The sequence below is a fragment of the Massilia sp. ZL223 genome (assembly GCF_018119395.1).
Taxonomy (GTDB): Bacteria; Pseudomonadota; Gammaproteobacteria; order Burkholderiales; family Burkholderiaceae_D; genus Telluria.
In genome coordinates this window covers 1-56551 of the sequence record NZ_JAGPWD010000025.1, presented here as the reverse complement: position 1 = coordinate 56551, position 56551 = coordinate 1, and the positions used below count along the sequence as shown (strand labels likewise).

Sequence of the window (56551 nt, the reverse complement as noted above, 5' to 3'; positions counted from 1 at the left end):
GCGGTGATCTATTTTCGCGTGGTCGATCCGGACAAGGCCATCATCCAGGTCGCCAACTTCATGGAAGCCACGAGCCAGCTGGCCCAGACCACCTTGCGGGCCGTGCTCGGCAAGCACGAACTGGATGAAATGCTGGCCGAGCGCGAGCGGCTGAACATGGACATCCAGCAAGTGCTCGACGTTCAGACGGACGCGTGGGGCATCAAGGTCGCCAATGTCGAGATCAAGCACGTCGACCTGGACGAGTCGATGATCCGCGCCATCGCGCGGCAGGCCGAGGCCGAACGGGAACGGCGCGCCAAGATCATCCACGCCGAGGGCGAGCTGCAGGCCTCGGAAAAGCTGCAGCAGGCGGCGTACGTACTGTCGCAGCGACCCGGCGCGATGCAGCTGCGCTACATGCAAACGCTGAGCGCGATCGCCGGGGACAAATCCTCGACCATCGTGTTCCCGTTGCCGGTCGATCTGCTGGGTGACCTGGCGGGGGCGGTGCGACGCGAACGGACCTGAGTTTTCGCACCGGGCCCCTCCCCTCCCGGACGTGGCTTGGCGGCCGGAGCTCGTAGCGCTCGACCACAAAAACTTGGGCGACACCCGCGGGCCGCGCGCAGCCCGCGACGCATCCCCCATGTGCTTACGCAATATGCCGGTGCAACACCCGCGCACGGATGACGGCAGCGATTTGCGCCGAGGCTGTCCCTGCGGGACAATGGCCACATGCGAACTGATCATTCGAAGGGAGCAGCATGAACATTACGGTGAAGAACACGACGCCGGATACGGCGCGCATCACGCTGGTCGGCGAACTCCAGGACGGCAGTTTCGATGCAAAGGTCATGACCGAGACCGATGTGCCCTATACCCCCTACTGGGAAAAGCAGCTCGAGCAGCGCATCGTCTACATCCAGCCCGACGCCGAGCAACTTGCCTCCATCCTTAGCGCCTTGAACGAGCGCCGTCTGTCACTCGACGAGTTACAGAACTACGGCAGCTCCGCGGGCGGTACCTCCTCGATACCTGTCTGAGCAACTCCTTTCTGGCACTCGACGAGTTACGCAACCACCGAATCTGAGCGGTAGAGCCACCGTCCAGGCGGATGCTGGCTGTCACTCGATAAGTTACGTTCTGCGGCGGCGCGGCGGCGCCTGCTCGATATCCGTCCAAGCGAGCGGCATCTGGCACTCGACGAGTTACAGAATTCTTGAGCTCGTCAGTGACGCCTCTCGATCCAAGCGAGACCCATCCGCAACTCGACAAGTTACTTATTTCGGCAGCTCGGCGCCAATGTGAGGCAGTGACGTCAGCGCCAGGCGCCAGCCGAGCCCGGGCCGGCTACAGCAGCCCCTTCCCCGGCGCGCCCACGATCTCGTCGTGGCGTTCGTGATCCTGCTTGTGCAGGTAGGCGGCCGTGGTGGCGATGTTGGCGTGGCCGGCCGTGTCCTGCAAGGTCTTCAGCTGCACCCCGTTGTTGGCGTGGTTGGTCAGCATGCTGTGGCGCAGCCAGTGGGTCGATGCCTGGCGCAAGGCCGCCGCGCTGTCGCCGTCGCCCTGGGCCGCCGCTGCGCCGGCCGCCGCCTGGAACACGGCTTTCAGCGCTTCGGAAGCCGCTTCATCGCTGACGCGCACGAACTCCTTGCTGCGGCTCGACAGGACCAGGGGCATGCGGTCGGCGCGCCCGGTGTGTTCGAGCAGGCCGAAAGCGCGGCGATAGTCGCGGTAAGCGGCCAGCATGGCCGGCGGCACCGGCAGCCGGCGCGGCTTGGCGCCCTTGCCCATCACGTCCAGCCACCAGCGCCCGTCGCCTTCGCTGTAGATGGCGCCCATGTGGGCGCCGACGATCTCGTTCAGGCGCGCGCCCGTCTGCGCGAAGGCGACCAGGAGGAACCGGTCGCGCTCGCGCTGGCGCCGCTCGGCTTCGGTGCCGGCCGGGCGCCGCTCCAGCGTATCGAGCGCCAGCGCGACGGCCTGCGGACTCAGGTAGCGCGTGATCCGGCTCGCGTGCGGCGCCCGGACGTTCTTCACCAGGCGCGCCGGATTGCGGCGCAGGTAGCCGGTCTGCTCGGCATAGGTCAGCACGCCCTTCACCGCGATCATCGCCTGGCGCCGGCTCGGGTCGGACAAGGGCCCGGAAAACGGCCGGTAGCGCGGGTCGCTGCGCGGCCACTTGGTGGTCGAGATCCACTCGGCGGGTGGCTGCTTGAGGAACTCCTTGTAGGCGTTCAGGTCCCCGGTATTCAGCTGCTGGAAACTCTTCTTCGCCTCCTCGCGGCACCAGGTCAGGAAACGGTAGAGCTCCTTCTGGACGTTGGCGATCGACTTGGGACTCAGTTCGCCGTGCGAGATGTATTCGCGCGCCAGTTCGGCGTCGCTGCGCGCATCGGTCGCGGGCTCGTCGTGGAAATGCGCTCCCAGGTTCTTGCCCCGTCGCGTGGCCGCCGCCTTGTCCAGCCCTTCATCAGGGAGCGGGTCGAGATCGATGGGCAGGAAAACAGGCATGAGGCGGCAATGAAAGACTGTACTTATATACAGTATAACACCGCCTCGCGGGGCCGCGAAGGCCCGAGCGCTCAGTGCGGCGCCGGGACGCCATAGCCGGGCGCGCCGAGGGCCATGCCGCCCATGCGGCGGCATTCGACCGCGCACTCGCGGCAGGCCGCCGCGCATTCCTGGCAATGCTGCATGGGGTGGTTCGCGCACTCCTCCGCGCACCTGCCGCAGACCTCGGCGCAGGCGCTGCACACGGCCTGGGCCGCCTCGCCGCCACGCGCCATCACGCTCGCCGCCAGCCGGCACGATTGGGCGCAGTCCATGTCCAGCGAAATACAGCGCGCCATCATCTTCACATCGTCCTCGCGCAGGCAGGCGGCCGCGCACATGTCGCAGGCGTCGGCGCAATGGTTGCAGGCTTCGATGCAGGTGCTGTAATGCGATTGTTCCGTCTCTCCCTCCTTCAGGCTGCTTGTGCTCCGGAAAAGAGGCCGTACTGGTATAGTAGCGGCGTGTTTCCACAACCGGATACCGTAGCACCATAGCCTGACCGGCTACGCACGATTCGTCCGGGCAAACACCATCCTTGATTGACAGGAGCAAGCATGTTCAAGCCTTACTTCATCCATTCGGCCGCCGCCGCGCTGATCGCGCTGCCCCTGGCCGCCTGCGCCGCCCAGCCGGTGATCGAGGTGTACAAGACCTCGATGTGCGGCTGCTGCAAGGAATGGGTCAAGCACCTCGAGGCGAATGGCTTCACGGTCAAGGCCACGGATGTCGAGGATCCGTCCGACTACCGCCAGAAGTTCGGCATCCCCGAACAATACGGCTCCTGCCATTCCGGCCGCGTGAAGGGCTACGCGCTGGAGGGCCACGTGCCGGCCGCCGAGATCAAGCGCCTGCTGGCCGAGAAACCGAAGGCCGTGGGGCTGGCCGTGCCGGCGATGCCGCTCGGCTCGCCGGGCATGGAAGGTCCGCGCAGCGACCCCTACGATGTACTCCTGGTGAAGGACGGCGGCAAGACTGCGGTCTACAAGCACTATAACTAACTGAGCTGAGCTTAGCGCGGGCCTGCGCGGCCCGGTCCTACAGCCCTACCGACAACCCGCCGACAGCGACGCGCGCATCGCTGCGCGACAATAGGCCTCCACCATCACAGGAGGCCGCGATGATTTCTTCCGCATCCCAGCCCGGTACGCCGGGGCAGGACGATCCGTCCACCACGATCGGCGTCGGCGGCGTGACTTCGGGCCAGCAAGGCGCGACGCCCAGCCATGAAACCCAGCAGGAAACGGGCGGCAGCGGCGGCGATGGCCTGACCCGCAACCAGTCCGGCGAAACCACGAATGCCCCCACCGGCGAGGCCGGGACACCCGACTCAGGCGGCATGGCCGGTGAAGCCGCCGACAGCGCGATGACCCATATCAATCGCGGCGCCCAGGACACCCGCGCCAGCCAGGCCGGACGCTCGGCCACCGGCTTGGGGGCGCCGGAAACGGGCGGCAACCAGGACGAAGGGGACCTGCCCCCGGTCAGCCCGTAACAGCAGTAGTGGCCGCTTCGCGGCGGGCCAGCTTGCGCCACCAGATCCAGGACACGATCGCGTTGATCCAGAAGCCGACGTAGAGCGCTGAAGTCAGGTACAACTCGCGGCTGTAGTAAAGCGGGACCGCGACCGTGTTCACCAGCAGCCAGACCGGCCAGTTCTCGATGCGCCTTTGCATCATGAGGAGCTGGGCGATAACGCTGAATACGAGCACGGCGGAATCGACAAAAGGCGCGTAGGCATTCGTGTAATGGTGCAGCAGCGCGCCGTAAGCGGCCGTGGCCGCGATGCCGGCCGGCGCCAGCCACAGCAGGGTGCGCAGACCGGCATGCGTGATCGGCAGCGGCGCGCCATGGTCGCCGCGCAGCCAGCGCCACCACCCGAGCACGCTGGTGGCCACGAAAAATACCTGCAGCAGCACATCGGCGTACAGGCGGTTCTGGGCGAACAGCACGCCGAACAGGGTGCAGCCGACGATCCCGGTCCACCAGGTATGGACGCTGTTGCGTCCCGCCAGCACGATCGCCACCGCCGTGAACGCGTTGGCCGCCAGTTCGAGCGGGCCGGTCATGCGCCGCGGCGCCAGAATCTGCTCATGGTTCGCTCCAGTCCAAAAGCGGCTACTGTAAGCGAACCACGTACTCCTCAGCAAGAAATCACAGCCGGATGGTCCCGTGGTCGGCATCGACGTCCGGCGTCGAGCCGGTCACCGCCGCCTTGGCCATGGCGAACAGGCGAACCATTTTGCTGTCGTTCGAGTCCCAGTATTCGGCGGCATGCGGGGCCACGCGCACCAGCACCACGTGCTCGTCCTCGGGACCGGCCGGGAACCAGGCCTGGACCATCGGGTTCCACAGCGCGCGGATCTGGGTGCGGTCCACCACGCGCTCGGCGGTGCCGCTGACCGACACATAGGTGCTGTCGTCGCTGTTGGCGAAGCTCACGTTCACCTCGGGATCGTGGGCGATGCTGTCCCACAATGCGGTCGTGGTGCGCACGTAGAACCACAGCCCGCCCTCGCCGTCCACCTGCTGGTTGGTCATCGGCTGGCTGGCCAGGTGGCCATGCTGGTCGCGGAAGGTGAACATGGCGAAGCGCATCGAGCCGATCTTGTCGGACAGCGCGGCGGCGTGGGCGGACGTATCGTGGTTGGACATGGCGGATCCTCGTCGTGTTGAATGGGTCGATGCTAGCCCGGATGCAAGGGCGTCTCCGTGCGGCCGCGTACGCAACCGGCCGGCTGCCGGGGGGGGCGGCCTGACGCGGCCAGCGCAAATCGTCTATAGTGATGCCTCTGTACAAATATGACATTTGCCATGAAATTTGACGTCGCTATTGTCGGCAGCGGTCTGGCCGGCCTGTCGGTGGCCCTGCATCTCGCGCAAACCAAACGCGTTGCGATCATTTCGAAACGCGAACTCCTCGACGGCGCCAGCAACTGGGCCCAGGGCGGCATCGCCGCCGTGCTCGATTCGGGCGACAGCCACGACCAGCACATCGCCGATACCCTGGTGGCCGGCGCCGGGCTGTGCGACGAAGCCGCCACCCGTTACATCGTCGAACACGGCCGCGAAGCCATCGAATGGCTGATCGAGCAAGGCGTGCCCTTCACCCGCGACGAAACCGCCGAACTCGGCTTCCACCTGACCCGCGAAGGCGGCCACAGCCAGCGCCGCATCATTCACGCCGCCGACGCCACCGGCCACGCCGTCCAGGTGACGCTGGAGCAGAAGGTGCGCGCCCATCCGAACATTGAGCTGTTCGAGCACCACTGCGCGATCGACCTCATCACTTCCGACAAGCTCACGGCCAACGGCATCCAGGGCAATGCGCCCCATCTGGTCGGACAGCCGCGCTGCTACGGCCTGTACGTGCAGGACGAGCGCAACGGCAAGGTGCTCACCGTGGAGGCCGAGCACACCGTGCTGGCCACCGGCGGCGCCGGCAAGGTCTACCTGTACACCACGAATCCCGACACCGCCACCGGCGACGGCATCGCGATGGCCTGGCGCGCCGGCTGCCGCGTGTCGAACATGGAATTCATCCAGTTCCACCCGACCTGCCTGTACCACCCTTACGCCAAGTCCTTCCTGATCACCGAGGCGATCCGCGGCGAAGGCGGCCTGCTCAAGCTGCCGCCGGAAGCCGGCGCCGCCGCCGGCACGCGCTTCATGCCGGCCCACGACGAACGCGGCGAACTGGCCCCGCGCGACGTGGTCGCACGCGCCATCGACTTCGAGATGAAAAAGCGCGGCCTGGATTACGTGCACCTGGACATCAGCCACCAGGATCCGGCCTTCCTCAAGGAACACTTCCCGACCATCTACGCGCGCTGCCTGGAGCTGGGCATCGACATCACCAAGGAAGCGATTCCCGTGGTGCCGGCGGTGCACTTCACCTGCGGCGGCATCGTCACCGACCTGGCCGGGCGCACCGACATCCCCGGCCTGTACGCGGTGGGCGAGACCGCCTGCACCGGCCTGCATGGCGCCAACCGCCTGGCCAGCAACTCGCTGCTCGAATGCGTGGTCGTAGGCCGCGCCTGCGCGCACCAGATCGCGGCCGCGCCCCGGGTCGAAAATCCTGTGCTGCCGCCCTGGGACGAAAGCCGCGTCACCAATGCCGACGAGGAAGTGGTGATCGCCCACAACTGGGACGAACTGCGCCGCTTCATGTGGAATTATGTGGGCATCGTGCGGACCACCAAGCGCCTGGAGCGGGCCATGCACCGCATCAAGCTGCTCAAGGAGGAGATCGACGAGTACTACCGCAACTTCCGCATCACGCCGGACCTGCTGGAGCTGCGCAACCTGGTCGAGGTGGCCCACCTGATCGTGCGCAGCGCCTTGTCGCGCCACGAGAGCCGCGGCCTGCACTTCTCGCGCGATTTCCCCGACACGCTGCCGAAGGCCCTGCCAAGCGTGCTCACGCCGCGCCGCCGTTAATTTGCTACACTGCCTGCTGCACCGGCCCGCTTAGGCGGGCCGCTTTCCTGATGAACCGCCAAGCCCTCACCCCCTCCACCATACTGGCCCTGACGATTCCACCCGTCTTGTGGGCCGGCAACGCCGTCGTCGGCCGCCTGGTGCGCGACGCCGTGCCGCCGATGACCCTGAACCTGATCCGCTGGGTGCTCGCGCTGGCTATCCTCGTGCCGCTCGGGCGGGCCGCCCTGCGCGCCGGCAGCGGGGTAAGGATGAACTGGCGCCGCTACTGCGTCCTGGGCCTGCTCAGCGTGGGCCTGTACAACTCGCTGCAATACCTGGCCCTGCAGACCTCCACCCCGATCAACGTCACCCTGGTGGCGTCGGGAATTCCGTTCTGGATGCTGCTGGTCGGGCGCCTGTTCTACGGGGTGCCGGTCAAGCGCCGCCAGGTGGCCGGGGCGATCCTGTCCATCCTCGGGGTGCTGGTGGTCATGTGCCGGGGCGACCTGGAACAGCTGGCCGCGCTGCGCCTGGTGGTCGGCGACCTGTACATGATCCTGGCGACCATTGCCTGGTCCTTCTACAGCTGGATGCTGATGCAGCAGAAGGACGTGCCCGCGCTGCGCCAGGACTGGGCCGCCTTCCTGCTGGCCCAGGTGGCCTACGGGGTGCTGTGGTCGGCCGCGCTGGCGGGCGGCGAATGGGCGCTCAAGGACGTCGCGATCGTCTGGAGCTGGCAGCTGGCCGCGGCCTTGCTCTACGTGGCCATCGGCCCGGCGATCCTGGCCATGCGTTTCTGGGGCGCCGGCGTGCAGCGCGCCGGTCCCAGCATCGGGGCGTTCTTCATCAACCTCACGCCGCTGTTCACGGCTCTGCTGTCCTCGGCTTTCCTGGGCGAGCCGCCGCATCTCTACCATGTGCTGGCCTTCGCCATGATCGTCGGCGGGATCGCAGTGTCCGCCCGCTAATTCGCCGGCCTGCCGAGGCGCCGGTATGTAGCCATGGAATCGTGTTCCAAGCCCCGCGCCAAGGATGCTACGATCCCATGCATAGGGAGGATTTCGCAACATGGCAGAAGCATTTACCGTTCAGGACCGCGCGGAGGAACTGGCCGCCTTCCTCGAGCGGCACACCCGCACCCTGGTGCTGACCGGGGCCGGCTTGTCGACCGCGTCCGGCATTCCCGACTACCGCGACCGTGACGGCACGCGGCGCGGCAAGCAGCCGATCCAGGGTCCCGAGTTCCGCCGTTCCGAGGCCGTCCAGCGCCGCTACTGGGCGCGCAGCATGGTCGGCTGGCCGGTGCTGGCCAAGGCCACGCCCAACGCCGGCCACCAGGCGCTGGCCGCGCTCGAGGCCAGCGGCAGGATCGGTTTCATCCTGACCCAGAACGTCGACGGCCTGCACCACCAGGCCGGCAGCCACGCCGTGCTCGAGCTGCACGGCAACATCCACCACGTGAAATGCCTCGCCTGCGAAGCCCAGTTTCCGCGCGCCTTCGTCCAGGCCCAGCTCGAGGAGGCCAATCCGGACGTCGCCCAGTCGATGGCGATGCCGCTGCCCGACGGCGATGCCGCGCTCGAACCCGACGCGCTGACCGACTTCAGGCTGCCGCACTGCGTCCATTGCGGCGGCGCCCTGATGCCGGACGTCGTTTTCTTCGGCGATAACGTGCCGGCGGCGCGCACGGCCTGCGCACTGGCGCAAATGGAAACGGCCGATTCGCTGCTGGTGATCGGCTCCTCGCTGATGGTGTACTCGGGCTTCCGCTTCTGCCGCATGGCGACCCAGAGCGGCAAGCCGATCGCCGCCCTCAACCTCGGCCGCACGCGGGCCGACGACCTGCTGCACCTGAAGCTCGACGAATCCGCCGAGCACGTGCTGCCGCTGGTGGCGCAGTTGCTGGATGCGCGTCCACCCGGGCTGCCGCCCGCCCTCATCGACCATAGGGGAACACTGTGAACGATTCTTACCGAAGCTATTCCATGCGCTCCCGGCCTTCCTCGGGCCTGCGTCCCGGACTGCTGTGGGCCGCCGCCGGCCTGGCTGCTTCCTGGCTGTTCGTCCAGGCCCGTACCCGCCAGGTGGAGCGCGAGCATCCGCCCGAAGGCAAGTTCGTGACCGTGGACGGCGTGCGCCTGCATTACCTGGAGCGCGGCGAAGGCCCGGCGCTGGTCCTCCTGCACGGCAATGGCGTGTATTCGAAGGATTTCGAGCTCAGCGGCCTGCTCGACATGGCGTCCAGCCACTATCGCGTGATCGCCTTCGACCGCCCCGGCTTCGGCTATAGCGAGCGGCCGCGCACTACCGTGTGGACCCCGGACAAGCAGGCGCGCCTGCTGCACCACGCGCTGCAGGAGATCGGCGTCGATTCCGCCATCGTCCTCGGCCATTCCTGGGGCACCATGGTTGCGCTGGCGATGGGCTTGCAGGTGCCGGACTTCGTGCGCGGCCTGGTCCTGATGTCGGGCTATTACTACCCCAGTGTGCGGCTGGATGCGCCGCTGTCCTCGCCGCCCGCCGTGCCCGTGATCGGCGACCTGATGCGCTACACGGTCTCGCCCCTGGTGTCGCGCATGATCTGGCGCCCGGTAATCAAGCGCGCCTTCTCCCCGATGCCGATCTCCGAGCGCTTCAGCGGCATGCCGGTGTGGATGGCGCTGCGGCCCAAGCAGCTGCGCGCCGCCGCGGCGGAAAGCGCGATGATGATCCCGGCCGCTATGTCGCTGTCCAGGCGCTATGGGGAACTGAAAGTGCCGGCGACGATCCTGGCCGGCACCCAGGACAAGGTCGCCACGTCGGGCCACAATGCGGAGCGGCTGCATGAGGGCTTGCACAACAGCCAGCTGGAACTGGAGCCGGGCACCGGCCACATGTTCCACTATGCCCATCCCGAAAAGGTGCTGGCGGCCATCGACGGGATCGCGGCCCAGGTGGGCGAGCCGGTCGTGCTGCGCAGTCCGCGCGCGGAGGCGCTGGCACGCGCCAGCGAAAGCGGGGTCTAGCTTAGGGCCGGGAAAGGACCTTCAGCACCGCGCCAATGACGATGAAAGCGGCCATCGCCAGCGACAGCGCGCCGATCAGCTTCGGCGAGCCGATGGTGTCGGCCTCGCTGTCCGCCTTCATGCGCAGGGCGCGGCCGATCACGACCGGGCGCAGGAAGCCGCGGATCCCCAGCAGGACCATGCCGACGCCGAAGAACAGCTCGCCGTTCAGGTCGTAGCGCACCCCGTCGGCGATCTGAGGCAGTCCCAGCAGCAGGCCGAAGCCCAGCCAGAACAGCCGCGAGCCCATCGCCCGCTTGAGCCTGGCGGTCGACATCAGCCGACGATACGCAGCGAGTAGTCGGTCGCGCGCACGTCCTTGGTCAGGCTGCCGATCGAGATGCGGTCCACGCCGGTCTCGGCAATGGCGCGCACGGTGCCGATGTTGACGCCGCCCGAGGCTTCGAGCAGCGCGCGGCCGGCATTCACCTTGACCGCTTCGCGCATCATGTCCAGGTCGAAGTTATCCAGCAGGACCGACTTGACGCCGGCCGCCAGCGCTTCTTCCAGCTGGACGATGGTTTCCACCTCGATCTGCACCGGCACGCCGGCGTTCAGGGCGTCGGCCGCCTTGAGCGCGTTGGTCACGCCGCCGGCCGCCGCGATGTGGTTTTCCTTGATCAGGATGCCGTCGTAGAGGGCCATGCGCTGGTTCTTGCCGCCGCCCACGCGCACCGCGTACTTCTGCGCCAGGCGCAGGCCCGGCAGGGTCTTGCGGGTGTCGAGGATCGCGGCACTGGTGCCGGCGATAATGTCCACGTACTTGCGGGTGACGGTTGCCACGCCCGACAGCAGCTGCATGAAGTTCAGGGCCGCGCGCTCGGCGGTCAGCAGCGAGCGCGGCGAGCCGGCGATGGTGCAGACCACGGAGTCCGCGCTCATCAGGTCGCCCTCGGCGTATTTCCAGTCGATGTCCAGGTCCTGGTCGACGGCCAGCATCACGCCCTCGAACCAGGGCGCGCCGCACAGCACGGCGGCTTCGCGCACGATGACCCGCGCCTGGACGCGGGTGTCGCCCGGGACCAGCATGCCTGTCAGGTCGCCGGTGCCGACGTCTTCCAGCAAGGCGGCCAGGATGTTCTGCTCGAACGCCGCCTGCAGTTTTTCGTCGAAGGCGTTGTCGTCGATGAAGGGATTGCGCAGGGTCGTCATGCCGGGCCCACTCCCGAGAACAGGGTCGCGTTCTGCTCCAGCGCGCCTTGCGGCAGCGCCTTGGCCTTCTTGGCGGCGGCGAAGTCCAGCATGCGGTCGATCGCGCGCTTGGCCTGGCGGCCAATCTCCGGATCGACGTGCACCTGGTTGGCGCCGCTCTCCAGCACTTCGGCCAGGTTGCGCAGGCCGTTCATGGCCATCCACGGGCAGTGGGCGCAGCTCTTGCAGGTCGCGCTGTTGCCGGCGGTCGGGGCTTCGATGAAGGTCTTGCCCGGCGCGGCCATGCGCATCTTGTGCAGGATGCCGTTGTCGGTGGCGACGATGAAGGTGCTGGCGTCCAGGTCGCGCGCGGCGTTGATCAGCTGGGTGGTCGAGCCGACCACGTCGGCCTGGGCCACCACCGAAGCCGGCGATTCCGGGTGCACCAGCACCTTGGCGTCCGGGTGCTCGGCCTTGAGCAGGTCGAGTTCGATGCCCTTGAATTCGTCGTGCACCAGGCAGGAACCTTGCCACAGCAGCATGTCGGCGCCGGTCTGCTTCTGGATCCAGGCGCCCAGGTGGCGGTCCGGCGCCCACAGGATCTTCTTGCCCTGCTCGTGCAGGTGCTTGACGATGTCCAGGCCGATCGACGAGGTCACCATCCAGTCGGCGCGCGCCTTCACGGCGGCGCTGGTGTTGGCGTACACGACCACCGTGCGGTCCGGATGCTGGTCGCAGAAGGCCGCGAACTCGTCGGCCGGGCAGCCCAGGTCCAGCGAGCAGGTCGCGTCCAGGTCCGGCATCAAGACCGTCTTTTCCGGGTTCAGGATCTTCGAGGTTTCGCCCATGAAGCGCACGCCGGCGACCACCAGGGTCTTGGCCGGGTGGTCGCGCCCGAAACGCGCCATTTCCAGCGAGTCCGAGACGCAGCCGCCGGTTTCCTCGGCCAGGTCCTGCAGGTCGGCGTCCACGTAATAGTGGGCCACCAGCACCGCATCGCGCTCCTTGAGCAGGCGGCGGATGCGTTCCTTGAGCTCGGTTTTTTCGGCCGCGCTCGGCGCGGCGGGCGTACGGGCCCAGGCTTCGGCGGTGCAGGCGGCGCCGGCGACCGGGCGGTCGTATTCGTAGGTCTTGATCGGAAGGACTGTGTTCATAAAGCTATGATCTCACAATGAAACGGAAGCTGCAGAGGGCAGGTCGCCCTGCCCTGCCTCATCAGTCGATGCCCTGGCTCTTCAGGTATTCCTCGTAGTTGCCCTGGAAATCGACGATCTCGTTCTCGCGGATCTCCAGGATGCGGGTGGCCAGCGAGGACACGAATTCGCGGTCGTGCGACACGAACACCAGGGTGCCGGCGTACTTGTCGAGCGCGATGTTGAGGGACTCGATCGATTCCATGTCCATGTGGTTGGTCGGCTCGTCCAGCAGCATGACGTTGTGGCGGCCCAGCATCAGCTTGCCGTACATCATGCGGCCCTTTTCGCCACCGGACAGCACTTTCACCGATTTCTTCACTTCATCGCCGCCGAACAGCAGGCGGCCCAGGATGGATCGCACGGCCTGGTCGTCGTCACCTTCCTGGGTCCACTGGCCCATCCAGTCGGTCAGGTTCTCGCCGCCGGCGAATTCTTCGGTCGGATCCTGCGGCATGTAGCCGACGTTGGCGTTCTCGGCCCACTTCACGCGGCCCTGGTCGGCGTCGAGGCCGGTGATCTCCTTGCCGCCGATGCAGCGCAGCAAGGTGGTCTTGCCGGCGCCGTTGGCGCCGATGATCGCGATGCGTTCGCCGGCCTCGACCATGATCGAGAAGTTCTTGAACAGCTGGCGGTCATAGGCTTTCGACAGGCCTTCGGTCTCCACCGCCAGGCGGTGCAGCTTCTTCTCGCCTTCGAAGCGCACGAAGGGATAGGCGCGCGAGGAAGGCTTGAATTCCTCGATCTTGATCTTGTCGATCTGCTTGGCGCGCGAGGTCGCCTGGCGCGCCTTGGACTTGTTGGCCGAGAAGCGGCGCACGAAGTCCTGCAGTTCCGCGACCTTTTCCTTGGCCTTGGCATTGTTGGCGAGCTGCTGGTTGCGGGCCTGGGTCGACGCCAGCATGTAGTCGTCGTAGTTGCCCGGATAGACCTTCAGGGTGCCGTAGTCCATGTCGGCCACGTGGGTGCAGACCTGGTTCAGGAAGTGGCGGTCGTGGGAAATGATGATCATCGTCGAGTTGCGCTCGTTGAGGATGTCTTCCAGCCAGCGGATCGTGTTGATGTCCAGGTTGTTGGTCGGTTCGTCCAGCAGCAGGATGTCCGGATTCGAGAACAGGGCCTGGGCCAGCAGCACGCGCAGCTTCCAGCCGGGCGCCACGGCGCTCATCGGGCCCTGGTGCAGGTCGCTGGCGATGTCCAGGCCGAGCAGCAGCTCGCCGGCGCGCGCTTCGGCCGAATAGCCGTCGTATTCCGCGACCTTGCCTTCGAGCTCGGCGGCGCGCATGTAGTCTTCGTCGGTCGCTTCCGGGTTCGCGTAGATGGCGTCGCGCTCCGAGATGGCGTTCCACAGCTCGGTGTGGCCCATCATGACGACGTCGAGCACGCGCACGTCTTCGTAGGCGAACTGGTCCTGGCGCAGCTTGCCGAGACGCTCGCCCGGGTCCAGGCTGACGTTGCCGGCGGACGGCTCGAGGTCGCCGCCGAGGATCTTCATGAAAGTCGACTTGCCGCAGCCGTTCGCGCCGATCAGGCCGTAGCGGTTGCCTTCGCCGAACTTGACGGAAATGTTTTCGAACAGCGGCTTGGCGCCGAATTGCATCGTGATATTGGCAGTAGAGAGCACGGTGTACCTTTGGAAGCGTTGGTCGGCGGATTTCGCCGATCGGATAACCGGCTATTCTACCATCCCGGGCCCCTCCTTGGGAGGCGGCGCCGATGTTGTATTGTCACTTGTTTTCGGCCAAAATGCGCTGTGGATGAAACGCGCGCGGCTGGCCAAGCCGGCCTAGCGGCGCAGCAGGTCGCGCAGGCCGTAGTACCAGTAAGCCGCCTGGGCCGCCGCCAGGCCGGCCGGACCGCCGGTCCATAGCAAGCCCCAGCGCGCGTACTGGCGCAGGCGGCCGCCGTCCCCGGTCAGCGCACCGGCCAGCAATTCGCCGGCCAGGGTGGTCGGGGCGACGCCGTGGCCGCCGAAGCCCATGCCGTACCACAATCCGTCCGGAAGGCGGCCGACCTGGGGCATCTTGTGGCGCGCGTAGCTCATCAGGCCGCTCCACGCATGTTCGACCCGCACCCCCTTGAGCTGGGGATAGACCTTCAGCATGTCGCCGTAGAGCAGCCTGGCCACGGCGCGCGGCGAGCGGTGCAGGATCGAAATGCGGCCGCCCCACAATAGTCGGGTGTCCGGCAAGGCCCGGTAATAGTCGAAGGCGAAGCGGGTGTCGTAGACCGCCGCCTCGGTGCGGATGCTCGAGGCCAGGCGCTCGCCCAGCGGCTCGGTGGCCATCACATAGGTGGCGATCGGCAGGATGGCGGCGCGCAGCCGCCGGTGCAGGCTGGCCAGATAGCCGCCGCAGCAGACCACCAGTTCGCGCGCCGCCACCGTTCCCTGCGCCGTCACGACCAGCCAGCCGCCCTCGCGGCGGCGGATCGACGTGACGCGGCTGCGCTCGTGGATCGTGACGCCGGACCGGGCCAGGGTGCGCGCCAGGCCCTGGGCGTATTTCAGCGGGTGGAAATGGAAGCCGCCCGGCTCGAACAGGCCGCCCTTGTAGCGGCGCGTCCGCAGCCGGTCGGACAACTCGTCCCGGCCCAGGTGCTGCCATTGCACCCCCATGTGCTCGGCCATGAAACGCTGCTGCTCGAACAGGATGCGGTCGTCGTTGAACCAGTTGGCCAGGATGACCCCGCTCTCGCGGGCTTCGCAGGCGATGTCGTGGCGGCGGATACGTTCGCGGATCAGGCCCACCGCCGCCAGGGTGTCGCCGTACAGCTGGCGGGCGGCCGTCCCGGCGCTGCGCTGGAGCGCCCGCTCGCCGAGCGAGAAACCGCCGAACACGAAGCCGCCGTTGCGGCCCGAAGCGCCGTGGCCGACCTCCTCGGCCTCCAGCACGACCACGTCGCGCTCGCCGCGCTCGGCCAGCGACATCGCCGTGCCCAGGCCGGCGAAGCCGGCGCCGATGATGCAAACGGCGCATTCGCGCTCGCCCTGCAGGGATGGATAGCTGTCGGGCGAAGAACTCGCCCTGTAATAGGTATGCTGCCCGAGCCGCTCAGCCACGGCGGACCGTCGGGTAATCCGATAGCGTGAGCGTGAAGCCCCCGGCGTTCGAGACCAGGCGGCCCTGGGCGCCGAAGGGAATGGTCACCCGGCGCTGGATATGGCCAAAGCTCAGGCCGGTCAGGACCGGCACCGGCAGTGTCGCGCGCAGGTAGGCCAGCATCGCGTCGAAATCGTAGCCGTTGTCCTGCGGGCTGAGCCGGTAGCCGGACAAGTCGCCCAGGATCACGGCGCGCTGCCGGTCCAGCACACCGGCCTGCTGCAGCTGGAGCAGCATGCGCTCCACCCGGTAAGGATGCTCGTTGATGTCTTCCACATACAGGATGCCGCCCTCCACCCGCGGGAAGTACGGCGTGCCCAGCAGCGAGACGATCATCGCCAGGTTGCCGCCCCAGACGGTGCCGCAGACTTCCAGTTCCGGGTTCCCGGCGGCCTGCTCGCGGATGGTATGGGTCGGCCCGGCCAGGCAGCGCCAGAACTGGTCGATGGTGAAGGGATCGGTCTCCCTGGCGCCAAAGTCGCCGGCGATCATCGGCCCGGCATAGCTCAGGGCGCCGGTTTTGGCCAGCAGGCCCATCTGCAGGGCCGTCACGTCGGAAAAGCCGACCACGATCTTGCCGCTGGCCGCGATGGCCTCGAAGTCGATCTCCGGCAGCAGCCGGGTCATGCCGTAGGCGCCGCGCAGCGCGATGATCAGCTGGACATCGGGATCGGCTACGGCGGCATGCAGTTGCGCCAGCCGGCCCTCGTCGGTGCCGCCGAAGCGCTGGTGGATGGCGGCCTGGTCGTAATAGTTATGGACCAGGCAGCCCTGGGCTTCGAGGCGCGTGATGGCGCGTTCGACGGATGCGGGGTCGGACGTGTAGCCGCCCGGCGCCACGATGGCGATGCCGATGTGTGGGGTGATCACTGTTTGACGAAGAGCCGCGGTGTTGAGTCTGGCAGCATCTTACCCCGGGCATGGGCGTCGATCAAGGCGAGGAGCCGCTCCACAAGCTGGGGCGGCAAATCGTGGCCCATGCCTTCGATGACCTCGAGCCGGGCGCCCGGGATCTGCTCGGCGGTGTCCTGGCCGCAGGCCAGCGGCACCAGCGGATCGGCGGCGCCATGGATCACGAGGGTGGGCGCACCGATCCTGCGCAGCTCGGCGCTGCGGTCGCCGCCGGCGGCCACCGCCATCATCTGGCGCGCAAGGCCGCCAGGGCAATAGCTGCGCCGCAGAGTACGGGCCACGCGCTTGCGCAGGGCTTTTTCCGGGGTCGGATAGGCGGGGCTGCCGATTTCCCGCAGCAGGGCGACCGTATGGTCGACGATACTGTCCAGGTCGGCGGGGTTGGCCGGCTTGCGCGCCAGCGCCTGGCGCACTTTCGGCAGCGGGCCCGGCAGGCCGCGCCGGCCGCTGCTCGACATGATCGAGGTCAGGCTCAATACCCGTTGCGGGTGACGGGCCGCCAGGATCTGGGCCACCATGCCGCCCATCGACACCCCGACCACATGGGCACGCGCCACGCCCAGCGCGGACAGCACGCCCAGCGCATCCTCGGCCATGTCCTCGAGGCGATAGGCCGGACGCAGCGACCAGCCCAGCCTGGACTTCAGGCGGGCCAGGAACAGATTGGGAACGCCGGCCTGCTCGAACTTGGTCGACAAGCCGCAATCGCGGTTGTCGAAGCGGATCACATAGAAACCGAGCTCGACCAGGCCCTCGACGAACTCATCGGGCCAGGCGGTCAGCTGCATGCCTAGTCCGTGTACCAGCAGCAGTGGTACGGCCTTGGGGTCGCCCGCGGTGTCGAAGGCGATGCGCAGTCCATTGGCATTCAGGGTCGGCATGACGGGTGGTTCCGCGCTCGCAATGCCAGTAACATGCGGCGCAGTATCGATATTGGTTAAGCGATATTGGTTAAGCTCTCTGTCGTCGCCGTGCGGGACGGCTTGGAATCAGCATAACACTTTCGCCGTGGGGGCGGCGCTCATGCGGGACAAGCCTCGAGGCCGCCAGCAATGGCGGCCCCCCCGGGATCAGGCGGCGGGCAGCTTGCGCGCGGCGGCGCGGCGCTCGGCGAAGAAGGATTTCAGCAGCTGGCTGGCCTCGTCGGCCAGCACGCCGCCCACCACTTCCGTGTGGTGGTTGAGGCGCTCCTCGGCGAACAGGTCGACCACCGAGCCGCAGGCGCCGGTCTTGGGGTCGAGCGCCGCATAGACCACCCGCGCCAGGCGAGCGTGCATCATGGCGCCGGAGCACATGATGCAGGGCTCCAGGGTCACGTAGAGCTCGCAGCCCGGCAGCCGGTAATTGCCGAGTTTTCCAGCGGCGGCGCGCAAGGCCACGATTTCGGCGTGGGCGGTCGGGTCGTGGCTGCCGATCGGCTGGTTATAGCCGGTCGCGATCACCTCGCCGTCCCTGACCACCACCGCGCCCACCGGCACCTCGCCCTGCTCCCACGCCTTGCGCGCTTCCAGCAGGGCGAGTGCCATGTATTTCTCAGGCATCGACGATCTCTGCCCAGCAGTTCGGGGTCTCGTGCAGCACCAGCTTGTGCAGGCGCAGGCCGGTGCCGTAGCGGTCGGTGAACACGGTCTTCAGGATGCCGAAGGCGACCTGGGCCAGGTTCTCGACGGTCGGGATGCGGTCGATCACGACGGTCTTGTGGCCCGGCAGCGAGGCCAGGAAGTCGCGCACCTTCTCGTCCTTGTCGTAGACCAGGAAAGCGTGGTCCCAGACGTCCACCAGGTGCTGCTTGGCCAGCGCCTTGACGTCCGAGAAGTCCATGATCATGCCGTTGTCGGAGTTGCCGTCGGCGTCGATCACGGCCCCTTGCAGGGTGATCTCGAGGGTGTAGCGGTGGCCGTGCAGGTTGCGGCACTGGCTCTTGTGGTCGGGAATCCGGTGGCCGGCATCGAATTCGAGCTTGCGGGTAATCGTCAGCATGGAAGCCTGGTCAATCTCAATTAGGGAATCTGGAGGAGTTTATGGGTCTGGAGGCTGAGCTTCCACTTGGGGTTGCGGCGGCAGGTCTCGATCGCCAGGCGGGTGTTGTGGGCGGCCAGCGGGCCGTCCATCGGCTGGACGTAGAAGTTCTCGAAATCGAGGTGCTCGTAGGCGGCCAGGTCCTGGTTCGCCTGCGGAATCACCACCTTGATCTCGTTGCCCTTCTCGACCACCAGCCTGGAGCCCATCTTGGGGCTCACGCACACCCAGTCCACGCCCGGCGGCACCGGCAGGGTGCCGTTGGTCTCGATGGCGATCGTGAAGCCGTGCGCGTGCATGGCGTCGATCAGGGCGGCGTCCAGCTGCAGCAGCGGCTCGCCCCCGGTGAAGACCACGTATTTGCTGGGGGTGTAGGCCGGCGGCCACAGGCTGTCGATCGCGGCGGCCAGCGCGGCCGCGTCCTTGAACTTGCCGCCGCCTTCGCCGTCGGTGCCGACGAAATCGGTATCGCAGAAGGTGCAGACCGCGCTGGCGCGGTCATCCTCGCGGCCGCTCCACAGGTTGCAGCCCGAGAAGCGGCAGAACACGGCCGGACGTCCCGCATGGGCGCCTTCGCCCTGCAGGGTGTAGAACATTTCTTTGATGCTGTAGGTCACGTTATGTAGGGTAAGGCGCTCGTCAACCTTCCATTATAGCGCGCCCCGGCGCCGGGCGCACCTGCCGTCGCCCCTGCGCTGCCAGCCTGCCGCCTGCGTAAAACTTGAGCTTTACCAATATTCCTGGCTCGGGACCAAGGTAAGTTCTTACCGAAGTCTTGCGGAACATTCCGAATCGCGTAAGAAGGACGCCATGACCAAGCCCTCTGCATTCCTAGCCGCCCTGTTCGCAGCCGCCCCCTCCGCGGCCTGGGCCGGTTTGCCCGTCCCGGCCGCGCTGCGTGCGGTGTCTCCGGAGCTGCTGGCCTGCGCACTGGTGACGCTGGCGGTGCTGCTGCTGGCCTTCCTCGGCCTGCGGCGCAGCCTCGGCGCCGAGGAACGCGCCCATGCCCTGCGGCTGCAGCTCGCCGCCGAGCGCGAAGCGCGCAGCCATGCGGAACAGGCGCTGGCCGAGCACCATGACGTGCTGTGCCGGCTGGTGCGGCGCCAGGAAGGCGTGCGCGAAGGCGAGCGCTCCCGCATCGCGCGCGACCTGAACGACCAGCTTGGCAGCCGCCTGAGCCGCTTGCGGACCGAACTCAGCTGCCTGCAGGACGGCGTCGACGCCGCGCCCCAGCTGGCGAGCCGCCTCGACGGCGCCCTCGCGAACATCGACGGCGCGATCACGGCGGTCCGGGCCGTTGCCGGCGGCCTGCGTCCGATCGGCCAGCAGGAAGGACTACGCCAGGCACTGCAGCATGTGCTGCAGGACCAGTCCCGCTTGTCCGGCCTGCGCTACCGTTTCGACGCCGGCACCGACCCGGCCGCGCCGCCGGCCGAGCGCGCCGCCCGGCTGGCCGTGTTCCGGGTGCTGCAGGAAGTGGCGGCCAGTGCCGGGCGCCGGGGCGCCGCCGAGCTGCACGTGCGCCTGGCCGAGGGCGCCGACCGCCTGAGCCTGCAGATCGACGGCGACGCGGCGATCGCGGAAGACAGCCTGCCCGACGAGCTGCGGGAGCGCCTCCATGCGCTGGACGCCAGCCTGTGCCTGGCCGAGCCGGCGCCGGGCCGGCGGCGAATGACGCTCAGCATTCCAGCCCGGGAGGTTGCCGAACTGGCCTGAGCGGCCGCGCACTGGAGCACGCCTGTATTCTTGCTGAAAATCAATAGGTCGTTCTATCCGCAGTAGCAGAATTGCTTCCTAGCAGCGGCCATCCGGCTGCTTACCGCGACTGCAAAGGACGGCACATGATCGGCACCCTTCCTCCGACAGCCAGCCAGCCCGCCGCCCCGGCGCCTGGTCCGCTCACCATGGTCCAGGACGTGGCCTTCGTCGGCCAGCTGATGGAGAGCCTGTCGGTGCCCGTGTTCGTGCTGGATACGCGCTCGCGGGTGATGATCTGGAACCGCGCCTGCGAGCATCTCACCGGCGTGCCGGCGGACGAGATGCTGGGCACCACCGACCACTGGCGCAGCTTCTACGAGCAGCCCCAGCCCACCCTGGCCGACCTGGTGCTGCAGGGCCGCGCCGAAACGGCGCGCGGCATCTATCCGCGCGAGGGCGCTCACCACGACGGACACGGCGGTGCGCACTCCGCCCCGCTGGCCGGCCTGTCGGTCGAAAGCTGGTGCGACATGCCGCGCGCCGGGCGGCGGCGCTACCTGGCGGCCGACGCCAGCCCCATCGTCGACGGCGCCGGTCGCCTGTCGGCCGTGGTCGAGACCCTGCGCGACCTGACCGACGAAAAGATGGCCCAGGTCGCCCTGGAGCAGCTGGCCACCCGCGACGGCCTGACCGGGCTGGCCAACCGCCGCTGCTTCGACGACACCCTGCACGCCGAGTGGGCCCGCGCGCTGCGCCAGCAGCAGCCGCTGTCGCTGCTGATGGTCGACGTGGACAACTTCAAGGCCTATAACGACGCCCACGGCCACCTGGGCGGCGACGAATGCCTGAAGCGCGTCGCCAGGGCGGTGGCGAGCGAGATGCGGGCCAACGACCTGGTGGCGCGCTACGGCGGCGAGGAGTTCGCCGTGATCCTGCCCAACCAGTCGCTCAAGGGCGCGGCCATTGTCGCCGAGCGCATCCGCGCGCGGGTCGAGCAGCTCCAGCTGCCCTGCCGCTTCGCGCCCGGCAAGCATGTGACGGTGTCGATCGGCGCCGCCACCGCCATTGCGGGGCCGGACAACAACGCCAGCCAGCTGGTCGCCATCGCCGACGCCGCCCTGTACCGCGCCAAGCACCTGGGCCGCAACCGCATCAGCCTGCCGATGAGCGAAGCGGCGTAAATACCTGCGCCGCCCACCCTGCATATGCATGGCTGATACTGCTGTTCTTTCCTTGTCGAATATTCTATGCTGCGCGCTTAGCGTATTTTCCAAGGAGACAACGTGTTCACCTCGACCCTGTCGCGCACCACGCTCGCGACGCTGATCCCGGCCCTGCTGCTGGCCGCGCCGGCCCATGCCGCCCCCGCCAAGAGCGCCGGCGGCGACGTCCTGCCTTTCAAGGCCACCGAAAAAACCCTGCCGAACGGCCTCAAGGTGATCGTGGTGCCGACCGGCTTCCCGAACCTGGTCTCGGTCCAGATCCCGGTGCAGACCGGTTCGCGCAACGAGATCGAGCCGGGCAAGTCGGGCTTCGCCCACTTCTTCGAGCACATGATGTTCCGCGGGACGCCAAGCTATCCACCGGAGAAGTACCAGAAGATCATCACGGAGGCCGGCGCGCGCCAGAACGCCTACACCAGCGACGACCTGACCAATTACTACACCACCTTCGCCAAGCAGGACCTGGAAACGGTGCTGAAGGTCGAGGCCGACCGCTTCCAGCACCTGTCCTATCCAGTCGAGGCGTTCAAGACCGAATCGCGCGCCGTGCTGGGCGAATACAACAAGAACAGCGCGAACCCGATGCAGAAGCTGTTCGAGGTGCAGCGCGACGCCGCCTTCACCACCCACACCTACAAGCACACCACCATGGGCTTCCTCAAGGACATCGAGGACATGCCCAACCAGTACGAGTATTCGAAGGTGTTCTTCGACCGCTGGTACCGGCCGGAGAAGACCACCGTGATCATCGCCGGCGACGTCGAGCCGGCCAAGGCCATCGCCATGGTCGAGAAATACTGGTCCGGGTGGAAGCGCGGCAGCTACAAGGCCCCGGTCCCGGCCGAGCCGGCCCCGCGCGGCGCCCAGTACCGCCACGTGGCCTGGCAGACCCCGACCCTGCCGCTGGTGACGGTCGCTTTCCGCGCCCCGGCGTTCTCGGACAAGACCAAGGACCAGGCCGCGCTGTCGATGCTGCTCTCGCTGTCTTTCGGGCGCACCTCGCCGCTGTACAAGCGCCTGGTGCAGGATGAGCAGAAGGTCGACCAGCTGTTCGACTACGCCCCGAACCGGGTCGATCCGAACCTGGCCACCATCGGCGCCCGCGTCAAGCAGCCGCTCGATACTTTGTATGTGCGCGACGCCATCCTGCAGACCGTGGCCAGGCTGCGCGACGAGCCGGTGACGGCCCAGGCGCTGGAAGACGCCAAGTCGGCCCAGAAATACGGCCTGATCCGCTCGCTGGACAACACCGAGCAGATCGCCTCGACCCTGGCGTCCTATGTGCATTTCGACCGTTCCTACGGCACCCTGAACCGCTACTACCGCGTGGTGGACAGCCTGACGCCGGCCGACCTGCAGGCCGCCGCGCGCAAGTACCTGGTCGACGACTCCATGGTCGTGACCACCCTGGCGCACGACGCCCTGCCGGCCGGCATCGAGGCCCTGCCGAAGCTGGCCGATTTCGCGCCCAAGGCCGGCGCCGCGAACTTCGACGTGCTGGTGCAGAAATCGGCCCTGCCGCAGATCCGCTTCAAGCTGCTGTTCGCGGCCGGTTCGGCCCATGACCCGCAGGGCAAGGAAGGCCTGGCCGCCCTCACCGCCGCCATGGTCGCCAGCGCCGGTTCGCGCGAGCGCAAGATCGACGAGGTGACCAAGGCCCTGTTCCCGCTGGCCGGCAGCTTCACCGAGCAGACCGACAAGGAAATGACCACCTTCACCGGTTCCACCCACAAGGACAACTGGAACAGCTTCATGGCCATCGCCATGCCGCTGCTGGTCGATCCGGGTTTCCGTGAAGAGGACTTCCGCCGCCTGAAGGATGCCCAGCGCAACGCCCTGGTGCTGGACCTGAAGGACAACAACGAGGAGGAGTTCGGCAAGGAGCGCCTGCAGGCCAATGTCTTCGCCGGCACGCCCTATGGCCACCCGGTGCTGGGCACGGTCAAGGGCCTGGACGCGATCACCCTGGACGACGTGAAGGCCTTCTACCGCCAGGCGTATGCGCAAGGCGCCGTGCGCGTGGGCATCTCGGGCGACGTCTCGGACCAGATGGTCGCTTCGCTCAAGACCCAGCTCGCGCGCCTGGCGCCAGGCGCCGGCCTGGCGGCCACCACGGCGCCGCGCGGGCGCATGCCGAACGGCCTGGAAGTGGAGATCGTGGAGAAGAACACCCGCGCCACCGCGATTTCCTTCGGCCTGCCGATCGCCGTCACCCGTGCGCACCCGGACTTCCCGGCCCTGTGGCTGGCCAAGACCTGGCTGGGCGAGCACCGCGCCTCGAGCGCCCGCCTGTACCAGCGCATCCGCGAAGAGCGCGGCATGAACTATGGCGACTATGCCTATATCGAGGCCTTCCCGCGCGGCATGTTCCAGTTCTTCCCGAATCCGAACCTGGGCCGCAAGGCGCAGCTGTTCGAAGTCTGGATCCGTCCGGTGGCGCCGCAGAACGGCCATTTCGCGCTGCGTGTCGCTCTGCACGAACTGGGCAGGCTGGTCGACCAGGGCCTGAGCGAGCAGGATTTCGCCACCACCCGCGACTACCTGATGAAGAACGTGTTCGTGATGACCGCGACCCAGGACCAGCAGCTGGGCTACGCCCTCGACGCCCAGTGGTACAACACGCCGGAATTCACCCGCATGATGCGCGACGGCCTGGGCAAGCTCACGGCGGCCGAGGTCAATGCGGCAATCAAGCGCCACCTGTCGGCGAAGAACCTGTCGGTGGTGATCATCACCAAGGATGCGGCCGGTCTGAAGGAAAAGCTGGTGAGCGACGCCTTCTCGCCGATCACCTACGACGCCAACAAGCCGCAGTCCCTGCTGGATGAAGACCGGATGATCGGCTCGATGAAGCTCGGCATCAAGCCGGAAGCGGTGAAGATCACGCCGGCGGCCGAGGCCTTCGCGCAGTAAATCAACGTACCGACGCAGTAGAAAAAGCGGCGCCCTCAGGCGCCGCTATGCTTTCCAGCCGTACCAGTCGCCGTCAATAGGTCAGGCGGTTCCAGCCGTGACGCACCGCTTCCTTGACCTTGTCCCAGGTGCTCGGGCCGCCCGGATAACGGCTCTGCCAGCCGCTGCGCAGCTCGTTCTCGAGCTCGTCGTCCCAGGCCCGGTTGCTGTACTGCGGGTTGCGGTGCATCGAGCTGCCGTACTCGTAGGCCGGACGGTAGGTGTCGTAGGACTCCCCGCTCGTGCCGTAGGTCGAGGTGTAGTGGTTGCGGTAGTAGCTGTCGTCATCGTCCGACAGGGCGCCGGTCATGCGGTTCCAGCCATGGCGCACCGCGTCCTTCATGTCTTCCCATGCGGAGCCGGTGGCGGAGGTCCCGCCCGTGGCCGTCGTGCCGTTGCGGCTTTCCCAGTCGCTGCGCAGGCTGGGCATGGCCTCGTCCCAGGGGCGGTTGCGGTAGATCTCGCTGCGCGCCATCTCGTTGCCGTAGGCGTAGGCCGGCGCGACCTCGTCGTAGCTCTTGCCGCTGCTCGCGTAGGCCGAGCTGTAGTGGCTGCGGTAGTAGGCGTCGTCATCGTCGCCGGTCATGCGGTCCCAGCCGCGGCGGACGGCGGATTTCATCTTCTCCCAGGTGGAACCGGGGTTGCGCGTTTCCCAGTCGCTGCGCAGCTCGTTCTCGACCTCGTCCCACTGGCGGCTGCGATAGCGGCTGTCGCCGCGCATCTGGCTGCCGTAGCGGTAGGCCGGGGCGTAGTCGTCATAGGAGCTGTCGGCGCCGTAGGTGGAGCTGAAATGCTCGCGGAAGTAGGTGTCGTCGTCGATGTCCGCCCCCGTCGAGTAGCCCGATTGTCCCATGTCGCCGCGCGAATAGATGCGCGAGCCGCCGCGCTGCTGCGAGGCCAGGCGCGATGCGCCCGACGCCGGGACGCCCGCATATTGCTGGGAATCCGAACGGACCGGGTTGCCGGTCGACGAGCCCTGGATCGAGCCGCCCGTGCCCAGCCCCTGCGGGGTGCCTTCGAGCGACGATCCCTGGACCGGGTTCTCCTGCAGGGTCGAGCCGTGCAGCGAGGTGCCGCCTGTCGCGCTCAGGCCGCTCTTGCCCATCGGCTCCTGGTAGGTGGTGCCCATCGGCTCGGCCTGGTTCAGCGACTGCTGCTGGAACAGCTTGCGGTCGCCCGGGTTGTCCAGGGCCTGGTCCTGCACGCGCTGCTGGCTCTGCACCGGGGCGGCCGCGGACTGGGAGGACGCGGACTGCTGCGACATCGGCGCCGCCTGCATGCCGCTGCTGGTCCCCATGCGCATCGCGCCGGCGCCGGACGGCACCTCTCCGAAGCCGGAAGCCTGCTCGTCGATGTCGGTCGGGCCGTAGCGCTCGACGATGTCGGCGGCGCGCTCGACTTCCGGCAGGGAGGAGGCGGTCACGGTCAGCACGTGGTGCCCGCGGGTCACCGCGCCTTCGTAGCGGCTGACGTGGTCCGGATTGTCGCTGCCGAACAGGTCGCTGAAGAAATGCTTGATGCTGGCGGCGATGCCCAGGCTGCTGGAATCGCCGGCGCGGTCGTGGGCCAGGTCGCGGTCGCCGGCGATGTCGGATTCGCCGGTCGCGCTGTCCGTCTGGCCGGTCGGGTCGGCGTTCGACAAACGTACTTCCCCTTTGGAGAATCCCGACGACAGCAATTCGTTCATGGCGTTCTGCGCGTCGGTCCGGTTATCGAACACGGCTACAAGTGTATGTTGCATGGTCGTTTCCTCCGTGATGGTGGTTGTCATGACGCCGGCGGCGTGCCTGGCCTGCTTGCCTCGGCCGGCTCATCGAAGCGTTCGACGTGGACCTGCTCGGACTTGAGCATGACCTCGTCCTGGTAGCGCTCCTCGCGCCGGACACGGGTGATGTGCAGTTCTTCCTTGATGCGCAGGCGGCGTTCGACCACCAGCACCTCCTCCAGAACCGGCACCACCAGGGTCTCGCCTTCGTAGCGGGTCGCCGGCGCCTGGTCGGCGGCGACGATGCGGTCCACGGGAACATGCCTGACTTCCACCTCCTCGCGCGCCAGGCGCTCGTCGATGGTCACCGGCTGTTCCGATACCGTCTTGTGGATCCGTACGCCGCGGCCGGTCTCGGCGACGCGGGTGCCCACTTCGAGCCTTTCCTCGATCACCGGAATGGAGAGACCTGGCTGCGTGCCTTCCTGCGGCTGGGGTTCGGGAATGGTGCTGGACATCGGGTGGGCTCCTCGTTCGCTGGACCGTTGAATCGAGATTACTCCAATCGCGTCCGGGCGGGCGCGCGGCTGCCCAGCTGTGCCCGCCATGTCGCCAGAGCGGCGACAGCGGGTTTCCGCAAACGAAAACGGCGCCCGCAGGCGCCGTGATGGTGCAGCCCGGCGTGGCCGGGCTCAAGGGCAGCTTAGTAGGTGCGCGAGCTGCTGTTGTCGTCGGTCATGCGGTCCCAGCCACGGCGCACGGCGGCCTTCATGCGCTCCCAGGTCGAGCCCGGATAACGGGTTTCCCAGTCGCTGCGCAGGTCGCTCTCGACATCGTCCCACTGGCGGTTGGCGTATCGGCTGTCGCTGCGCATCTGGCTGCCATAGGAATAGGCCGGCGCATAATCCTCGTACGAACCGCCCAGCGAGCTGTAGTTGCTGGTGTAGTGGCTGCGGTAGTAATCGTCGTCGTTGTCGGTCATGCGGTCCCAGCCGCGGCGTACCGCCGCCTTCATGTTTTCCCAGGTCGACCCGGTGCGGCCGGCATTGCGGGTTTCCCAGTCGGTGCGCAGGTCGTTTTCGACGTCGTCCCACTGGCGGTTCGCGTAGCGGCTATCGCTGCGCATCTGCGAGCCGTAGGAATAGGCCGGCGCATAGTCGTCATACGAACCGCCCGCGCTGCCATAGGTGCTGGTGTAATGGCTGCGGTAGTAGTTGTCGTCGTCATCGTCGGTCATGCGGTCCCAGCCCCGGCGTACCGCCGCCTTCATCTTCTCCCAGGTCGAGGGGCCGCCCGCGTTGCGCGATTCCCAGTCGGTGCGCAGGTCGTTCTCCACATCGTCCCACTTGCGGTCGGCGTAGCGGCTGTCGCCGCGCATCGAGCTGCCGTAGGAATAGGCCGGCGCGTAATCGTCGTACGACGCGCCCGTGCTGCCGTAGTTACTGGTGAAGTGGCTGCGGTAGTAGCTGTCGTCGTCGCGCATGTTGCCGGTGGCGCCCAGGCGCTCGACTTCGACTTCGGTGTGGCGCACCGTGTCCTTGACCTGTTGCTGGCGTTCGCTGACTTGCTTGCCGACCGTCACTTCCTCGACCACGCGGGCGGTCTTCTGCACCACCGCTTCCTCGGCGGTCTCGCGCATCTCGATGGTCTGCTCCTTGAACGCAGTGGCGTCGTTCGGATTGATCGGCTGGTCGACGCGATGGCGTTCCACGTTCACATGCTCTTCGCGCAGACCGATGCTTTCATTGACCGGGGTTTCGATCACGCGCGAGAAGATGCGCACGCCGCCGCGCTGCACTTCGCGCTTGCCGACCCTCAGCTGCTCTTCCACCACCGGGATCGACGCGGTGCTCGAGGTGGAGCCCATGGCGGCCGTGTCGCGCTGCAGCGAATCGGTGCGCTGCCGGGTGCCCTGCAGGTTCGCGCCTTGCGAGGCCGACTGCGCCGACATCGAGGACGACTGCTGCAGGCCGCTCGAGCCGGCCATGGCGCCGGTCATGCCGGCGCCGGCCATCGAGCCGCTACGGTCCGAATGCTCGTCGATGTCGGTCGGGCCGTAGCGCTCGACGATGTCGGCGGCGCGCTCGACTTCGGGCAGCGAATCGGCGGTCAGGGTCAGGACGTGGCGGCCGCCGCTGACCGCGGTTTCGTAGCGGCTGGCGCTCGTGCTGTCGTCGCTGCCGAACAGGTCGCTGAAGAAATGCTTGATGCTGGAGCCGATGCCTTCGTCCGTATCGGTGGTGGTGCGGACATCGGTGGTCCCGGCGGCGCCGCTGGTGTCCGAGGTGGACAGGCGCACGTTTTCACGGGAAAAGTTCGACGACATCAGTTCGTTCATGGCGTTCTGTGCGTCGGTGCGGTTGTCGAACACTGCTACAAGCGTATGTTGCATGATCGTTCCTCCGTTTGGTGTCGCGGCGGCGCTGGAGGATCCGGCGCAGCCCTTCGAATTGCGCGCGTCTTTTCAGGCGCTATGCTGGTCGAGCGTACCCCAATCCCGCTCGGGCTTGCGCACCATTGACACCCGACAATTGGAGGCAAAGCCGGCCGTCCTTTCACCATGTTTCGGAGGAATCGAAGCTGGCTCAGGCGAAAGGATTGTCTACCGACTTGACGTCCGGCGCGGGCAGCCGCTCGGGCAGTTCGCGCGCCTCCAGCGCGGCGACGATCGCGCCCAGCGCCTCGTGCAGGCGGCGCGCCGCGGCCAGGCCCCGCTGGTCGGCGGTCAGGTCCACGTCGCCCGAGATCGTGATGCGGTCGACGCGGTTCTCCAGCATCAGCTTACCGACTTCCAGCACGTCGGCTTCGTTGGCGTAGGGCGTGAATGCGGTCTTCTTCGGCTTCATGGGCGAACTCCGTGATTAGTTGTATCCGTGGTTGCGCGGCTTGCGCTGCTTGATCTTCGGCAGCTTCAGCATGCGCTCCTTCTGCTGCCGGCTGAGCGAAGGCAGGAGCTCGATGCCGACGATGCGTTCCAGCTCGGCCACCGGGATCACGTGGATGGGCGCATCGGCGCGGTTCTCGACGAACCAGGCGGCGGCCGCCTTCTGGCGCGGACTGTACACCACCTTGTACAGGTGGCTGGGCACGAGCACGTTGCCGACCTTGCGCAGGCTGGTGCCCAGGAATGCCGGGCCGGTAATCACATACAGCTCGCCTTCGCGCTTGGCCATCTTGCGCACGCTTTGCTCGATCGGGGCCCAGATGTGGCGGTTATGGTCGCCGTCCTGGGGCACCATGTTGGCCAGAGAGAAGCTCTCGCGCTGGGTGCGGCGGTCCGGCATGTCGCCGTTGGGCGCGAGGTGGCCGCGGTCGAAGCCGCTGCGCGAGTAGTCGGACAGCTCGGCGCGCTGGCCCTGGGGCAGGCGCGGCTCGGCGTGGAAGGCGTTGTCGCGGTCCAGGCCTTCGGCGCGCTCGAGGTTGTCCGCGCGCAGGTATTCGGCCGACCACAGCGGCGTGCGGGTCACGCCCGAATGCATGATGCCGAACACGCCGTAGCACAGCTCGCGCGTGGCGGTGGCCAGCTTGGGGTTGCGGATTTCCGGCGCGCGGCCGTCGAGATAATGGACGGGGCAGCTGGCTGCCTGGACGGCGCCGGCGGCGAGCAGCGCGCCGGCCATGGCCAGGCGCGCGAAGATCGTACGGAACATGATGATCGAACTCAAAGACTTGGTGTGATCATTTTAGCCGACCGCAATCTCCGGCCAAAATATGGATGAGCATTGCGATCGCATGGAGCCGCGCACGATTGAAAGTGCATTGCAAAAAAGAATGATCTAGAATTTGTGTTTTCCAATCAAAAATTTCCTTCACGGAAACACATGATTCACGCATGACACACGCGGAGATCCCGGAGGACCTGCGGCGCTTCGTCCTGACGAGCGTGCCCTCCGTACCGTTCCTGGAAGCCCTGCTCCTGTTGCGCGCCTCACCCGGGCAGCAATGGGACGGCGCGGCGCTGGCCGGACGGCTCTACATCCGCGAGAAGGTCGCCCAGGGCCTGCTCGACGAGCTGTGCACCGCGGGCATGGCGCGCCCTTGCGACGCGCCGGCCGCGCACGCCTATTGCTATGCGCCGGCCAGCGAGGCGCTGCGCGAGCTGGTCGACCGTCTTGCCGAGCTCTACGCCAGGCACCTGGTGGAAGTGACCCACCTGATCCATTCCACCCTCGACCGGAAGGCACAGAAATTCGCCGACGCCTTCCGTTTGCGAAAGGACACCTGATATGGGTGAGATCATCTACACCCTCTGCATCCTGACCTCGCTGGCCTGCGCCTGGCTGCTGTTCAGCAGCTACCGCCGCACCCGCTACCGCCTGCTGTTCTGGAGCGGCTCCTGCTTCGCGGTCATGACCGTCAACAACCTGTTCCTGCTGCTGGACAAGGTGGTGTTTCCATCTGTCGACTTCATGCTGCTGCGGCTGATCAGCGCCCTGCTGGCCTGCCTGCTCCTCTTGTACGGCTTGATCTACGAAAATGATTGATCCAATGAACGATCTCCTCAGCGGCGCCATCGCGATGGCCTCGCTGACCATCGCCCTGTTCTTCATCCGCTTCTGGCGCAGCTCGGCCGACCGCTTCTTCCTGTGGTTCGCGCTCTCCTTCGCGATCCAGGGTGTGCACCGCCTGTACGCGGTGCTGCGCGACCAGGGCGGCGAAGATTCGCCGCTGCACTACCTGATCCGCCTGCTGGCCTACGGCCTGATCCTGTGGGCGATCCTGGAAAAGAACTTGCCGCAGAAGGACAAGGGACGGTAGCGTGCGCCCGGGGGCAGGTGGCTAAGGGATAATCGGGGCAACCCGAATCGATTCCAGGAGGACAGCATGGCCGACCCAAAACAGTCTGCAGACCAGAAGGAACCCTTCAGCGAAGTGCTCGGCGGAGGGAAGGACAAGCGCTCCGACAACATGCTGCCCGGCGAGGGCGGCGCCGAGGACGGCCGCTTCGACGTGGCCGAGGAAGTGAACCTGGACCAGCAATCGGACGAGGCGCGCCGCGTCGGCCAGGGCCCGAAGAACGGCATCGCCGACGCCATCCCCGAGGGCCTCAAGACGCCCGTACCGTCCCAGCCGGTTCCGGACAAGCCATCCGGCCAGGAATAGTTCTTCGCCGCGCGCCACAGGTGCGCGGCCCCCTCCCTACCCCATCGACAGGCCCATGCGCAGGCCCTCGATCGTGTGGGCCTGGTAGATCGGCTCCAGCTCGTCCATCACGCGGCAGTTCAGGTGGCGCGCCACTTCCAGCGGCAGGCTGGCGTGGAAGGCGCGCGAGACCTGCAGGTCGTGCTTGACCAGGCTGGTGCAGTCGGGCGCTTCGGTGCCGAGCACCAGCACCGGGCGCGAACGGTCCGACATATTGGCGGTGCCGCGGTGGATGGTCAGGGCCGAGCGGGCCGAGATGTCGCCCATCTTCGGCAGCTTGCGCTGGGCCCGCTCCTCGTAGCGCGACCAGGTGCCCTGCGGCGGGAACATCGGGTCGCCGCCCGCCAGCTCGTCCCACTGGGTGCCGGGCGCGATTTCGAAGGGGCCCATGTCCTCGGTGACGTCGACGGTCGTGAGGTTGAAGGCGAGCGAACTCAGACGCCGGCCGGCCAGGGTCTCGGGCGGCGACGCGAAATCGCGGTGCCAGGGCTGGTGCATCGCTCCCGGTCCGGGCACGTCGAAGCCGATCTCGACGATCTTGTAGTCCGGCCCCAGCACCGCGCGGCAGACCGCCGTCACCCATGGGTGGGTAACGAGCTCGAGGAAGCCCGACAGGCGCTCGGGGTGGACCTCGACATAGTAGCGGTTGGGGCCGCGCTCCAGTGCGCCGCCCGGCCGCGCGCGGGCCTCGTCGAACAGCGTGGCGATGTCGGCGCCGAGGCGCTCGACCCATTCCCGGCTGAAGGCGCCGCGGCAGGCGATGATGCCGTCGCCGTACAGGCCGCCCATGATCTCGGCCACGTCGTAGTGGGCCGCCGTGCTTTTTTCCATCCTTGCTTCCATGCTTTCCTCCTCTGAACCGGCATGCTGCTACCAGCGAAAAAGATACTACCGGCAAAGCAAAACGGAGGGCGCACCGCCCGCCGCGGGTACCCGCCGCGGGTCGCGCAAAACAGACGTTGACAGCGCGGGGATGCCCGCTTAGATTGTCCAAGTGATCACAGCCATGGAGCCTGCCTGCCCGGCTCCGACCAGACGCCTACATGACCGAGCCGCAGCCTGAGTCCCATCGCGAAACCGCCCCTCGTCCACGCCCCACCGTCCTCTTCATCTGCAACCGGCCCGGGGTCGACCCGGTCGTGTCGCAGATCTCGGACGAGCTCGGACAGGCCATCGTGCGCGTCCAGACGGCGGCCGAGGGACTGGCCCAGGCCAGGAGCCACGACTTCGCGCTGATCCTGGCCGGCTATGCGGGCGACGCGGCCATGCTGCTCAACACCATCCGCCTGATGCGCGCCAACCTGCGTTCGCTGCACACGCCGATCATCGCCCTCAGCTTGCCGCCGCAGGCCGAACTCCCGGCCCGGCTGCCGGTCGAGGCCCTCTACGAGGCCGGCGCCATCGCCGTCCTGCATGCCCCGCTGTCGCCGGCCATCCTCCGGGCCAAGGCGCGTTTCTACATCGACGCCTTCAACAGCATGGCCGAGCGCCAGCGCGCCGAGTCGGCCCTGATGGATACCCAGGCCCGGCTCGAGACCATCATCGCCGCCGCCGAGCTGGCGGTATGGAGCTGGGACATCGCGGCCGACCGCGTCAGCGCCGACGCCCGCATGGCCGCGCTGTTCGGCATCGATCCCGCCGAGGCCGGCGAGGCCCCGCTCGCGGCCTACCTGGCCGCCCTCCATCCGGACGATGTGCCTCCGCTCCAGGCGGCGCTGGCCGAGGCGATCGCGCGCGGTGGCGTCTACGACGTGACCTTTCGCGTGCGCATTCCCGGCGGCGCCTGGCGCTGGGCCATCGCGCGCGGCCACGTGGACCAGGATGCTTCCGGCGCTGCGCTGCGCATCCGCGGCGTGGTCATCGACGCCACCCGGCAGTTCGAAGCCGAACAGCAGCTGCGGCTGACGGAGGAGCGCTACCGCACCCTGTTCGACTCGGTCGACGAAGGGCTGTGCGTGATCGAGATGCTTTACGACAGCAACGGCCAGGCTGTCGACTACCGCTTCCTGGAAACCAATCCGGCCTTCGTCAAGCACACCGGGCTGGCCGCCGCGGTCGGCAAGACCGCGCGCCAGATGGCGCCACGCCTGGAGGCGCACTGGTTCCAGACCTACGGCCGTGTGGCGGCGAGCGGCGAGCCTGTGCGCTTCGTCAACGAGGCGCGCGAACTGGGACGCTGGTTCGACGTCTACGCCACCCGGCTCGGGCCGCCGGAATGGCGCCGCGTGGCGGTCCTGTTCAGCGACATCACCGAACGGCGCCGCTCCGAGGACGCGTTGCGCAAGATGGCTTCGGACCTGTCGGAGGCCAACCGCCTCAAGACCGAATTCCTGGCCACCCTGGCCCACGAGCTGCGCAACCCGCTGGCCCCGATCCGCAGCGGCCTGCAATTCATCCGCCGCGCGCCCGGCGACGCCCAGGCGGTGACGCGGGTGCACGACATCATGGAACGCCAGCTGAGCCACCTGGTGCACCTGGTCGACGACCTGCTGGACGTGGCGCGCATCACGCGCGGCCAGGTCGAGCTCAAGCGCGAGCCGGTGGACCTGGCCACCGTGCTCTCGAGCGCGGTCGAGACCAGCATGCCGCAGATCGAGGCGGCCCGCCATTACCTCGACGTGCGCATGCCGAACGAGGCCCTGCTGCTGGACGCCGACCCCACCCGCCTGACCCAGGTGATCAGCAACCTGCTCAACAACGCGGCGCGCTACACCCCGCGCGGCGGACGCATCGTGCTGGCCGCCGAGCGCGACGGCGGCCAGGCGGTAATCGCCGTCTCCGACAACGGCATCGGCATCGCGCCGGACAAGCTGGAAGACGTGTTCAAGATGTTCACCCAGGTCGGCCAGGGCCAGCAGCCCGGCGCCGGCGGGCTCGGCATCGGCCTGTCGCTGGTGCGCAGCCTGGTCGAGCTGCACGGCGGCAGCGTCCGGGCCGCGAGCGACGGCACCAACGCCGGCAGCGTGTTCACCGTCCGCCTGCCGCTGCACGCGTCCCAGCAGGGCCACCCGCCCCCGCAGGAGCCGGCGCAGGCCGCGAACGATGCGCCCGGCGGCATGGAGGCCGGGGCCGGCGCGGGGCTGAGCGTGCTGGTGGTCGACGACAACCGCGACGCCGCCGAAACCCTGTCCGCCCTGCTCAACCTGCTGGGACACAGCGCGCCGGTGGCGAACGACGGCCACCAGGCCCTGCGCATGCTGCCGGGACTGCGGCCGCAGGTGGTCTTCCTCGACCTGGGCATGCCGGGCATGTCCGGCTACGAGGTGGCGAGCGCGATCCGCACCGAGCCGGCCTACGCAGGCATCAAGCTGGTCGCCCTGACCGGCTGGGGCGGCGAGGCGGACCGGGCGCGCACGGCGGCCGCGGGCTTCGACCTCCACCTGACCAAGCCGGCCACCCTGGAAGCCATCCAGGAAGTGCTCGCGCAGGTCTAGCGCAGCGGGCCTACCAGGCGATCCCGAGCAGGACCTCGGCCATGCGCGGCCAGCACAGGCTGGCGACCTCCTCGCGCGCGGCCCAGCGGTAGCCATCCATTTCCGGTGTCGGCGCACCGGTCGTATGGTGCGGGAAGTAGCTGCTGCAATGCAGGTGGTCGAGACTGTCGAGCTCCGGGCCGGAACGCACCAGGTAGAGATGCAGGCGCTTGTCGCGCCGGTACTCGAAGGGTCCCAGGTCGCGGAAGGCCTCCGCCGCGAATTCGAGGCCCGCCTCCTCGCGCAGCTCGCGCACCGCCGCCTCCAGCTCGGTTTCGCCAGGGTCGCGCATGCCCTTCGGGATATCCCACTTGGGCGTGTCGGTGACGTGGCAGAGCAGCAGTTCGCCCCGGGGATTGACTACCAGGGTGCCGCAGGAAACCGTGAATTTCGCCATGCTGAGAAGGGTGAACGATGCAAAGGTTCAATGTATCGGCCGGCGATCAGGCTTGTCAATTGTGCGCGCTGTTGGGCGTGCGCACCGCAAACTAGCGGCTTGATTCGCTTGGCTGCACGGGAGTACTGCATGGATTTTCTGGTACCTGGTAATTTGTTGGGCAATACGCTGCAAGACTGGATGATGGCGATCGGCGTCGCCATCGGCGGCACCATCGCGATGTATGTGGTGCGCGCATTCGCGCTGCGCAGGATGCACGAGCTCTCGCAACGCACCGCCGGCAAGCTGGACGATTTCGTCACCAAGATGCTGGCCAAGACCTACCTGGTCTTCCTGCTCGCCATCGGCATCTACCTGGGCAGCATGTTCCTGGTCCTCCCGGACAACTACCGCTTGATCGTCTCGCGCATCGCGGTGGCGGCGCTGATCCTGCAGCTGGGGATCTGGGGCGATTCCGGCCTGCGCGCCTGGCGCGCCCAGTTCATGAGCGCGAATGGCGACGGCGCCCGCAAGGCCTCGAGCACCATCATGTTCTTCATGATGCGCCTGGTGGTCTGGACCGTGGCCTTCCTGATGATGCTGGATAACTTCGGCTTCAACATCACCACCCTGGTGGCCAGCCTGGGTATCGGCGGCATCGCGGTGGCCCTGGCCACCCAGAACATCCTGGGCGACCTGTTCGCCTCGCTGTCCATCATGCTCGACAAGCCTTTCGAGATCGGCGACTTCATCATCGTCGGCGACGCCCTCGGCGCGGTCGAGTACATCGGCCTCAAGACCACCCGCCTGCGCGGCCTGGGCGGCGAGCAGATCGTGTTTTCCAACAGCGACCTGCTCAAGAGCCGGATCCACAACCACAAGCGCATGCAGTCGCGCCGCGTTGCCTTCATCCTGCGCGTGGCCTACGGCGCCAGCGACGCCCAGATGACGCGTATCCCCGAACTGGTGCGCGCCATCGTCACGGCCCGCGGCGATGTCGACTTCGAACGCGCCCACTTCTTCCGCTACGGCGAGTGGTCGCTGGACTTCGAAATCGTCTACCACTTCAAGAGTCCCGACTACATCCTGCACATGGACGCCCAGCAGGCCATCCTGCTGGAGATCTACCGTGCCTTCGAGCGCGAGCGGATCCAGTTCGCGCACCCGCTGTCGGTGATCCGGGTGGCGGAGCCGACCGACCCCGCGGGCGGCTGGCTGCCCCACGCCGTGCCGCGCACTGATGAGCTAAAACATTGATTTGTATGGCTAAGTTAGCCGGACTCTTCCTACATGGCCGGGCTGCCGGGTCCTATTCCGGCCTGCTTGTCGGTGTCCTAACATGAACTCGACGCCTCCCCGATTGCGGTGCCCTCACACCGCCGCCGGGCAGGCACTCCACTCACCGTGTCATTGATAAAGGAGACGATCATGGCATCGAACAAACAAGCAAGCAGCAAGCGCGGGATCGCTTCGCAAGGCGGCCGCTCCTCGAGCAGCGGCAGCCGCGGCAACAGCCAGAGCGGCAGCCAGGGCAACAGCCAGAGCGGCTCGGGCAGCAACCGCGGCTTCGCCTCGATGGACCCGCAACGCCAGCGCGAGATCGCCTCGCAGGGCGGCCGCGCCGCCCACGCGTCGGGCAACGCCCACGAGTTCAACTCGCAGGAGGCTCGCGAGGCCGGCCGCATGAGCCACAAGAATGACGGCAACCGCCAGAGCGGCAGCGGCGGCAGCCGTGGAGGCGGGAATGGCGGCGGTAATCGCTAAGATCTTCCCGTAACATCTCGCACGGGATGGCTGGACCGGCAGCGGCGCTCTTTTGGGGCGTGGCTGCCGGTCTTTTTTCGTGGGTGTTCGTAGTAAAGTCAACTTGGGTCCCCGCCTTCGCGGGGATGACGTTCAGAAGTAGCGGGCTACGATGAAGCTTTTGGCCCGCTACCGTAATACGTCATCCCCGCGCAGGCGGGGACCCAAGTTCGCACCGCAGCCACCAAATCACGCAGCAAGGTAAACGAAAAAAGCCGCAGGGTTCGACCGCGGCTTTCTTACACGAGCTGAAGGAATTACTCCGCCTTCGCCCCCACAGCCTTCGCCGAAGCCGCCGTCTGGTGCACCCCACCCCCGATCGCCTCCGCCGCCTTCTTGCCGGCCAGCAGAGCGTGATCCGAGTTGTAGTACTCCCACTCGCTGTAACGGCCCGCCAGCGTGATGTCATGCTGCTTCAGCCAGTTCTTGCAGATCTCGACATTCTTTGCACGGTTGTGGTCGTACAGCACGTAGGCGATCGGCATGTCGACCTGGTTGGCGCACAGGATAGTGTCGCCTTCCTGGATCATGCCCACCTTGCGGCAGTCCTCGATCGCACGCTGGATCAGTGCCTCGCCCTCGACCGGCAGCGGTTTGTGCGGCGAGTACGAGATCTCGCAGGTGAAACCGAAGCCGCCCGGCGGGTTGCATTCCGGGCTGGCGTTGCCCTGCACGAAGATGCGGTGGAAGATGCTGTCTTCCGGGTAGTAGATCCAGTGCTTGTCGGTCGCGTTCGGACGGTCGATGCCGATGTTCACGCAGCGGATCGACACGTGGCGCAGGCCCTTGGCGGCCGCACGCACTTCTTCCGGCGCCTGGTCGCCGATCACGCGGATCAGTTCCGGCAGCGGCATGGTCGAGACCAGCTGGTCGTAGCGGAAGCGGCGGCCGTCGGCCAGCGCGACCACGTGTTCGCGCGGCAGCACCTGCACCACGTCGGCATTGGTCTCGATCTTGCCCTGGATGTGGGGCAGGAAGCCGTTCATCAGGGCCTGGAAGCCGCCCTTGAGCGGGTAGCCGAAGCGGGCGTTCGGGCCCATCGGCTTGGCGACCGGCTCCAGCGCGCCCTGGATGATCTCTTCCAGGTTCGGCAGCGGCACGCGTCCGCCCAGCCACGAGGTTTCCATCTCGTTCAGCGGCACGGTCCAGATCTTCTTGTTGTAGGGGATGGCGAAATGCTTGGCGATGCCCTTGCCCCACACCTTGTAGATGAACTGTTCGAAGTTCTTGACCTCGCCCTTCACCGACTTGTCGGTGTTGCAGGCGTCCAGGGTGCCGTCGGCGCAGCAGTCGTCGATCTGGCGGGCCTCCTGCTCGTCCGCGCCATTGTCGCCGTAGCGCGCCTCGATGGCGCCCATCACGCATTCGCTGATTACCTTCGGCGGCAGGCCGTAGAGCGCGCCCTGGAAGGGATAGCGGGTGTAGACGTTCTTGCTGTAGACCCAGGCTTCGCGGTTCTGCCAGTGCACGTTATCGCCCAGCAGCACGTCGTACATCTTGAGGACGTAGGGGTCGTTCGAGAACATGATGTGGCCGGCGTAATCGAAGGTGAAGCCCTTGTCCTGGATCGAGCGGCACCAGCCGCCGATCGTGGCGTTACGCTCCAGCACCAGGGTGTCCGCGTCCAGGTGGTAGGCCGCCGACAGGCCGGTCGGGCCGCTGCCGATCACGATATTGCGGTACGAAGACTTGGCGCTCTTGGCCAGCGGCAGCGGATTGACCGTGGCCGGCAGGGCCTCCGGGTTCGCCGCCGACAGGCGCTGGGCGCGGTTGCCCGGCACCACGTTCCGGATCAGCTCGTGCATGCGGCCGGCGGTAAGGTCCCAGGAGGTGCCGGCCACCACTTCGCGCATGCGCTTGGCCATCTTGAGCTTGTCGCCTTCGGTCATCGCCAGCATGCGTTCGCAGGCGGCGATATAGTCCTTGGCGCCGTCGGCGATCGCCACTACGTCGCCGTAGGGCACCTTGACGTCGGTGATCGAGGTCGAGACCGAGGGCAGCTCGGCCGCCATGTATTCCAGCACCTTGGTCGGGCTGATGAACTTGGTCGACTCGTTCAGCGCGAACGGCAGCAGGCAGACATCCCAGCCGGCCAGGAACTTGGGCAGGTCCGGGTAGTTGCGCTGGCCCATGTAGTGGATGTTCGGGCCTTGCGGCAGGTGGGCCGGGTCGATCTTGACCACCGGGCCGACCAGCACGATGTTCCATTCCGGATGGGCCTCGGCCATGGCGCGCACCAGCTCGGTGTCGAAGCGCTCGTCGATGACGCCGTAGAAGCCCAGGCGCGGATGCGGGATGTGGGCCTGGTCCGGATGCGAGATGTCGCGGTCCTGGGCCTGGCGGAAGTGCTTGGCGTCCACGCTGCTCGAGAAGCAGTGCGCGTTCGCATGGCGGTCGCGCTTGGACTGGTACAGGCTCGGGCCGCCGGTGAAGACCAGGTCGGCGATGTTCAGCAAGGCGCTCTCGCGTTGCAGCAGCTGTTTGGGCGCATTCTTGAACGCCGCCAGTTCGTCCATGCAGTCGTAGATGACCTTGGATGGGTGCAGGCCTTGCAGCAGCGGCAGGGCCATCGGGGTGTAGAACCAGACGATCGGCTGTTCGCCGTCCGGGACCAGGTCCTTCAGCAGGGTCTGCAGGGTCGGGAGCTGGTCGTCGTGGAAGCCCGGTGCGTGGATGGCGGTATGCGGGCGGCACACCGTGATGTTCGGCGCGACGGCCGTTTTCTGCAGGTGTGCCTGTCCCTCGCTGTACACCGGCTCTTCGACGAAGAGGACGTTATAGTGTTCCGCCAGACGGGTCATCAGGTGCTGGGGGCGCTGGAAAACGAAATCCCAGCGCAGATGGCAAAACACGATCAGGGTCGGCATGTTGATTTCCTTTCGCCTTGCTGGCGCTATAGTTGTTGGCAAAGATCTCCGGGCCGGTTTTCTCTCTCCCTTGCCATATGACACAGTGGTTCAACCTGGCCGGACCCCGAAATCGTAACATGTAAATTTTTTAATGTTTTCATTTATGCATTGCAACATTGCCAACAGGAATCACGTCTGACCCAGCCGTTTCGCCTCTCTCCTAGGAGAGGGTTGGACGAGCGATATCTCATGTAGGGGGCGTCCTACATCGATACAGGAAAATCCACTACGAAGCGGTGAAAACTTTTGATTGTGCGGCGCAGCGCGGACCGTCGAAAACGCGGCCCGCACGGGAATGAAGGGGGGATTTCGGGAGGGAATGAGGGCGCGCGCCGACTTTCCGGCGCACGTGACGCAGTGCGGCAATCAGGCGCGGTGGTAGGGCTCGGCGCCTTCGGCGTGCCCGTCTTCGCTGAAGCCCGCGGCCACCGAGACGCCTTCCAGGCCCGCCGAGAGCAGCGCGTCGCACAGCTCGTCCACTTCGGCGCCGAGGTCGGCCGCCAGGTCCACCGGTTTCTCCACGCTGCCCCAGGGCTGGCCGCCGTCCAGCGCATACAGGTTGGCGCGCAGGACGATGTGCTCGCCCATGTCGAGCGGCGCCACGGCGGCGTGCACCTGGTCCGGCTCGAGGTCCTTGGCCGCCAGCGTGCGGCGCACGTCGGACAGCAGCGCCAGCATGCCCAGTTCGTTCACGGCCTGCTCCTTGGCGCCGAAGAACAGGTCCTGGTACAGGAAGTCGAGCTCCAGGCGCTCCGGGTCGGCGGCCAGGCTGCGTCTGAGCAGCGGCGCGATCTCGACGGTCCAGTCGCGGTAGCGTTCCATGCGGCGCGCGAAGTAGGCGTCGCTGCCCTCCTCGTCCTTGGGCACCCGGTAGAAGGGATCGTCGGCGCGCTTGAGCGAGAAGCCGAGCAGGAAGCGCAGCTCCATCGCGGTCTCGTCGGGGGCCACCGGTTCGCCGGTCCAGCCGCGCATGCTTGCTTCGATGGTCGGAGCCGGCTGCAGCTTCTTTTCCAGCAGCGAGGCGCTGGCCTCGCGCAGCATCTCGTGCAGGCTGCTGTAGCTGACGTGGTCGATCTCGGCCAGGTCGTAGGCATGGCGGATCAGCACCACCCTGGCCGACGGACTATCGAGGCCGGCGGCCTGGAAGCTGGCGGACAGGCGTTCGAAGGCTTCGTCGTCCTGGAAGGCCTCCCGGGCCACCAGGCCGCCCGTGCTGCGCACGAACAGCGGCACCAGGAAGGCGTCGATCTCGTATTCCGGCCCGTCCTCGCGGCGCAGGCGCCAGGTCGCGGCCTCTTCCTCGATGCGGCCGCGCAGGATGCGGCAGGCCAGCGGATCGGTATAGCGCGCCAGCTCGATCGCCTCGTACAGCACCTCGTCGCGCTTTTTACGCACGGCCTTGCGCACCGCCGCGCTCAGCTCTTCCTCGCGCTCGCCGTCGGAGCCGAAGCCGGGCAGGTCCTCGCGCTCGGCGATCTCGAGGGCCAGGTCGGCCAGTTCCTTCGCCTGCGACGAGGTATCGGGTTCGCGCACGTTGTTCGACTTGCGGGGTGCGGGACGCTTGTTCTTGGGCATGGTGTGGTGCAGAAAGTGATCAAGGTCTTCATGGTAACGCATCGGCCCCGGCGCCGGCGAGCGCCTCGGCGCGCCGCGAAACGGGCGGCGCCAACCGGGATGGCGACGGATGGGCTGCCGGAGTGTTATGCTTCGGGCAAGATCAACAACAAGTGCGGCCCCGCGCCGCCACAACCGGGAACCATTCCACATGCTCGAGAAACTCTTCAAACTCAGGGAAAGCGGCACCGACGTGCGCACCGAAGTGCTGGCCGGCCTGACCACCTTCCTCACGATGGTGTATATCATCTTCGTCAATCCGGCCATCCTTGGCGACGCCGGCCTGCCGAAGGAGTCGGTGTTCGTGGCCACCTGCCTGGTGGCCGCCCTCGGTACGGCCGTCATGGGCTTGTACGCCAACTACCCCATCGCGATGGCGCCGGGCATGGGCCTGAACGCCTACTTCGCCTACGCCGTGGTGCTGGGCATGGGCATCGCCTGGCCGGCGGCGCTGGGCGCGGTGTTCATCTCGGGCTGCCTGTTCATCCTGGTGTCGCTGCTGGGCCTGCGTGGCATGATCGTGGACGGCATCCCGCGCTCGATGCGGGTCGCGATCACCGTCGGCCTGGGCATGTTCCTGGCCCTGATCGCGCTCAAGAACGCCGGCATCGTGGTGGCGAACGAGCCGACCCTGGTCAAGGCCGGCGACCTGCACAAGCCCGAGGCCCTGATGGCGATCGCCGGCTTCCTGGTCATCGTCGCCCTCGACCGCCTGAAGGTGCGCGGCGCGATCCTGATCGGCATCGTGCTGGTGACGGTGCTGAGCTTCTTCTTCGGCGGCAACACCTTCAAGGGCATTTTCTCGCTGCCGCCCTCGATCGAGCCGACCCTGTTCAAGCTCGACATCGCAGGCGCGCTGTCGGTCGGCATCCTGAACGTGGTGCTGGTCTTCTTCCTGGTCGAGCTGTTTGACGCCACCGGCACCCTGATGGGCGTGGCGCGCCGCGCCGGCCTGCTGGTCGAGGGCAAGATGGACCGCCTCAACAAGGCGCTGCTGGCCGACAGCGGCGCCATCGTGGCCGGCAGCATCCTGGGCACCTCCAGCACCACCGCCTACCTGGAAAGCGCCTCCGGCGTGCAGGCGGGCGGGCGCACCGGCCTGACCGCGCTCACGGTGGCGGTGCTGTTCCTGGCCTGCCTGTTCATCGCGCCGCTGGCCGGCGTGGTGCCGGCCTACGCGACCGCACCGGCGCTGCTGTTCGTGGCCTGCTTGATGCTGGCCGACCTGGGCGATGTGGAATGGGGGGACAGCACGGAGAGCATCCCGGCGGCGGTCACCGCGCTGGTGATGCCGTTCACCTTTTCGATTGCGGAAGGCATCGCGTTCGGGTTCATCACCTATGCGGCGCTCAAGCTGCTGACCGGGCGCGCGCGCGAAGTGCGGCCGGTGGTGTGGATCATTGCGGCGCTGTTCACGTTCAAGATCGCCTATATCGGCACCTAAGCACCACGACGGTTTCGAAGCTGGCGATCATCAACTCAGTCGAGAATGATCGACCCGTCCGGATTGCGCCTGACGCGCGTGATGCCCGGCTCCTCCTGCTCCAGCCTGCGCGCCTCGTGCTCCTGCGGCGTGAGCTCTTCCGAAATCTCCGGCTCGGCCAGGCGCCGCGCGGCCAGCGCTTCGTCTCGCCGGGCGAAGGCCTGGCGGAAGATCTTTTCCAGCTCGGCCGCCTGCCAGGGCTTGGCCACGTAGCGGAACACCTCGGCGCGGTTGATCGACTCCATCACCTCGCCGATGTCGTTCGAGGCCGACAGCACGAGGCGCACCGCGTCCGGCTGCAGGCCCTTGACGACCTGCAGGAAATCCGCCCCGGTCAGCCCCGGCATGCGGAAATCCGACATCACCACGTCGAAACTGGCCTCGGCGCAGCGCAGCAGCGCCTGTTCCGGGTCCTGGCAGGTCATGATCTCGACCTCGCTCCCCGGCAGGAAGCCGCGCAGGGCGCGCTGCAGGGCGCTGAGCACGTTGGCCTCGTCGTCCACCAGCAGAATACGTCTCATCCACCTTCTCCTTCGATGCGCACGTGCACGACGAACTGCTCGTTCGCGCTCTTTTCGTAGTCGGCGATCTGGGCGATCATGCGCTCGGTCAGCACATGGTCGGCCGACAGCAGCAGCTGGCCGCCGCGCGTGATCAGGTCGCGCGAGGTGCGCATCCCCGGACGCAGGACCGCCACCTTCAGCGGGCGGTCCGGCGGCGCCTCGGGCGGCGGCACGCGGCCGGTGGCCACCTCCATGAAGGCCGCCACCACCGCTGGGTCGTAGCGCGAACCGCGCCGGTCGTGCACCAGGCCGGCCGCCTGTTCGCGCGACATCGGGTTGCGCGCCAGCACGCCGATCTGCAAGTTGTCGTAGTCGCTCGCCACCGCCAGGATACGCGCCCCCAGCGGAATGTCCAGGCCCGCCAGGCGGTCCGGAAATCCTTCGCCGTCGAAGCGCTCCTGGTGGGCGCGCACCAGCGCCGCCGCTTCCGCCAGGTCTTCCAGCGGCATCAGGATCTGCTGGCCGCGCGCCGGGTAGAGCTTGTACTGGTTGAGCTGCTCGCCCGTCATCATCGCCACCGGCGTGTCGAGCAGCAGGTCCGGCATGCCGATCTTGCCGATGTCGTGCAGCAGGCCGGCGACGAACACCTGCTGCATCTCCTGGGCGTTCATGCCCATGCGCTGGGCGATGCGGCGCGCGAGGTCGGCCACGCGGCGCGAATGGCCGGCCAGCTTGGGACCGCGCAGCTCGATCATGCCCGAGAATACCCGGATCGAGGTCAGGAAGCTGCGCTTGAGCTTTTCGTGCGAGGCCACCAGGCTTTCGTGGGTCGCCTTGAGCTGGGCCGTACGCTTGGCCACCTGGGCTTCCAGCCCCTGGTTCAGTTCGCGCAGCTGCTCGTTCTGCCGGCGCGTCAGGTCCTCCAGGCGGCGCTTTTCCTGCTCCAGCTCGCGCCGCTCCAGGGCATGGCGCACCAGCAGCAGCATCTCGGTGTCGTCCCAGGGCTTGGTGATGTAGCGGTAGATCTCGCCGCGGTTGACGGCGCCGATGATCTGGGCAACGTCGGCGTAGCCGGTCAGCAGGATGCGCAAGGCGTCCGGGTGGTCCTGGCGGGCGCGTTCCAGGAACTGGGCGCCGTCCATCTCGGGCATGCGCATGTCCGAAATGATCAGGTCGACCTGGCGCCCGGCCAGCATGGCCAGGCCTTCGCGGCCGCCGCCGGCGGTCAGGATCTCGTAGCCCTGGGCGCGGAACAGGCGCCGCAGCGCCGACAGGATGTGCGGCTCGTCGTCGACGCACAGGATCACGCCGGCCTGCTTGCCGCCGGCCGGATTGGCGCTGGTGCTCATGCGGCCGCCCCCTCTCCGCCCCCGGCCACGTGATGCACCGGCAGCGTGATGCGGAAGGTGGTGCCCTTCCCGAGCTCGCTCTGCACCTCGATCTGGCCATGGTGCTTCTGGATGATCCCATAGGACAGCGAGAGGCCGAGCCCGGTCCCGCTGCCGATCGGCTTGGTGGTGAAGAAGGGATCGAAGATGCGCGCCAGGTGCTCCTTGGCGATGCCGCTGCCGTTGTCCGCGATCTCGACCCAGACCTGGCTGCCGTCTTCCGCCACGCCGGTCCGGATCGTGATGCGCCCGTGGCCTGTGATCGCGTGGGCGCCATTGACCACGATGTTCATGAACACCTGGTTGAGCTGGGACGGCAGGCATTCGATGTCGGGAATGTCGCCGTACTCGCGCACCACCTCGGCCTTGTACTTGACCTCGTTGCTGACGATGTTCAGGGTCGAGTCCAGGCCGGCGTGCAGGTTGGCCCACTGCCATTCCTGGTTCGCGTCCACGCGCGAGAAATCCTTCAGGTCCTGCACGATCTTGCGCACCCGGGTGATGCCCTCGCGCGATTCCGACATCAGGACCGGGATGTCCTCGATCAGGTAGTCGAGGTCGATCCCGGCGCGCATCGCGCGCAGGCGCTCCAGCACCTCCGGCGCGGCGATGCTGGCCTCCGCCTCTTCGTAGGCCTTGAACATCTCGAGCATGCGCCCGATGTAGCCGCCGAGCGTCTCGAAGTTCGAAAACACGTAGCCGATCGGGTTGTTGATCTCGTGCGCCACCCCGGCCGCCAGCTGGCCGATCGAGGCCAGCTTCTCGGACTGGACCAGCTGTTCCTGGGCCATCGACAGGCGCGCGTTGACTTCGGTGAGTTCCGCGTTGCGGCGCACCAGCTCGGCCTCGGCCGCCTCGCGCCTGCGGATATCGTCTTCCAGGCGCTGCATCGCCTGTTCCAGCTGGGCGGTGGGATTGCCGGCCAGGGCGTCGTCGGCGCCGGCCTGCCTGCTCTGCTGCTGCTTCGCTTCCATGTTGATCAAGCCTTCACTCCTTGCCCGGCCGTGCGGCCAGGACCTGGCAGGTTTCTTCGAATTGGGCCTCGGTTTCCGCGAACACCGCACGCAGCGCCGCGTCGTCCAGGCGCAGGCTGTCCCAGGCGCCCTGCACCAGCACGGGCACCTGGTCGTCTTCCTGGTCGGCCAGGTCGAGGCCGTGGGCGATCACGTTGGCCACGTGGACCACCGCCGGAAGCTCGCCTTCGTCCTGGTGCATCGGCTGGTGGTGGTTGGCGATCGCGCGGCAGATCGGCTCCGGGATCTTCCAGTGCTGGCCCAGGGCGCGCCCCACCTGGGCGTGGTCGATGCCCAGCACCTCGCGCTCGGCCAGCAGCAGCTCGCAGTCGCGCAGGGCGCGCCGCGCCAGCACTTCGGCGTAATGCTCGGGAAAGCGCGTCACCAGCACCAGGCGCCCGAGGTCGTGCAGCAGGCCCGCGACAAAGCCTAGCTCCGGGTTGGTGCGGGCATGGCGCGCCAGCGCCCGCGCGCACAGGGCGGTGCCGATGGCGTGGCGCCAGAAACCGTCGTAGTCGAAGCCCTTCTCGCGCCCCGCCTCGAAGCCCCCGATCACGCCGGCGCCCACCACCAGCGCGCGCACGCTGTCGAAGCCGAGCACCTGGATCGCCTGGCCGATGGTGCGCACCCTGGACTGCAATCCATAGAAAGAAGAATTCGCCAGGCGCAGGGTCTTGGCCGCCAGCGCCTGGTCGTGCGCGATCTTGTCGGCCAGCTGGCCCAGCTCGACGTCGGGATCGTCGAAACTGGCCAGCAGTTCGCTGACCACCAGCGGCAAGGCCGGCAAGTCCTTCAGGCGCGCGACCGCCTGTTCCAGACTCAGCTGATAATTGCCCATCGCATCGCTCATAGCGCCTCCAGGCGGTAGGCCAGCAGGCGTTCGCGCAGCTCGCCGGCCGGCGCGCCCTGCTGGTGGCGGAACAGGTGGGTCAGGCGCGCTTCCAGGCGCGCGCGCTCCGCCTCCAGGCCGGGGCCGCCCTCGTCCGCATCTACCAGCACCCGCAGGCGCTGGACCCCGCGCCGTTCCAGCGCCGCCAGCATGCTCGCGCTCAGGATGCTGCCTCGCTGCAACAACACGGTGCCCTGGCGGTCGACCAGGTCGCGCGCCAGCTCCATGCCCGCCTGCGCCTCGTCCAGCCGTATGTCCTTCGATGAGCTACTCAACGCACTCCCCCTGCGGCTAGCGGTGTAAATGTGAGCAAGGTGCCGCGCGAACGGGTGCCCCGTCCCATGCTGTGCACCTCGACGGCAAAGGCGCGTTCGCCGCGCCTGAACGCCATGGGCGCCGCGGGCGCGCCCTCGCCGCGGCCTTCCAGCTCGGCCAGCACGTCCGGGATCACCTCCGCCGCGTCGCTTCCCAATAGGGTATCGCCACCGCCAAGCATCTGGCGCGCGCTCGCGTTCGCATAGGCGATCTGCTGCTCCTCGTCCAGCGCCAGGATCGCCAGCGGCACCCGCTGCAAGGCCTCGCGCACGATGTCGAGCGAAATGCCGTCACGCCGGATCTGCTCGCGCTGCTGCTGCAGCAAGTCCTCGAGCTGGCGGTTGGCCCCGGCCAGCTCCAGGTTGGCGCTACGCAATTCCAGGCCCAGGCGGCGGTTCTCGTCGACCATTTCCTTGTGGCGGAAGGCTTCCTCGATATGGCCGCGCAGCTGGGTGTCGTCCCAGGGCTTGGTCAGGAACTTGTAGATCGCGCCCTCGTTCACGGCGTCGGTCACGGATTGCAGCTCGGTAAAGCCGGACAATACGATGCGCACCGTGTCCGGGTGCGACTGCTTCACCACGCGCAGGAATTCCACCCCGGTCATGCCCGGCATGCGCTGGTCCGAGACGATCACGTCCACCTCCTCGCGCTCCAGCAGGGCCAGGCCCTCCTGCCCGCTGGGCGCGGTCAGGATGCGGCAGCCGGTCCCGCGCATCTGGCGCTTCAGGGCGGTCAGGATGTTCGGCTCGTCGTCCACCAGCAGCAGGGTGCGCTCGCGCTTGTGCAGGCGCAGCACATTCCTGGGGAGGGCGGTCCCGGCGGCCAGCAGCGCGCCGGCCGCCTCGGACCCGAGCGGCTCCGACAGCAGCGCCCCGCTCACCTCGTCGCACATATTGCGCGCCAGGACTTCGGCCTGGGCGGCGCTGTCGACGCCTTCGGCCAGCACGCGGATGCCCAGGCTGTGCGCCATCGAAATGATAGCGTCCGGAATCGCCTCGGCCGCGAAGCTCACGTCCACGTCCTGCACCAGCGAGCGGTCGATCTGGATCACGTCGATCGGATGGCGGCGCAGGTCGGCCAGGGTGGTGTGGCCGTTGCCGAAGCGGTCGACCGCCAGCCGCACTCCGAGGGCGCGCAGGCTGTCGAGCACCGGCTGGGTCTGTGCAGCATCGCCGGCCAGCACGCTCTCGGCCAGTTCCAGGCGCAGGCAGCGCGCCGGCAAGCCCGTGTCGGCCAGCACCTCGTCCACCATGGCCAGCAGGCCCGAATCCCTCACCTGGCGCATGCCCACGCCCAGGGCCAGCACCAACTCGCCATGGCCGGCATCCTGCCAGGCGCGCACCTGAGCGGCCGCCTGTGCCAGGGCCCAGGCGCCCAGGGCGATGCTGGCCCCGCTCTCCTCGGCGATCGGCTGAAAGGCTTCCGGGGCGACGAGGCCCAGCTCCGGGTGGCGCCAGCGCAGCTTGGCCTGCACCCCGGTGACGCGGCCGCTGGCCATGTCGGCCCACGGCTGGTACAGCAGGTCGAACTCGCCGCGCTCGCGGGCGCCGCGCAGGGCGCGCTCGAGTTCCAGGCGCTGGTGGGCGGCGTCGTTCATGGCCGCCTGGAAGAACTGGAAGTTGCCCGGACCGCGGCGCTTGGCGGCATGGGCGGCGCGGTCGGCGCAGTCGATCAGGACATCGGGATCGTTGCCGTCGGCCGGGTAACGGGCGATGCCGATGCAGCAAGACACTTCCAGCTCCTGCCCGTCCACCCTCACCGGCTGGGCGATGGTCTTCATGATGCGTTCCAGCGCAGGGCCGCCCAGCGGCAGGCCGGTGCGTTCGGGCAGGAGCAGGACGAACTCGTCGCCGCCCAGGCAGGCCACCGTGTCGCCCTCGCGCACGGTGTCGCGTAGGCGGTCGGCGACCGCGCACAGATAGCTGTTGGCCGCCTTGTGCCCGATGCTGTCGTTGAGGGGCTTGAAGCGGTCGATGTCGATGAACAGCAGCGACACCGCCTGGCGGCCGCGCGCCGCGACCGCGATCTCCTCCTCCAGGCGGCGGCGCAGCAGCTTGCGGTTGGGCAGACCGGTCAGCGTGTCGTGGGTGGCCTGGTACTCCAGCTCGCCCTCGAAGCGCCGCTTCTCAGTGACGTCGTGCTGGACGATGACGAAATGCTCCACCTTGCCGTCCGCCCCGGTGCAGGGCGAGACCACCAGTTCGCACCACAGCTGGGTGCCGTCCTTGCGATAGGTCCGGACCAGGACCTTGCCGCCGCGCCGCTCGCGCGCCAGGGCCGCGCCTTCGCGCACGCCGCGCTGCCTGGGTTCCTGCGCCCACAGCAGCGCGCCGCTGCGCCCGATCACTTCCTCGGCGCGGTAGCCGTTGAGGCGTTCGAACGCGGGGTTCACGTACTCGATCGGAAAGTCGGGGTCCTCGGCGCGCGCGATGATGATGCTGTCGACGCAGGCGTCGATGGCCTGCTGGCGCAGCCGCAGGCTGGCATTGGCTTCGGTCAGCTCGGCCGTGCGCTGGTCCACCATGGCGCGCACGCTGTGGTTGCGCTGGGACAGCATGTTGGCATAGGCGGCCGCGCCGAGGCTGGCCAGCAGGCCGCCGGCCAGCACCAGCAAGGAGCCCAGGTGGTCGCGCAGCAGCGCGGGCGGCGGCGGGCTGATCACCATGTGCCAGGGCTGGCCGGCGACGGTCAGGGTGCGCGCCAGCGGCAGCGCCTGCTCGCCGTCCAGCAGCGAGGCCGTCATGGACGGCGCCTGGCCTTCGTGCACGAACACCAGTTCGTTGGGGTCGGCGCGCCCGGCCGCGTACAGGCGGATCGCGCCTGCCGCGCGCGGCTGTCCGGCCGGGACGTCCAGCACCCGGCGCTTGAGGGCCAGCGAAGTGAAGCCGACCGTGGTGTAGCCCAGCACCTGCCCGCACGGGCCGGCGCCGGACAGCAGCGCCGTGCCTTCCTGGTACACCGGCATCAGGAGCACGAAGCCGCTCTGCTGGGCGCCGCCCATCAGGAGCCGGAACTGGCGCGTCATGGCGGCCTCGCCGCTGGCGCAGGCGCGCCGCGCCGCATCGGCGATCTCGGGCCGGGTGGCGGCGTCCAGGCCGAGCGCCTGCTCGTTGCCGCGCTGCGGCGCCAGGTACTCGACCACCTGGTAGAAGGGCCGGTGCGCAGCGGGCGCCTGGCCGTCGGCGCCGATCTCGCTCAGGCGGAAGCCGGGGAACTCCTGGCGCCGCGCCGCCTCGAACGCGGCGCGTTCGGCGTCCGGCACCACCAGCTGCCAGCCGATCAATTCGATCTGCGGATGGCGCACGAGCATCGGGGCGGTGAAGGCGTCGAACTGGCGGCGGGTCACCGGCTGCATGGTGGTGAACACCCGGGTGACCGTACCCAGCACGTCGACCGCGCTGTCGAGCTCCGCGCGCAGGGCGCCGACGCGCTCGAGCGCGCCGCGCTCGAAGGCCGCGCGCTGGTTCTCCTCTTCGTAGGCATGCACCGCGGAATACAGCAGGCCGGTCAGGAGCAGGCCGGCCAGCAGGGCCAGGAAGGTCGGCGCCGGAGCGATCCGGCGCCAGGTGCGACTGTTCATGGTTGTCCGGCGCCGCGCGCCGCCCGTTTACGTTCGTACTCGGCGAAGGCCTCGCGCAGCGCCTCGTCGAGTTCCTCTTCGTCCCAGGGCTTGGTCAGGAACTTGAAGATGGCGCCATGGTTGACCGCGTCCGTCACCGATTGCAAGTCGGTGTAGCCCGACAATACCACGCGCGTGACCTCCGGGTACATATGGCGTACGCGCGACAGGAAGGCCGGGCCGTCCATGCCGGCCATGCGCTGGTCGCACAGGATGACCCCGACCTCGGTGGTGGCCAGGATCTCGAAGGCGTCGGCCGCATTCGGAGCCGACAGTACCACATAGCCCTTGTGGCGCAGCGCGCGCCGCACCGCCGCCTGCAGGTTGGCCTCGCTGTCCACGTACAGCAGGGTGCGGGCATACGGCGCCCGCTCCAGGAAGCCCAGTTCGAGCGAGGCCCGGTCGCGCAGCAGCGCTTCGCAGGCTTCGGCGGGCACCGGGCGGCTGAACAGATAGCCTTGTATCTCGTCGCAGCCGTTGTCGGCAAGCAAAGAAAGCTGGCCCTGGCTTTCCACCCCTTCCGCGATCACCGTCAGGCGCAGGCCATGGCCCATGGCGATGACGGCGCGCGAGATCGACAGGTCGTCCGGATCGGACACGATGTCGCGCACGAAGGACTGGTCGAGCTTCAGCTTGTCGACCGGGAAACGTTTCAGGTAATTCAGGTTGGAGTAGCCGGTGCCGAAATCGTCGATCGCCAGGCGCACGCCCATGTCCTTCAGCTGGCGCAGGATGCCGAAGGACTTCTGCGGGTCCTTCATTGAGGCGCTTTCGGTCAGCTCCAGTTCCAGCAAGCGCGGCTCCAGCCCGGTTTCCTCGAGAATCCGCTTGACCGTGGCCGGGATATGCTCGGAGAACTGGCGCGCCGACAGGTTGACCGAGACCGGCACCACATCCAGGCCGGCATCCTGCCAGGCACGGCACTGCTGGCAGGCGCGGCGCAGCACCCATTCGCCCAGCGGCAGGATCAGGCCGGTTTCTTCGGCCAGGTCGATGAACACGGCCGGCGAGACCATGCCGCGCTCCGGGTGGCGCCAGCGCACCAGGGCCTCGACCCCGATGATGGCGCCGCTCTTGAGGTCCACCTGCGGCTGGTAGTGGAGCAGGAATTCCTCGCGCTCGATGGCGCGCCGCAGCGCGTTCTCGAGCCGGAAGCGCGCGTCCGCGCCCTCGTTGAATTCGGGCCGGAAGAAGGTGTAGCGCTCGCCCCCGGCATCGACCCGGCCGAGCGCGTTCTCGGCGCCTTGCGCCAGGGTTTCGTAGGTGTCGCCGTCGTTCGGGCAGACCGCGATGCCGATGCGCGGATCGAGGTGCAGCTCCTCGCCTTCCCACGAGAACGGCCGCCCCAGGCACTCGATGACCTGGCGCGCCAGCACCGCGAGCTCGTCGACCGAGGCGCGCCGCGCCGCCATCGCGAAGGTGCCTTCCGCGTAGCGCGCCACGGTGTCGCCGGCCGACAGCGAGGAAAGGCGCCGCGCCGCGTCCGCCAGCAGCGCGCGCTCGACCCGGTCCCCCAGGGTCTGGCGCACCAGGGCAAGGCGGTCCAGGCCGATCACCAGGAAGCCCATCAGCTCCTGCCCGGCCCTGGCGGCTTCCTGCAGCTGCGCCATGCGGTCGCCCAGCAGCGCACGGTTCGGCAGCCCGGTCAGGGAATCGTAGTTGCTCAGGTAGCGCAGGCGGTCTTCCACGCCGCGCAATTCGGTAACGTCCATGCCGGTGCTGAGCACCCCTTCGATTTCGCCGGCGGCGTTGCGGATCAGGGCGTTGGACCAGATCACCGAACGCACCTGGCCGCCGCGGGTCAGCCAGTCGCCCTGGATCTGGCGCGGCATCTCTTCCAGCGGAAGGTCGTGCCAGAACCGCCGCACAGCATTGCTCTCGCCGCGCAGGGCAAACACATCCCACACAGGCTGGCCGAGCGCCTCGCCCGGCTTCAGCCCGAAGGTCTCTTCGCAGGAACGGTTGATCAGGCTGATGCCGCCGTCCGGCGCGCACAGCACCACCAGGGCGCCGGTGGTGTCCATCACGGTGGACAGCAGGTTGCGTTCGCTCTGCAGGGCCTCGGTGCGCTCGCGCACCAGCGCTTCCGAGTTGGCGTACAGGTGGGCGCGTTCCATCGCGATCGCGATCTGGTTGCCGACCGTGCCCAGCACCTGCATGTCCTCGGCGCTCAGCGCTTCGGGAGTCGTCGCCAGGTGCAGCAGGCCGAGCTGGCGCCCGCCCGCGCTCAGGGGCACGCAGGCGTGCATGCCGCCCATGGCTTCGCATTCGTGGCGCAGTTCCGGTCCGCGCAGCGCGCCCGACAGCAGCATGCGCGCGCAGCCGCAGTCGAGCGCCGCTCCGACCCGCATCGGCGCGTCGTCGTCGCTGACCGCGGCGACGCGCAGCACGCCGTCGTCCAGCAGGGCCAGGCAGCCGCCCGCCACGCCGGGGAAATCGAGGGCCCGCTCGAGCGCGCTGGCGGCCACCGCGCCTTCGGTGAGCGCCGGGTTGAGCGCCTCGGCGATCTTGTACAGGCCTTCCAGCGACTGGTAGGAGCGCGCGATGCGCTGCTGCTGCTGCTTGAGCTCCTCCGTCATCTGGATCGCTTCCTCGTAGGTCGAGATCAGGAGGTCGAAGATCTGCTGGCGTTCGGCGGTGATGAAATGGGTCTGCCCGCCCAGATTGATCTGCATCCCGAGCTGGACCCGCTCGTTGCTGCGCAGGGCGCGGTTGGCGAGGATGAAGCGGATGCGGCTCAGCAGGTAGCGGGCGTCGAAGGGCTTGCGGATGAAGTTGTCGGCGCCGCTGTCCAGACCGCGGATCACGTCGTACAGGCTGGTGAGCGAAGTCAGCAGGATGACGGGGATGTCCTGCAGGCGCGGGTCCTGCTTGATCTCGCGGCACAGGGTGAAGCCGTCCATTTCCGGCATCTGGATGTCGCTCACGATCATGGTCGGGGCGCGCAGGCGGGCCGCGGCCAGGCCTTCCGCGCCGTTGCCGGCCACCCTGACCTGGTAGCCGCCCTCGCTCGTGAGCAGATGGGCCAGGTGCTCGGCCTGGGTCGTGCTGTCCTCGACGATCAGGATCTCCACCAGCCGGGCCGGGATCGGCCTGTAGTCGTTATTGTTCATGGCTCGCTCGTGCATTTCGCTATGCGCTAGTTTCATTGTCAAAATCCCAGGACGGACAGGCCGCTGCCCGGGTTGTGGGCGATCGCATGGATCGCCTTGCCGATCCGGACCGGATCGAGCACCAGGGTGGCGGCGTCCAGCCGCACCGCCTCGCCCGGCATGCCGTACACCGCGCTGCTGTCGCGGTTCTGGACGATGGTCACCGCGCCGTCCTCGCGCAGCTGTTTCAGTTCCACGGCCCCGTCCTTGCCCATCCCGGTCAGCAGCACCGCGATGCTGGCCGGCCGCAGCGCGGGGACGATCGAGCGGAACAGGCAGGAGACCGCCGGACGCATTCCGTGTTCCGGCGCCGCCAGCGACAGCTGGGCGCGCAGCGTCGGCGACACCCCCAGGTGGTAGCCGTCGGGCGCCAGGTAGGCCGTGCCGGACGCGAAGGCTTCGTCGTGCAGGGGAATGCGCACCGGGAAGCCGCTGGCGGCGCCCAGCCATTCGGCCAGGCCCGCCGTAAAGCCGGCCGCCATGTGCTGCACGATCACCACGGGCAGCGGAAAGCGCGCGCCCAGCTGGGCCAGGATGTCGCGCAGCACCGCCGGTCCGCCGGTCGAGGCGCCCATCACCGCCAGCCGGTAGCCCGGCTGGGAAGGCGTCCTGGCGGGCTGGCGCGCCGGCCGGCCGCCGTTCCAGCGCCGCACCACCCGCACCTCGGCCATCGACTTCACCGTGCGCAGCAGCGCCCGGGCGCTGGCCGCGTGCTCGGGATGCGCCAGGCCATAGGGACGCCGCACCAGCACCAGGGCGCCGGCCTCGATGGCGCGGAAGCTGGCGCCGACTTCTTCCGGGTTCTCGCTGCCGCTGACCACCACCACCGGCGCCGGGGAGGACTCCATGATCCGGCGCGTGGCTTCGTAGCCGTCCATGTTCGGCATGTGCAGGTCCATGGTGATCACGTCCGGGCGCAGCCGCATCGCCATCGCCACGCCCTCCTCGCCGTCGGCGGCGCAGCCGACCACCTCGAGCGCGGGATCGCCGCCCAGGATGTAGTTCAGCAGCTCGCGCACCGAAGGCGAATCGTCGACCACCAGAACACGAATCATGGGTTTCTCCTCCGCAGTGCGTTCCGCAGTTCGTTCCGCAGTTCGTTCATGTCATCCTCGCCAGCACGGCGAGCAGCTGGTCCTGGTCGAAGCTGCCCTTGGTGAGATAGGCGTCGGCGCCGGCGTGCAGCCCGCGTTCGCGTTCGGCCGGGGTCTGGAGCGAGGTCACCAGGATCACCGGCAGGTCAACGGTGCGCGGATCCTGGCGGATGCTGGCGGTCAGGCCGAGGCCGTCCAGGTGCGGCATCTCGACATCGGACACCACGGCGTCGTAGCTTCCCTGGCGCAAGCGCGACAGGGCCTCCAGGCCGTCGGCGGCTTCGTCGACCCGGTAGCCGGCGCCCTCCAGAATGTGCTTGAGCAGCAGGCGCGACGTAATCGAGTCCTCGGCCACCAGCACGCGCCGCCGGCCCGGCCCCGCCCCGTCCTGTCCACCTTCTTCCTGCGCCGCGCCGCCGGGCGCGGGCGCGCCCTGGGCCAGCGCCGCCACGTCGTCCAGCGCGAGCACCGGGACCAGGCTGCCGTCGCCGAGCTGGGTGGCGCCGCTGAAGCAGCGCACCCGCTGCAGCAGCGGGCCGAGGGCGCGCGGCAGCACGTCCTGTTCCGACAGGATCGCGTCCACCAGCAGCGCGAAGCGGCCGTAGCGCGCGCCGGCCAGCAAGGCCACGCCGGCCGCCCTGGCGGTCTCGGGCTGCGGCGCGCCGCACAGGCTCCCCAGGCGCACAAGGGGCAGCACGCGGCCGTCCACCGCCAGGGTCTCGCGCCCCTCCACCGTCTTGACGGCGCCGGCCGGGACCGCGCGCACCGCGTCCAGCGCGTCCAGCGGCGCGGCGAAGCGGCGCCCGGCCACCTCCACCACCAGGGCGCGCAGGCTGGCCAGGCTGACCGGCAGCAGCAGCTCGAAGGCGCAGCCCAGGCCGGGGCGGCTCTCGATGGTCACGGTGCCGCCCAGCGCCGCCACCTTGTCGGCCACCACCGCCAGCCCGACGCCCCGTCCCGACACCGGCGTCACCTCGATCCGGGTCGATACCCCCGCGCGCAGCGCCAGGGCCAGGCGCGCCGCCTCGTCGAGCTGCTGCACGTCCTCGGCCAGCCCGGCGCGCGTGGCGGCCCGCACCAGGCCGCCCGTGTCCATGCCGGCGCCGTCGTCCTCGACCCGCACCAGCACATGGCGCGCGTCCGGCTGGCTGGCGGCCACCCGCACCAGGCCCGCCGCGCGCTTGCCGGCGGCGCGCCGCTGCTCCGGCGCCTCGATGCCGTGGTCGACGGCGTTGGTGACCAGATGGATCAGCACCTCGCGCAGCACGGCCAGCACGCGCCGGTCGACCTGGATCGCGGCGCCGCCGGTCTCGAACACGACTTCACGCTCCCGGCTGCGCGCCAGCTTGCGCACCAGCGAAGGCAGTTCGCCGAGGGCGCTGCCGAAGGGTTCCAGGGCCGTTTCCAGCACCGCCCCCATCAGGCGCTTGCGCGTGATCGCCAGCCCCGCGCAGCTGGCGCTCAGGGTCTGGGCCAGGCGCTCGCAGCGCAGCTGCGCTTCCGAGGCGGCGCCCAGTTCGCGCGCGAGCTGGCGCAATTCGCCGGCCTGGTGCATCAGGGCGAGCTCCGAGGCCAGCAGCGCTTCGGCCTCGGTGCGGATGGCGTCGATCTGGGCCGCGCGGACCCGTACCATCGCCAGCTCGGATTCATTCCTTGGCAGCGCGGGCGCGTCCTGGGGTGCACCCGCCACCTCGTGCGGATCGGAAGCATCGTCGACCTCCGGGGCCCCGGCTGCGGGCGCGGTGTTGGACTGCGGTTCGGATGCAAGCCCGGGCGGGGCTTGGGGAAGCGCGCCGGTGCGCAGGCGCTGCGCCGCCTCGTCCAGGGCCTGGCTCAGCAC

Annotated in this window: 51 protein-coding genes (1 of these 51 cut by a window edge); 19 read left to right on the top strand and 32 right to left on the bottom strand. The window is 68.0% G+C overall.

The window, feature by feature from the left end; translation table 11 throughout:
- Together KBW95_RS15930 and KBW95_RS15925 are read left to right on the top strand one after the other, a co-directional pair.
- Window positions 1-510, top strand: the 3' portion of a protein-coding gene (locus KBW95_RS15930; RefSeq protein WP_211528725.1) for a slipin family protein. 261 nt of this gene lie to the left of the window's left edge; 510 of the gene's 771 nt are visible here — the last part of the coding sequence; its start codon lies beyond the left edge, outside the window; its stop codon occupies window positions 508-510.
- A gap of 236 nt (window positions 511-746) precedes the next feature.
- Entirely contained in the window at window positions 747-1025 is a 279-nt protein-coding gene (locus tag KBW95_RS15925; protein ID WP_211525280.1) for a hypothetical protein, read from the top strand.
- A 307-nt stretch (window positions 1026-1332) separates the two neighbouring features.
- On the opposite strand, the gene KBW95_RS15920 is transcribed toward KBW95_RS15925, so the two are convergent.
- Both KBW95_RS15920 and KBW95_RS15915 read right to left on the bottom strand, forming a co-directional pair.
- Window positions 1333-2496 carry a tyrosine-type recombinase/integrase gene (locus KBW95_RS15920; protein WP_211525279.1) on the bottom strand — a complete coding sequence of 388 codons (1164 nt, stop codon included), beginning with the start codon at window positions 2494-2496 and terminating at the stop codon, window positions 1333-1335.
- A 71-nt stretch (window positions 2497-2567) separates the two neighbouring features.
- Window positions 2568-3011 carry a four-helix bundle copper-binding protein gene (locus KBW95_RS15915; RefSeq protein WP_373888811.1) on the bottom strand — a complete coding sequence of 148 codons (444 nt, stop codon included), beginning with the start codon at window positions 3009-3011 and terminating at the stop codon, window positions 2568-2570.
- Between the two features lie 81 nt (window positions 3012-3092).
- Between KBW95_RS15915 and KBW95_RS15910 the strand changes: the two genes are divergently transcribed.
- Entirely contained in the window at window positions 3093-3536 is a 444-nt protein-coding gene (locus KBW95_RS15910; RefSeq protein ID WP_211525277.1) for a DUF411 domain-containing protein, read from the top strand.
- 119 nt (window positions 3537-3655) lie between these two features.
- Window positions 3656-4030, top strand: a complete 375-nt coding sequence (locus tag KBW95_RS15905) for a hypothetical protein (RefSeq protein ID WP_211525276.1) — start codon at window positions 3656-3658, stop codon at window positions 4028-4030.
- On the opposite strand, the gene pnuC is transcribed toward KBW95_RS15905, so the two are convergent.
- On the bottom strand, window positions 4020-4604 hold the full coding sequence (gene pnuC / locus KBW95_RS15900) for a nicotinamide riboside transporter PnuC (protein WP_211528724.1): 585 nt from the start codon (window positions 4602-4604) through the stop codon (window positions 4020-4022). The genes KBW95_RS15905 and pnuC overlap by 11 nt on opposite strands.
- 85 nt (window positions 4605-4689) lie before the next feature.
- Entirely contained in the window at window positions 4690-5190 is a 501-nt protein-coding gene (locus tag KBW95_RS15895; protein WP_211528723.1) for a pyridoxamine 5'-phosphate oxidase family protein, read from the bottom strand.
- A gap of 159 nt (window positions 5191-5349) precedes the next feature.
- On the opposite strand from KBW95_RS15895, the gene nadB reads away from it, so the two are divergent.
- The 4 genes from nadB (at window position 5350) to KBW95_RS15875 (ending at window position 9965) form a co-directional block, all read left to right on the top strand.
- Window positions 5350-6978, top strand: coding sequence for an L-aspartate oxidase (gene nadB / locus KBW95_RS15890; protein ID WP_211525273.1), 1629 nt, complete (start codon window positions 5350-5352; stop codon window positions 6976-6978).
- Window positions 6979-7028: 50 nt separating this feature from the next.
- On the top strand, window positions 7029-7928 hold the full coding sequence (locus KBW95_RS15885) for a DMT family transporter (RefSeq protein WP_211528722.1): 900 nt from the start codon (window positions 7029-7031) through the stop codon (window positions 7926-7928).
- Window positions 7929-8028: 100 nt separating this feature from the next.
- A complete protein-coding gene (locus KBW95_RS15880) occupies window positions 8029-8922 on the top strand; it encodes an NAD-dependent protein deacetylase (protein ID WP_211528721.1) in 894 nt (297 codons plus the stop codon).
- A gap of 23 nt (window positions 8923-8945) precedes the next feature.
- Entirely contained in the window at window positions 8946-9965 is a 1020-nt protein-coding gene (locus KBW95_RS15875) for an alpha/beta fold hydrolase (protein WP_211528720.1), read from the top strand.
- Between the two features lies 1 nt (window position 9966).
- On the opposite strand, the gene KBW95_RS15870 is transcribed toward KBW95_RS15875, so the two are convergent.
- The 10 genes from KBW95_RS15870 to queE form a co-directional block, all read right to left on the bottom strand.
- Entirely contained in the window at window positions 9967-10281 is a 315-nt protein-coding gene (locus KBW95_RS15870) for a hypothetical protein (protein WP_211528719.1), read from the bottom strand.
- Window positions 10281-11156 carry a carboxylating nicotinate-nucleotide diphosphorylase gene (gene nadC, locus KBW95_RS15865; RefSeq protein ID WP_211525268.1) on the bottom strand — a complete coding sequence of 292 codons (876 nt, stop codon included), beginning with the start codon at window positions 11154-11156 and terminating at the stop codon, window positions 10281-10283. The genes KBW95_RS15870 and nadC overlap by 1 nt, the downstream gene beginning before the upstream one ends.
- Window positions 11153-12289, bottom strand: a complete 1137-nt coding sequence (gene nadA, locus KBW95_RS15860) for a quinolinate synthase NadA (protein ID WP_211525267.1) — start codon at window positions 12287-12289, stop codon at window positions 11153-11155. Before nadA ends, nadC begins: the two co-directional genes overlap by 4 nt.
- Before the next feature lie 61 nt (window positions 12290-12350).
- Window positions 12351-13952, bottom strand: coding sequence for an ABC-F family ATPase (locus tag KBW95_RS15855; protein ID WP_211525266.1), 1602 nt, complete (start codon window positions 13950-13952; stop codon window positions 12351-12353).
- Window positions 13953-14114: 162 nt separating this feature from the next.
- Entirely contained in the window at window positions 14115-15389 is a 1275-nt protein-coding gene (locus KBW95_RS15850) for an FAD-binding oxidoreductase (protein WP_211528718.1), read from the bottom strand.
- The gene (ldcA, locus tag KBW95_RS15845; RefSeq protein ID WP_211525263.1) at window positions 15382-16299 is read right to left on the bottom strand and encodes a muramoyltetrapeptide carboxypeptidase; all 918 of its coding nucleotides are present in this window, start codon (window positions 16297-16299) and stop codon (window positions 15382-15384) included. The genes KBW95_RS15850 and ldcA overlap by 8 nt, the downstream gene beginning before the upstream one ends.
- Complete coding sequence (locus KBW95_RS15840; protein ID WP_211525262.1) at window positions 16296-17222, bottom strand: alpha/beta fold hydrolase; 927 nt, start codon at window positions 17220-17222, stop codon at window positions 16296-16298. The genes ldcA and KBW95_RS15840 overlap by 4 nt, the downstream gene beginning before the upstream one ends.
- A 189-nt stretch (window positions 17223-17411) precedes the next feature.
- Window positions 17412-17882 (bottom strand): tRNA adenosine(34) deaminase TadA, encoded by a 471-nt coding sequence (gene tadA, locus KBW95_RS15835; protein ID WP_211525261.1) that lies wholly within the window; start codon window positions 17880-17882, stop codon window positions 17412-17414.
- Window positions 17875-18321 (bottom strand): 6-carboxytetrahydropterin synthase QueD, encoded by a 447-nt coding sequence (queD, locus tag KBW95_RS15830; RefSeq protein WP_211525260.1) that lies wholly within the window; start codon window positions 18319-18321, stop codon window positions 17875-17877. Before queD ends, tadA begins: the two co-directional genes overlap by 8 nt.
- A gap of 20 nt (window positions 18322-18341) precedes the next feature.
- Window positions 18342-18977 (bottom strand): 7-carboxy-7-deazaguanine synthase, encoded by a 636-nt coding sequence (gene queE, locus KBW95_RS15825; RefSeq protein ID WP_211525259.1) that lies wholly within the window; start codon window positions 18975-18977, stop codon window positions 18342-18344.
- A 193-nt stretch (window positions 18978-19170) separates the two neighbouring features.
- Between queE and KBW95_RS15820 the strand changes: the two genes are divergently transcribed.
- The 3 genes from KBW95_RS15820 to KBW95_RS15810 all read left to right on the top strand — a co-directional run bounded on the left by KBW95_RS15820 (window position 19171) and on the right by KBW95_RS15810 (window position 24194).
- Window positions 19171-20076 carry a histidine kinase gene (locus KBW95_RS15820; protein ID WP_211528717.1) on the top strand — a complete coding sequence of 302 codons (906 nt, stop codon included), beginning with the start codon at window positions 19171-19173 and terminating at the stop codon, window positions 20074-20076.
- A 221-nt stretch (window positions 20077-20297) separates the two neighbouring features.
- Window positions 20298-21239, top strand: a complete 942-nt coding sequence (locus KBW95_RS15815; RefSeq protein WP_211528743.1) for a diguanylate cyclase — start codon at window positions 20298-20300, stop codon at window positions 21237-21239.
- A gap of 102 nt (window positions 21240-21341) precedes the next feature.
- Entirely contained in the window at window positions 21342-24194 is a 2853-nt protein-coding gene (locus tag KBW95_RS15810) for a pitrilysin family protein (protein ID WP_211528716.1), read from the top strand.
- Between the two features lie 73 nt (window positions 24195-24267).
- On the opposite strand, the gene KBW95_RS15805 is transcribed toward KBW95_RS15810, so the two are convergent.
- The 5 genes from KBW95_RS15805 to KBW95_RS15785 all read right to left on the bottom strand — a co-directional run bounded on the left by KBW95_RS15805 (window position 24268) and on the right by KBW95_RS15785 (window position 29588).
- Window positions 24268-25974 (bottom strand): hypothetical protein, encoded by a 1707-nt coding sequence (locus KBW95_RS15805; protein ID WP_211528715.1) that lies wholly within the window; start codon window positions 25972-25974, stop codon window positions 24268-24270.
- A gap of 26 nt (window positions 25975-26000) precedes the next feature.
- On the bottom strand, window positions 26001-26456 hold the full coding sequence (locus KBW95_RS15800) for a DUF2382 domain-containing protein (RefSeq protein ID WP_211525255.1): 456 nt from the start codon (window positions 26454-26456) through the stop codon (window positions 26001-26003).
- A 185-nt stretch (window positions 26457-26641) separates the two neighbouring features.
- The gene (locus KBW95_RS15795; protein WP_229429786.1) at window positions 26642-28330 is read right to left on the bottom strand and encodes a YsnF/AvaK domain-containing protein; all 1689 of its coding nucleotides are present in this window, start codon (window positions 28328-28330) and stop codon (window positions 26642-26644) included.
- 193 nt (window positions 28331-28523) lie between these two features.
- Window positions 28524-28784, bottom strand: coding sequence for a hypothetical protein (locus tag KBW95_RS15790; RefSeq protein ID WP_211525254.1), 261 nt, complete (start codon window positions 28782-28784; stop codon window positions 28524-28526).
- Between the two features lie 15 nt (window positions 28785-28799).
- The gene (locus KBW95_RS15785; protein ID WP_211525253.1) at window positions 28800-29588 is read right to left on the bottom strand and encodes a DNA/RNA non-specific endonuclease; all 789 of its coding nucleotides are present in this window, start codon (window positions 29586-29588) and stop codon (window positions 28800-28802) included.
- Between the two features lie 182 nt (window positions 29589-29770).
- Between KBW95_RS15785 and KBW95_RS15780 the strand changes: the two genes are divergently transcribed.
- The 4 genes from KBW95_RS15780 to KBW95_RS15765 all read left to right on the top strand — a co-directional run bounded on the left by KBW95_RS15780 (window position 29771) and on the right by KBW95_RS15765 (window position 31041).
- Entirely contained in the window at window positions 29771-30163 is a 393-nt protein-coding gene (locus KBW95_RS15780) for a hypothetical protein (RefSeq protein WP_211525252.1), read from the top strand.
- Between the two features lies 1 nt (window position 30164).
- Window positions 30165-30422, top strand: a complete 258-nt coding sequence (locus tag KBW95_RS15775) for a DUF5985 family protein (RefSeq protein WP_211525251.1) — start codon at window positions 30165-30167, stop codon at window positions 30420-30422.
- 4 nt (window positions 30423-30426) lie between these two features.
- The gene (locus tag KBW95_RS15770; protein WP_211525250.1) at window positions 30427-30696 is read left to right on the top strand and encodes a DUF5985 family protein; all 270 of its coding nucleotides are present in this window, start codon (window positions 30427-30429) and stop codon (window positions 30694-30696) included.
- Between the two features lie 66 nt (window positions 30697-30762).
- On the top strand, window positions 30763-31041 hold the full coding sequence (locus tag KBW95_RS15765) for a hypothetical protein (RefSeq protein WP_211528714.1): 279 nt from the start codon (window positions 30763-30765) through the stop codon (window positions 31039-31041).
- A gap of 36 nt (window positions 31042-31077) precedes the next feature.
- On the opposite strand, the gene KBW95_RS15760 is transcribed toward KBW95_RS15765, so the two are convergent.
- Window positions 31078-31923, bottom strand: a complete 846-nt coding sequence (locus KBW95_RS15760; protein ID WP_229429785.1) for a phytanoyl-CoA dioxygenase family protein — start codon at window positions 31921-31923, stop codon at window positions 31078-31080.
- Between the two features lie 200 nt (window positions 31924-32123).
- Between KBW95_RS15760 and KBW95_RS15755 the strand changes: the two genes are divergently transcribed.
- The gene (locus tag KBW95_RS15755; protein WP_211528713.1) at window positions 32124-34514 is read left to right on the top strand and encodes an ATP-binding protein; all 2391 of its coding nucleotides are present in this window, start codon (window positions 32124-32126) and stop codon (window positions 34512-34514) included.
- 10 nt (window positions 34515-34524) lie between these two features.
- Here KBW95_RS15755 and KBW95_RS15750 read toward each other — a convergent pair whose 3' ends face one another.
- Window positions 34525-34950 carry an NUDIX hydrolase gene (locus KBW95_RS15750; RefSeq protein WP_211525247.1) on the bottom strand — a complete coding sequence of 142 codons (426 nt, stop codon included), beginning with the start codon at window positions 34948-34950 and terminating at the stop codon, window positions 34525-34527.
- 129 nt (window positions 34951-35079) lie between these two features.
- Here KBW95_RS15750 and KBW95_RS15745 point away from each other — a divergent pair, with 129 nt between their 5' ends.
- Both KBW95_RS15745 and KBW95_RS15740 read left to right on the top strand, forming a co-directional pair.
- Window positions 35080-36186, top strand: coding sequence for a mechanosensitive ion channel family protein (locus KBW95_RS15745; RefSeq protein WP_211528712.1), 1107 nt, complete (start codon window positions 35080-35082; stop codon window positions 36184-36186).
- A 171-nt stretch (window positions 36187-36357) separates the two neighbouring features.
- A complete protein-coding gene (locus KBW95_RS15740; protein WP_211525245.1) occupies window positions 36358-36693 on the top strand; it encodes a KGG domain-containing protein in 336 nt (111 codons plus the stop codon).
- Window positions 36694-36989: 296 nt separating this feature from the next.
- On the opposite strand, the gene KBW95_RS15735 is transcribed toward KBW95_RS15740, so the two are convergent.
- Entirely contained in the window at window positions 36990-39599 is a 2610-nt protein-coding gene (locus KBW95_RS15735) for an NAD(P)-binding protein (RefSeq protein WP_211528711.1), read from the bottom strand.
- Between the two features lie 408 nt (window positions 39600-40007).
- Window positions 40008-41216, bottom strand: coding sequence for a hypothetical protein (locus KBW95_RS15730; RefSeq protein WP_211528710.1), 1209 nt, complete (start codon window positions 41214-41216; stop codon window positions 40008-40010).
- Between the two features lie 190 nt (window positions 41217-41406).
- Here KBW95_RS15730 and KBW95_RS15725 point away from each other — a divergent pair, with 190 nt between their 5' ends.
- On the top strand, window positions 41407-42699 hold the full coding sequence (locus tag KBW95_RS15725) for an NCS2 family permease (protein WP_211525242.1): 1293 nt from the start codon (window positions 41407-41409) through the stop codon (window positions 42697-42699).
- A gap of 35 nt (window positions 42700-42734) precedes the next feature.
- Here the strand turns inward: KBW95_RS15725 and KBW95_RS15720 are convergent, their stop codons facing one another.
- The 9 genes from KBW95_RS15720 to KBW95_RS15680 all read right to left on the bottom strand — a co-directional run.
- Window positions 42735-43259 (bottom strand): response regulator, encoded by a 525-nt coding sequence (locus KBW95_RS15720; RefSeq protein ID WP_211525241.1) that lies wholly within the window; start codon window positions 43257-43259, stop codon window positions 42735-42737.
- A complete protein-coding gene (locus tag KBW95_RS15715; protein WP_211528709.1) occupies window positions 43256-44590 on the bottom strand; it encodes an HD domain-containing phosphohydrolase in 1335 nt (444 codons plus the stop codon). The genes KBW95_RS15720 and KBW95_RS15715 overlap by 4 nt, the downstream gene beginning before the upstream one ends.
- The gene (locus tag KBW95_RS15710) at window positions 44587-45603 is read right to left on the bottom strand and encodes an ATP-binding protein (protein WP_211528742.1); all 1017 of its coding nucleotides are present in this window, start codon (window positions 45601-45603) and stop codon (window positions 44587-44589) included. Before KBW95_RS15710 ends, KBW95_RS15715 begins: the two co-directional genes overlap by 4 nt.
- A 13-nt stretch (window positions 45604-45616) precedes the next feature.
- Window positions 45617-46492 carry an HDOD domain-containing protein gene (locus KBW95_RS15705; RefSeq protein ID WP_229429784.1) on the bottom strand — a complete coding sequence of 292 codons (876 nt, stop codon included), beginning with the start codon at window positions 46490-46492 and terminating at the stop codon, window positions 45617-45619.
- Entirely contained in the window at window positions 46489-46806 is a 318-nt protein-coding gene (locus KBW95_RS15700; RefSeq protein WP_211525239.1) for a hypothetical protein, read from the bottom strand. Before KBW95_RS15700 ends, KBW95_RS15705 begins: the two co-directional genes overlap by 4 nt.
- Window positions 46803-50426: an EAL domain-containing protein gene (locus KBW95_RS15695; RefSeq protein WP_211528708.1), complete on the bottom strand. Its 3624-nt coding sequence runs from the start codon at window positions 50424-50426 to the stop codon at window positions 46803-46805. The genes KBW95_RS15700 and KBW95_RS15695 overlap by 4 nt, the downstream gene beginning before the upstream one ends.
- Complete coding sequence (locus KBW95_RS15690; protein WP_211528707.1) at window positions 50423-53578, bottom strand: EAL domain-containing protein; 3156 nt, start codon at window positions 53576-53578, stop codon at window positions 50423-50425. The genes KBW95_RS15695 and KBW95_RS15690 overlap by 4 nt, the downstream gene beginning before the upstream one ends.
- A gap of 38 nt (window positions 53579-53616) precedes the next feature.
- Window positions 53617-54672 (bottom strand): chemotaxis protein CheB, encoded by a 1056-nt coding sequence (locus KBW95_RS15685; RefSeq protein ID WP_211528706.1) that lies wholly within the window; start codon window positions 54670-54672, stop codon window positions 53617-53619.
- A gap of 46 nt (window positions 54673-54718) precedes the next feature.
- Window positions 54719-56551 (bottom strand): response regulator (locus KBW95_RS15680; RefSeq protein ID WP_211528705.1); only part of this gene is annotated, 1833 nt, incomplete at its 5' end.

Excerpts from the sequence above, each read along its gene's own strand:
- KBW95_RS15925 (WP_211525280.1), top strand. The coding sequence starts at position 747 with ATGAACATTACGGTGAAGAACACGACGCCGGATACGGCGCGCATCACG.
- KBW95_RS15920 (WP_211525279.1), bottom strand. The coding sequence starts at position 2,496 with ATGCCTGTTTTCCTGCCCATCGATCTCGACCCGCTCCCTGATGAAGGG.
- KBW95_RS15910 (WP_211525277.1), top strand. The coding sequence starts at position 3,093 with ATGTTCAAGCCTTACTTCATCCATTCGGCCGCCGCCGCGCTGATCGCG.
- KBW95_RS15905 (WP_211525276.1), top strand. The coding sequence starts at position 3,656 with ATGATTTCTTCCGCATCCCAGCCCGGTACGCCGGGGCAGGACGATCCG.
- pnuC (WP_211528724.1), bottom strand. The coding sequence starts at position 4,604 with ATGACCGGCCCGCTCGAACTGGCGGCCAACGCGTTCACGGCGGTGGCG.
- KBW95_RS15895 (WP_211528723.1), bottom strand. The coding sequence starts at position 5,190 with ATGTCCAACCACGATACGTCCGCCCACGCCGCCGCGCTGTCCGACAAG.
- nadB (WP_211525273.1), top strand. The coding sequence starts at position 5,350 with ATGAAATTTGACGTCGCTATTGTCGGCAGCGGTCTGGCCGGCCTGTCG.
- KBW95_RS15885 (WP_211528722.1), top strand. The coding sequence starts at position 7,029 with ATGAACCGCCAAGCCCTCACCCCCTCCACCATACTGGCCCTGACGATT.
- KBW95_RS15880 (WP_211528721.1), top strand. The coding sequence starts at position 8,029 with ATGGCAGAAGCATTTACCGTTCAGGACCGCGCGGAGGAACTGGCCGCC.
- KBW95_RS15875 (WP_211528720.1), top strand. The coding sequence starts at position 8,946 with ATGCGCTCCCGGCCTTCCTCGGGCCTGCGTCCCGGACTGCTGTGGGCC.
- KBW95_RS15870 (WP_211528719.1), bottom strand. The coding sequence starts at position 10,281 with ATGTCGACCGCCAGGCTCAAGCGGGCGATGGGCTCGCGGCTGTTCTGG.
- nadC (WP_211525268.1), bottom strand. The coding sequence starts at position 11,156 with ATGACGACCCTGCGCAATCCCTTCATCGACGACAACGCCTTCGACGAA.
- nadA (WP_211525267.1), bottom strand. The coding sequence starts at position 12,289 with ATGAACACAGTCCTTCCGATCAAGACCTACGAATACGACCGCCCGGTC.
- KBW95_RS15840 (WP_211525262.1), bottom strand. The coding sequence starts at position 17,222 with ATGCCGACCCTGAATGCCAATGGACTGCGCATCGCCTTCGACACCGCG.
- tadA (WP_211525261.1), bottom strand. The coding sequence starts at position 17,882 with ATGCCTGAGAAATACATGGCACTCGCCCTGCTGGAAGCGCGCAAGGCG.
- queD (WP_211525260.1), bottom strand. The coding sequence starts at position 18,321 with ATGCTGACGATTACCCGCAAGCTCGAATTCGATGCCGGCCACCGGATT.
- KBW95_RS15820 (WP_211528717.1), top strand. The coding sequence starts at position 19,171 with ATGACCAAGCCCTCTGCATTCCTAGCCGCCCTGTTCGCAGCCGCCCCC.
- KBW95_RS15815 (WP_211528743.1), top strand. The coding sequence starts at position 20,298 with ATGGAGAGCCTGTCGGTGCCCGTGTTCGTGCTGGATACGCGCTCGCGG.
- KBW95_RS15805 (WP_211528715.1), bottom strand. The coding sequence starts at position 25,974 with ATGCAACATACACTTGTAGCCGTGTTCGATAACCGGACCGACGCGCAG.
- KBW95_RS15800 (WP_211525255.1), bottom strand. The coding sequence starts at position 26,456 with ATGTCCAGCACCATTCCCGAACCCCAGCCGCAGGAAGGCACGCAGCCA.
- KBW95_RS15795 (WP_229429786.1), bottom strand. The coding sequence starts at position 28,330 with ATGCAACATACGCTTGTAGCAGTGTTCGACAACCGCACCGACGCACAG.
- KBW95_RS15790 (WP_211525254.1), bottom strand. The coding sequence starts at position 28,784 with ATGAAGCCGAAGAAGACCGCATTCACGCCCTACGCCAACGAAGCCGAC.
- KBW95_RS15785 (WP_211525253.1), bottom strand. The coding sequence starts at position 29,588 with ATGTTCCGTACGATCTTCGCGCGCCTGGCCATGGCCGGCGCGCTGCTC.
- KBW95_RS15780 (WP_211525252.1), top strand. The coding sequence starts at position 29,771 with ATGACACACGCGGAGATCCCGGAGGACCTGCGGCGCTTCGTCCTGACG.
- KBW95_RS15775 (WP_211525251.1), top strand. The coding sequence starts at position 30,165 with ATGGGTGAGATCATCTACACCCTCTGCATCCTGACCTCGCTGGCCTGC.
- KBW95_RS15770 (WP_211525250.1), top strand. The coding sequence starts at position 30,427 with ATGAACGATCTCCTCAGCGGCGCCATCGCGATGGCCTCGCTGACCATC.
- KBW95_RS15765 (WP_211528714.1), top strand. The coding sequence starts at position 30,763 with ATGGCCGACCCAAAACAGTCTGCAGACCAGAAGGAACCCTTCAGCGAA.
- KBW95_RS15760 (WP_229429785.1), bottom strand. The coding sequence starts at position 31,923 with ATGGAAGCAAGGATGGAAAAAAGCACGGCGGCCCACTACGACGTGGCC.
- KBW95_RS15755 (WP_211528713.1), top strand. The coding sequence starts at position 32,124 with ATGACCGAGCCGCAGCCTGAGTCCCATCGCGAAACCGCCCCTCGTCCA.
- KBW95_RS15750 (WP_211525247.1), bottom strand. The coding sequence starts at position 34,950 with ATGGCGAAATTCACGGTTTCCTGCGGCACCCTGGTAGTCAATCCCCGG.
- KBW95_RS15745 (WP_211528712.1), top strand. The coding sequence starts at position 35,080 with ATGGATTTTCTGGTACCTGGTAATTTGTTGGGCAATACGCTGCAAGAC.
- KBW95_RS15740 (WP_211525245.1), top strand. The coding sequence starts at position 36,358 with ATGGCATCGAACAAACAAGCAAGCAGCAAGCGCGGGATCGCTTCGCAA.
- KBW95_RS15735 (WP_211528711.1), bottom strand. The coding sequence starts at position 39,599 with ATGCCGACCCTGATCGTGTTTTGCCATCTGCGCTGGGATTTCGTTTTC.
- KBW95_RS15730 (WP_211528710.1), bottom strand. The coding sequence starts at position 41,216 with ATGCCCAAGAACAAGCGTCCCGCACCCCGCAAGTCGAACAACGTGCGC.
- KBW95_RS15725 (WP_211525242.1), top strand. The coding sequence starts at position 41,407 with ATGCTCGAGAAACTCTTCAAACTCAGGGAAAGCGGCACCGACGTGCGC.
- KBW95_RS15720 (WP_211525241.1), bottom strand. The coding sequence starts at position 43,259 with ATGAGACGTATTCTGCTGGTGGACGACGAGGCCAACGTGCTCAGCGCC.
- KBW95_RS15715 (WP_211528709.1), bottom strand. The coding sequence starts at position 44,590 with ATGAGCACCAGCGCCAATCCGGCCGGCGGCAAGCAGGCCGGCGTGATC.
- KBW95_RS15710 (WP_211528742.1), bottom strand. The coding sequence starts at position 45,603 with ATGGAAGCGAAGCAGCAGCAGAGCAGGCAGGCCGGCGCCGACGACGCC.
- KBW95_RS15705 (WP_229429784.1), bottom strand. The coding sequence starts at position 46,492 with ATGAGCGATGCGATGGGCAATTATCAGCTGAGTCTGGAACAGGCGGTC.
- KBW95_RS15695 (WP_211528708.1), bottom strand. The coding sequence starts at position 50,426 with ATGAACAGTCGCACCTGGCGCCGGATCGCTCCGGCGCCGACCTTCCTG.
- KBW95_RS15690 (WP_211528707.1), bottom strand. The coding sequence starts at position 53,578 with ATGAACAATAACGACTACAGGCCGATCCCGGCCCGGCTGGTGGAGATC.
- KBW95_RS15685 (WP_211528706.1), bottom strand. The coding sequence starts at position 54,672 with ATGATTCGTGTTCTGGTGGTCGACGATTCGCCTTCGGTGCGCGAGCTG.